The 54712-nt window shown below is 64.2% G+C and carries 62 protein-coding genes and 1 tRNA gene (2 of these 63 cut by a window edge); 20 read left to right on the top strand and 43 right to left on the bottom strand.

Annotated features, from left to right (window positions below):
* Both cysN and cysD read right to left on the bottom strand, forming a co-directional pair.
* A protein-coding gene (gene cysN, locus P7228_RS00900) for a sulfate adenylyltransferase subunit CysN (RefSeq protein ID WP_278016345.1) crosses the window boundary here: on the bottom strand, positions 1 to 237 show its 5' portion. 1689 nt of this gene lie to the left of the window's left edge; the window shows 237 of its 1926 coding nt (coding positions 1-237); its start codon is at positions 235 to 237; its stop codon lies off the left edge, out of view.
* Positions 237 to 1187, bottom strand: coding sequence for a sulfate adenylyltransferase subunit CysD (gene cysD, locus P7228_RS00895; protein WP_278016344.1), 951 nt, complete (start codon positions 1185 to 1187; stop codon positions 237 to 239). Before cysD ends, cysN begins: the two co-directional genes overlap by 1 nt.
* A gap of 53 nt (positions 1188 to 1240) precedes the next feature.
* Here cysD and P7228_RS00890 point away from each other — a divergent pair, with 53 nt between their 5' ends.
* The 5 genes from P7228_RS00890 (at position 1241) to P7228_RS00870 (ending at position 4654) form a co-directional block, all read left to right on the top strand.
* Complete coding sequence (locus tag P7228_RS00890) at positions 1241 to 2308, top strand: helix-turn-helix transcriptional regulator (RefSeq protein ID WP_278016343.1); 1068 nt, start codon at positions 1241 to 1243, stop codon at positions 2306 to 2308.
* A gap of 138 nt (positions 2309 to 2446) precedes the next feature.
* Positions 2447 to 3379, top strand: a complete 933-nt coding sequence (locus P7228_RS00885; protein WP_278016342.1) for an MBL fold metallo-hydrolase — start codon at positions 2447 to 2449, stop codon at positions 3377 to 3379.
* Positions 3379 to 3825 (top strand): YeeE/YedE family protein, encoded by a 447-nt coding sequence (locus tag P7228_RS00880; RefSeq protein WP_278016341.1) that lies wholly within the window; start codon positions 3379 to 3381, stop codon positions 3823 to 3825. The genes P7228_RS00885 and P7228_RS00880 overlap by 1 nt, the downstream gene beginning before the upstream one ends.
* Positions 3822 to 4235 (top strand): DUF6691 family protein, encoded by a 414-nt coding sequence (locus P7228_RS00875; protein WP_278016340.1) that lies wholly within the window; start codon positions 3822 to 3824, stop codon positions 4233 to 4235. The genes P7228_RS00880 and P7228_RS00875 overlap by 4 nt, the downstream gene beginning before the upstream one ends.
* Before the next feature lie 5 nt (positions 4236 to 4240).
* A complete protein-coding gene (locus P7228_RS00870; protein WP_278016339.1) occupies positions 4241 to 4654 on the top strand; it encodes a TIGR01244 family sulfur transferase in 414 nt (137 codons plus the stop codon).
* Between the two features lie 11 nt (positions 4655 to 4665).
* Here the strand turns inward: P7228_RS00870 and P7228_RS00865 are convergent.
* From P7228_RS00865 to infA, 5 genes are all read right to left on the bottom strand, one after another.
* Positions 4666 to 4741, bottom strand: a tRNA-Phe gene (locus tag P7228_RS00865).
* Between the two features lie 88 nt (positions 4742 to 4829).
* A complete protein-coding gene (yacG, locus tag P7228_RS00860; protein ID WP_278016338.1) occupies positions 4830 to 5015 on the bottom strand; it encodes a DNA gyrase inhibitor YacG in 186 nt (61 codons plus the stop codon).
* Positions 5012 to 5968, bottom strand: a complete 957-nt coding sequence (locus P7228_RS00855) for a ribonuclease E/G family protein (RefSeq protein WP_278016337.1) — start codon at positions 5966 to 5968, stop codon at positions 5012 to 5014. Before P7228_RS00855 ends, yacG begins: the two co-directional genes overlap by 4 nt.
* Positions 5961 to 6545 carry a Maf family protein gene (locus tag P7228_RS00850; protein WP_278016336.1) on the bottom strand — a complete coding sequence of 195 codons (585 nt, stop codon included), beginning with the start codon at positions 6543 to 6545 and terminating at the stop codon, positions 5961 to 5963. Before P7228_RS00850 ends, P7228_RS00855 begins: the two co-directional genes overlap by 8 nt.
* 15 nt (positions 6546 to 6560) lie before the next feature.
* Complete coding sequence (infA, locus tag P7228_RS00845) at positions 6561 to 6806, bottom strand: translation initiation factor IF-1 (protein WP_047806247.1); 246 nt, start codon at positions 6804 to 6806, stop codon at positions 6561 to 6563.
* A 194-nt stretch (positions 6807 to 7000) separates the two neighbouring features.
* On the opposite strand from infA, the gene P7228_RS00840 reads away from it, so the two are divergent.
* The gene (locus tag P7228_RS00840; protein ID WP_278016335.1) at positions 7001 to 9775 is read left to right on the top strand and encodes a TonB-dependent receptor; all 2775 of its coding nucleotides are present in this window, start codon (positions 7001 to 7003) and stop codon (positions 9773 to 9775) included.
* 20 nt (positions 9776 to 9795) lie between these two features.
* Here the strand turns inward: P7228_RS00840 and P7228_RS00835 are convergent, their stop codons facing one another.
* The 4 genes from P7228_RS00835 to P7228_RS00820 all read right to left on the bottom strand — a co-directional run bounded on the left by P7228_RS00835 (position 9796) and on the right by P7228_RS00820 (position 15027).
* A complete protein-coding gene (locus P7228_RS00835; RefSeq protein ID WP_278016334.1) occupies positions 9796 to 10605 on the bottom strand; it encodes an esterase/lipase family protein in 810 nt (269 codons plus the stop codon).
* A 10-nt stretch (positions 10606 to 10615) separates the two neighbouring features.
* A complete protein-coding gene (locus P7228_RS00830; protein ID WP_278016333.1) occupies positions 10616 to 12382 on the bottom strand; it encodes a WS/DGAT/MGAT family O-acyltransferase in 1767 nt (588 codons plus the stop codon).
* 188 nt (positions 12383 to 12570) lie between these two features.
* Positions 12571 to 13746: a BaiN/RdsA family NAD(P)/FAD-dependent oxidoreductase gene (locus tag P7228_RS00825; protein ID WP_278016332.1), complete on the bottom strand. Its 1176-nt coding sequence runs from the start codon at positions 13744 to 13746 to the stop codon at positions 12571 to 12573.
* A 3-nt stretch (positions 13747 to 13749) separates the two neighbouring features.
* On the bottom strand, positions 13750 to 15027 hold the full coding sequence (locus P7228_RS00820) for an APC family permease (RefSeq protein ID WP_278016331.1): 1278 nt from the start codon (positions 15025 to 15027) through the stop codon (positions 13750 to 13752).
* An 88-nt stretch (positions 15028 to 15115) separates the two neighbouring features.
* Here P7228_RS00820 and uvrC point away from each other — a divergent pair, with 88 nt between their 5' ends.
* Positions 15116 to 17083, top strand: a complete 1968-nt coding sequence (gene uvrC / locus P7228_RS00815; protein ID WP_278016330.1) for an excinuclease ABC subunit UvrC — start codon at positions 15116 to 15118, stop codon at positions 17081 to 17083.
* 110 nt (positions 17084 to 17193) lie between these two features.
* Here the strand turns inward: uvrC and P7228_RS00810 are convergent, their stop codons facing one another.
* The 3 genes from P7228_RS00810 to P7228_RS00800 all read right to left on the bottom strand — a co-directional run bounded on the left by P7228_RS00810 (position 17194) and on the right by P7228_RS00800 (position 18720).
* Complete coding sequence (locus tag P7228_RS00810) at positions 17194 to 17583, bottom strand: hypothetical protein (protein ID WP_278016329.1); 390 nt, start codon at positions 17581 to 17583, stop codon at positions 17194 to 17196.
* 92 nt (positions 17584 to 17675) lie between these two features.
* Positions 17676 to 18137: a hypothetical protein gene (locus P7228_RS00805; RefSeq protein WP_278016328.1), complete on the bottom strand. Its 462-nt coding sequence runs from the start codon at positions 18135 to 18137 to the stop codon at positions 17676 to 17678.
* A 157-nt stretch (positions 18138 to 18294) separates the two neighbouring features.
* Complete coding sequence (locus tag P7228_RS00800) at positions 18295 to 18720, bottom strand: DoxX family protein (protein ID WP_278016327.1); 426 nt, start codon at positions 18718 to 18720, stop codon at positions 18295 to 18297.
* Positions 18721 to 18904: 184 nt separating this feature from the next.
* Here P7228_RS00800 and P7228_RS00795 point away from each other — a divergent pair, with 184 nt between their 5' ends.
* Positions 18905 to 19327 carry a hypothetical protein gene (locus tag P7228_RS00795; RefSeq protein ID WP_278016326.1) on the top strand — a complete coding sequence of 141 codons (423 nt, stop codon included), beginning with the start codon at positions 18905 to 18907 and terminating at the stop codon, positions 19325 to 19327.
* A 70-nt stretch (positions 19328 to 19397) separates the two neighbouring features.
* On the opposite strand, the gene P7228_RS00790 is transcribed toward P7228_RS00795, so the two are convergent.
* A complete protein-coding gene (locus tag P7228_RS00790; RefSeq protein WP_278016325.1) occupies positions 19398 to 21203 on the bottom strand; it encodes a DEAD/DEAH box helicase in 1806 nt (601 codons plus the stop codon).
* Between the two features lie 312 nt (positions 21204 to 21515).
* Positions 21516 to 21977, bottom strand: coding sequence for a DUF4440 domain-containing protein (locus P7228_RS00785; protein WP_278016324.1), 462 nt, complete (start codon positions 21975 to 21977; stop codon positions 21516 to 21518).
* A gap of 367 nt (positions 21978 to 22344) precedes the next feature.
* Here P7228_RS00785 and P7228_RS00780 point away from each other — a divergent pair, with 367 nt between their 5' ends.
* Positions 22345 to 23160: a universal stress protein gene (locus P7228_RS00780; RefSeq protein ID WP_278016323.1), complete on the top strand. Its 816-nt coding sequence runs from the start codon at positions 22345 to 22347 to the stop codon at positions 23158 to 23160.
* Between the two features lie 28 nt (positions 23161 to 23188).
* Here the strand turns inward: P7228_RS00780 and P7228_RS00775 are convergent, their stop codons facing one another.
* The 8 genes from P7228_RS00775 to hisG form a co-directional block, all read right to left on the bottom strand.
* Positions 23189 to 24103 (bottom strand): acyl-CoA thioesterase, encoded by a 915-nt coding sequence (locus tag P7228_RS00775; RefSeq protein WP_278016322.1) that lies wholly within the window; start codon positions 24101 to 24103, stop codon positions 23189 to 23191.
* 58 nt (positions 24104 to 24161) lie between these two features.
* On the bottom strand, positions 24162 to 25043 hold the full coding sequence (locus P7228_RS00770; protein ID WP_278016321.1) for a cupin domain-containing protein: 882 nt from the start codon (positions 25041 to 25043) through the stop codon (positions 24162 to 24164).
* Positions 25040 to 26224: a GNAT family N-acetyltransferase gene (locus P7228_RS00765; protein WP_278016320.1), complete on the bottom strand. Its 1185-nt coding sequence runs from the start codon at positions 26222 to 26224 to the stop codon at positions 25040 to 25042. The genes P7228_RS00770 and P7228_RS00765 overlap by 4 nt, the downstream gene beginning before the upstream one ends.
* A gap of 173 nt (positions 26225 to 26397) precedes the next feature.
* The gene (locus P7228_RS00760; protein WP_430732509.1) at positions 26398 to 28521 is read right to left on the bottom strand and encodes a sodium-translocating pyrophosphatase; all 2124 of its coding nucleotides are present in this window, start codon (positions 28519 to 28521) and stop codon (positions 26398 to 26400) included.
* 165 nt (positions 28522 to 28686) lie between these two features.
* Positions 28687 to 29556 (bottom strand): thiamine-phosphate kinase, encoded by an 870-nt coding sequence (gene thiL / locus P7228_RS00755; RefSeq protein ID WP_278017681.1) that lies wholly within the window; start codon positions 29554 to 29556, stop codon positions 28687 to 28689.
* Positions 29553 to 30005, bottom strand: coding sequence for a transcription antitermination factor NusB (gene nusB / locus P7228_RS00750; RefSeq protein ID WP_278016318.1), 453 nt, complete (start codon positions 30003 to 30005; stop codon positions 29553 to 29555). Before nusB ends, thiL begins: the two co-directional genes overlap by 4 nt.
* Positions 30002 to 31291: a histidinol dehydrogenase gene (hisD, locus tag P7228_RS00745; protein WP_278016317.1), complete on the bottom strand. Its 1290-nt coding sequence runs from the start codon at positions 31289 to 31291 to the stop codon at positions 30002 to 30004. Before hisD ends, nusB begins: the two co-directional genes overlap by 4 nt.
* A complete protein-coding gene (gene hisG, locus P7228_RS00740) occupies positions 31291 to 31959 on the bottom strand; it encodes an ATP phosphoribosyltransferase (RefSeq protein ID WP_278016316.1) in 669 nt (222 codons plus the stop codon). The genes hisD and hisG overlap by 1 nt, the downstream gene beginning before the upstream one ends.
* A 44-nt stretch (positions 31960 to 32003) precedes the next feature.
* Here hisG and P7228_RS00735 point away from each other — a divergent pair, with 44 nt between their 5' ends.
* Positions 32004 to 33101 carry a DUF2332 domain-containing protein gene (locus tag P7228_RS00735; RefSeq protein WP_278016315.1) on the top strand — a complete coding sequence of 366 codons (1098 nt, stop codon included), beginning with the start codon at positions 32004 to 32006 and terminating at the stop codon, positions 33099 to 33101.
* Here the strand turns inward: P7228_RS00735 and P7228_RS00730 are convergent.
* Positions 33098 to 33997: an alpha/beta fold hydrolase gene (locus tag P7228_RS00730; RefSeq protein ID WP_278017680.1), complete on the bottom strand. Its 900-nt coding sequence runs from the start codon at positions 33995 to 33997 to the stop codon at positions 33098 to 33100. The genes P7228_RS00735 and P7228_RS00730 overlap by 4 nt on opposite strands.
* 2 nt (positions 33998 to 33999) lie before the next feature.
* A complete protein-coding gene (locus P7228_RS00725) occupies positions 34000 to 34806 on the bottom strand; it encodes an SDR family NAD(P)-dependent oxidoreductase (RefSeq protein WP_278016314.1) in 807 nt (268 codons plus the stop codon).
* A gap of 78 nt (positions 34807 to 34884) precedes the next feature.
* Here P7228_RS00725 and P7228_RS00720 point away from each other — a divergent pair, with 78 nt between their 5' ends.
* A complete protein-coding gene (locus P7228_RS00720) occupies positions 34885 to 35637 on the top strand; it encodes an aspartate/glutamate racemase family protein (protein ID WP_278016313.1) in 753 nt (250 codons plus the stop codon).
* On the opposite strand, the gene P7228_RS00715 is transcribed toward P7228_RS00720, so the two are convergent.
* Positions 35634 to 36518: a pirin family protein gene (locus P7228_RS00715; protein WP_278016312.1), complete on the bottom strand. Its 885-nt coding sequence runs from the start codon at positions 36516 to 36518 to the stop codon at positions 35634 to 35636. The genes P7228_RS00720 and P7228_RS00715 overlap by 4 nt on opposite strands.
* Before the next feature lies 1 nt (position 36519).
* Positions 36520 to 36792 (bottom strand): BolA family protein, encoded by a 273-nt coding sequence (locus tag P7228_RS00710; RefSeq protein WP_278016311.1) that lies wholly within the window; start codon positions 36790 to 36792, stop codon positions 36520 to 36522.
* 50 nt (positions 36793 to 36842) lie between these two features.
* Between P7228_RS00710 and P7228_RS00705 the strand changes: the two genes are divergently transcribed.
* Positions 36843 to 37436 carry a J domain-containing protein gene (locus P7228_RS00705; RefSeq protein ID WP_278016310.1) on the top strand — a complete coding sequence of 198 codons (594 nt, stop codon included), beginning with the start codon at positions 36843 to 36845 and terminating at the stop codon, positions 37434 to 37436.
* On the opposite strand, the gene P7228_RS00700 is transcribed toward P7228_RS00705, so the two are convergent.
* From P7228_RS00700 to P7228_RS00685, 4 genes are read right to left on the bottom strand one after another with little or no spacing between them, the layout of a single operon-like run.
* The gene (locus P7228_RS00700) at positions 37433 to 37918 is read right to left on the bottom strand and encodes a VOC family protein (protein WP_278016309.1); all 486 of its coding nucleotides are present in this window, start codon (positions 37916 to 37918) and stop codon (positions 37433 to 37435) included. The genes P7228_RS00705 and P7228_RS00700 overlap by 4 nt on opposite strands.
* Positions 37911 to 38540 (bottom strand): glutathione S-transferase family protein, encoded by a 630-nt coding sequence (locus P7228_RS00695; RefSeq protein WP_278016308.1) that lies wholly within the window; start codon positions 38538 to 38540, stop codon positions 37911 to 37913. The genes P7228_RS00700 and P7228_RS00695 overlap by 8 nt, the downstream gene beginning before the upstream one ends.
* Entirely contained in the window at positions 38541 to 39353 is an 813-nt protein-coding gene (locus P7228_RS00690) for a VOC family protein (RefSeq protein WP_278016307.1), read from the bottom strand.
* A gap of 2 nt (positions 39354 to 39355) precedes the next feature.
* Entirely contained in the window at positions 39356 to 39727 is a 372-nt protein-coding gene (locus P7228_RS00685; RefSeq protein WP_278016306.1) for a DUF1428 domain-containing protein, read from the bottom strand.
* 78 nt (positions 39728 to 39805) lie between these two features.
* On the opposite strand from P7228_RS00685, the gene P7228_RS00680 reads away from it, so the two are divergent.
* The gene (locus tag P7228_RS00680; RefSeq protein ID WP_278016305.1) at positions 39806 to 40489 is read left to right on the top strand and encodes a winged helix-turn-helix transcriptional regulator; all 684 of its coding nucleotides are present in this window, start codon (positions 39806 to 39808) and stop codon (positions 40487 to 40489) included.
* On the opposite strand, the gene P7228_RS00675 is transcribed toward P7228_RS00680, so the two are convergent.
* A complete protein-coding gene (locus P7228_RS00675; protein ID WP_278016304.1) occupies positions 40490 to 41326 on the bottom strand; it encodes an oxygenase MpaB family protein in 837 nt (278 codons plus the stop codon). It abuts the gene before it with no gap.
* Positions 41327 to 41370: 44 nt separating this feature from the next.
* Positions 41371 to 41937, bottom strand: a complete 567-nt coding sequence (locus P7228_RS00670; protein WP_278016303.1) for a TetR/AcrR family transcriptional regulator — start codon at positions 41935 to 41937, stop codon at positions 41371 to 41373.
* Between the two features lie 96 nt (positions 41938 to 42033).
* On the opposite strand from P7228_RS00670, the gene P7228_RS00665 reads away from it, so the two are divergent.
* The 3 genes from P7228_RS00665 (at position 42034) to P7228_RS00655 (ending at position 46158) form a co-directional block, all read left to right on the top strand.
* Complete coding sequence (locus tag P7228_RS00665) at positions 42034 to 42711, top strand: cupin domain-containing protein (RefSeq protein WP_278016302.1); 678 nt, start codon at positions 42034 to 42036, stop codon at positions 42709 to 42711.
* Positions 42712 to 42810: 99 nt separating this feature from the next.
* Entirely contained in the window at positions 42811 to 43794 is a 984-nt protein-coding gene (locus P7228_RS00660; protein ID WP_278016301.1) for an AAA family ATPase, read from the top strand.
* 72 nt (positions 43795 to 43866) lie between these two features.
* Positions 43867 to 46158, top strand: a complete 2292-nt coding sequence (locus tag P7228_RS00655; protein ID WP_278016300.1) for a transglycosylase domain-containing protein — start codon at positions 43867 to 43869, stop codon at positions 46156 to 46158.
* Here the strand turns inward: P7228_RS00655 and P7228_RS00650 are convergent.
* Together P7228_RS00650 and P7228_RS00645 are read right to left on the bottom strand one after the other, a co-directional pair.
* Positions 46155 to 46562 (bottom strand): PaaI family thioesterase, encoded by a 408-nt coding sequence (locus P7228_RS00650; RefSeq protein WP_278016299.1) that lies wholly within the window; start codon positions 46560 to 46562, stop codon positions 46155 to 46157. The genes P7228_RS00655 and P7228_RS00650 overlap by 4 nt on opposite strands.
* Positions 46555 to 47004 (bottom strand): PaaI family thioesterase, encoded by a 450-nt coding sequence (locus tag P7228_RS00645; RefSeq protein ID WP_278016298.1) that lies wholly within the window; start codon positions 47002 to 47004, stop codon positions 46555 to 46557. Before P7228_RS00645 ends, P7228_RS00650 begins: the two co-directional genes overlap by 8 nt.
* A gap of 123 nt (positions 47005 to 47127) precedes the next feature.
* Here P7228_RS00645 and P7228_RS00640 point away from each other — a divergent pair, with 123 nt between their 5' ends.
* From P7228_RS00640 to P7228_RS00630, 3 genes are read left to right on the top strand one after another with little or no spacing between them, the layout of a single operon-like run.
* Positions 47128 to 47280, top strand: coding sequence for a hypothetical protein (locus P7228_RS00640; protein ID WP_278016297.1), 153 nt, complete (start codon positions 47128 to 47130; stop codon positions 47278 to 47280).
* A gap of 12 nt (positions 47281 to 47292) precedes the next feature.
* Positions 47293 to 48264, top strand: coding sequence for a hypothetical protein (locus tag P7228_RS00635; protein ID WP_278016296.1), 972 nt, complete (start codon positions 47293 to 47295; stop codon positions 48262 to 48264).
* On the top strand, positions 48252 to 49151 hold the full coding sequence (locus P7228_RS00630; RefSeq protein ID WP_278016295.1) for a transposase: 900 nt from the start codon (positions 48252 to 48254) through the stop codon (positions 49149 to 49151). The genes P7228_RS00635 and P7228_RS00630 overlap by 13 nt, the downstream gene beginning before the upstream one ends.
* Here P7228_RS00630 and ruvX read toward each other — a convergent pair.
* Genes ruvX through pyrE form a run of 7 tightly spaced genes read right to left on the bottom strand, consistent with a single transcriptional unit; the run spans position 49148 to position 54466 of the window.
* On the bottom strand, positions 49148 to 49618 hold the full coding sequence (gene ruvX / locus P7228_RS00625; RefSeq protein ID WP_278016294.1) for a Holliday junction resolvase RuvX: 471 nt from the start codon (positions 49616 to 49618) through the stop codon (positions 49148 to 49150). The two genes, P7228_RS00630 and ruvX, sit on opposite strands and share 4 nt — an antisense overlap.
* Complete coding sequence (locus tag P7228_RS00620; RefSeq protein ID WP_278016293.1) at positions 49615 to 50784, bottom strand: DUF3089 domain-containing protein; 1170 nt, start codon at positions 50782 to 50784, stop codon at positions 49615 to 49617. Before P7228_RS00620 ends, ruvX begins: the two co-directional genes overlap by 4 nt.
* Positions 50774 to 51865 (bottom strand): AI-2E family transporter, encoded by a 1092-nt coding sequence (locus P7228_RS00615; protein WP_278016292.1) that lies wholly within the window; start codon positions 51863 to 51865, stop codon positions 50774 to 50776. The genes P7228_RS00620 and P7228_RS00615 overlap by 11 nt, the downstream gene beginning before the upstream one ends.
* Positions 51852 to 52748: a signal peptidase I gene (gene lepB / locus P7228_RS00610; protein WP_278016291.1), complete on the bottom strand. Its 897-nt coding sequence runs from the start codon at positions 52746 to 52748 to the stop codon at positions 51852 to 51854. The genes P7228_RS00615 and lepB overlap by 14 nt, the downstream gene beginning before the upstream one ends.
* Complete coding sequence (gene acpS, locus P7228_RS00605; protein WP_278016290.1) at positions 52745 to 53146, bottom strand: holo-ACP synthase; 402 nt, start codon at positions 53144 to 53146, stop codon at positions 52745 to 52747. The genes lepB and acpS overlap by 4 nt, the downstream gene beginning before the upstream one ends.
* Positions 53143 to 53886, bottom strand: a complete 744-nt coding sequence (locus tag P7228_RS00600; RefSeq protein WP_278016289.1) for a pyridoxine 5'-phosphate synthase — start codon at positions 53884 to 53886, stop codon at positions 53143 to 53145. Before P7228_RS00600 ends, acpS begins: the two co-directional genes overlap by 4 nt.
* 1 nt (position 53887) lies before the next feature.
* Positions 53888 to 54466 carry an orotate phosphoribosyltransferase gene (gene pyrE / locus P7228_RS00595; RefSeq protein ID WP_278016288.1) on the bottom strand — a complete coding sequence of 193 codons (579 nt, stop codon included), beginning with the start codon at positions 54464 to 54466 and terminating at the stop codon, positions 53888 to 53890.
* A gap of 213 nt (positions 54467 to 54679) precedes the next feature.
* Here pyrE and coxB point away from each other — a divergent pair, with 213 nt between their 5' ends.
* On the top strand, positions 54680 to 54712 hold the beginning of the coding sequence (coxB, locus tag P7228_RS00590) for a cytochrome c oxidase subunit II (RefSeq protein WP_278016287.1). It continues 999 nt past the right edge of the window; 33 of the gene's 1032 nt are visible here — the first part of the coding sequence; its start codon is at positions 54680 to 54682; the stop codon falls past the right edge of the window.

Genomic DNA, 54712 nt, shown 5'->3' with positions numbered 1-54712 from the left:
CCCCTGCGTGCCGACCCGCTTGCTGTCTCTCTCGAGCGCGGCAAGCTGGTCTTCGAAGATCATCTTGCTGTCATAGAGCAGGCGACCGATCAGCGTCGACTTGCCGTCATCGACGCTGCCGCAAGTGATGAACCGCAGCATCGTCTTGTGCTGGTGCTGGTCGAGATAAGCGTCGATGTCCTCGGCAATGAGGGCTTCGGTCCGGTAAATTGCGTCGGTGGTGCTTTCCTGAGCCATCAGAAATAGCCCTCCTGCTTCTTCTTCTCCATTCCCGCACCGCCGGCATCCTTGTCGATCACGCGCCCCTGCCGTTCGGAAGTGGTGGTGAGCAGCGTTTCCTGGATCACCTCGCTCAAGGTGGAGGCCTCGCTCTCGACCGCGCCCGTCAGCGGGAAGCAGCCGAGCGTGCGGAAGCGGATCGATCGCTCGGTGATCTCGGGGCGATGGCCCATGACCTTCTCCAGTCGCTCGATGTCGTCGGCCATGAACAGACCGCCCTCATATTCGAAGGTCGGGCGCTTTTCGGCGAAGTAGAGCGGGACGATCGGAATGTCCTCGAGCTGGATGTATTGCCACACGTCGAGCTCGGTCCAGTTGCTGATCGGGAAGACGCGGATGCTCTCGCCCCGATTCTTGCGCGCGTTGTAGAGGTTCCACAGCTCGGGGCGCTGGTTCTTCGGGTCCCAGCCATGGCTGGCGGTGCGGAACGAGAAGATCCGTTCCTTGGCGCGGCTCTTTTCCTCATCGCGCCGTGCACCGCCGAAGGCCGCGTCAAAGCCCCATTTGTCGAGCGCCTGCTTGAGCCCCTCCGTCTTCCACATGTCGGTGTGAAGCGGGCCGTGATCGAACGGGTTGATGCCGCGCTCCTCCGCTTCGGGGTTCTGATAGACCAGCAGTTCCATGCCGCTTTCCTGCGCCATGCGATCGCGGAGTTCGTACATCGCCTGGAACTTCCACGTCGTGTCGACATGCAGCAGCGGGAAGGGAGGGGGAGCAGGGTAGAATGCCTTGCGGGCAAGATGCAGCATCACCGCGCTATCCTTGCCCACCGAATAGAGCATCACCGGCTTGTCCGCCTCGGCCACCACTTCGCGGATGATGTGGATCGCCTCGGCTTCGAGCCGCTGAAGGTGGGTCAGGGGAGTGTGTACGGTCATGATGCCTCGCCTTGCAGAGCGGCGATGCATAGATGATGCGAGGTGGCTTGAACCTCCCATATGGGAGGTATATGTAGCATGCCATGCGTGTTCCCAACCTTGGTGAGACCGAGCTGCTCGTGCCGCTCCACGATGGTGTCTTCGAGCAGCCGATGTGGCGCACCTTTCTTGAGCGATTGCGGGCTGTTACCGAATGCGAGCTAGCCGGATTGATTGTGCGTGCCCCAGAGGGTCCGCCCACCACGATGCTGGCGGTGGCGCCTGGTGAGCGGCCGCCGCCGGTGCAGCATCTGTTCGGGCGAGACAGCCGGTTGGGCGAGATGCGCGAGGGCAGGGTCTATTCGCCCGATGAACTGGCCGGGCTGGATGCCCCGGATCTGCTGATGACAGAAAATCGGCACCTGCGCATGGTGAGAATGCACGAGGCCAGCGGTCTCGAAGCGTGGCTGCTGCTGGCGAACGGCGAACCCGTACCGACGTCTGTGGCAAACCTGATGAGCGCGCTTGTTCCGCATCTGCGTGTCGCCTTGCGAGTGTTGGCGCGGCTCGAACGTGAGCGGGCGCGCGCCTCGATGAGCGCCGGCGCGGTCAGCCACATCGATTTCGGCTGGATCTCGATCGACCGCCAGGCGCGGATTGTCGATCACGATGAGCAGGCCGACAGGTTTATGAGCCGCTCGGGCGTGTTGCGTCGGGGTGCCTACGATCGCCTGACGCCTTCCTCTCCCGCAATCGACCGGCAACTGATGGAACTGACGAAGGAGTTTGCCGCCGATCCCCAGGCGCGGCCGCGCGCCATCAATCTCAGCCAGGATCCGTGGATCGACGTGCTGGTCTCTCCCGTCCGGGTCGAAGCGCTCTCGGGCGACAGCAAGGCGGTGGCGGTGGTCTATTTCCGCGGCGAAGAAAGCTCCTCGGCCGACCGCTGCCAGCAACTGGTGGATGTCTTCAACCTCACGCAGAGCGAGGCGCGCTTCGCGTGGTCGATCGCGCAGGGCCTGTCTATCGCCGAAGCGGCGGAGAAACACGGCCTGACCATCGAAACCGCGCGCAATTACTCGAAGAAGATCTATTCCAAGACCGGCGCCAAGGGGCAGGTCGATTTCATGCGCCGTGTGCTGACCAGCGTCGTGGCACTGACCGTCCACTGATCCCGGCGGTCTCGTGGGGCGGCTCGCTTGGACCGGTTGGCGTGGAAGCCTTGATGCTGCTCAATGCGTAGTTCCGGCTTCCCCGGCTAGCAAATGCTGGCGACGGCCCTAAAATACAGATTGCAAAGGAGCATTTCCATGAGCGGTTCGGACAGCGCGATCGAGGCAGCAAGGGCGCAGGCCGCACGCGCGCTCGCCGACGAGAGCCTGCGACCAGAAGTGGAGGCGTTCTTCGATACGGCCACCAACACCGTCAGCTATGTCGTCCATGATCCCGCCACGAAGCAAGCCGCTGTCGTCGATCCGGTGCTCGATTTCGATGCCAGTTCAGGGCGGACCGCGTTCACTTCGGCAGATGCGGTGATCGAATATGTGACCGAGCACGGCCTCGAGGTGAAATACCTCCTCGAAACGCACGCCCATGCCGATCATCTTTCGGCCGCGCCCTATCTGCAGCAAAGGCTCGGCGGAAAGATCGCGATTGGTGAGCATATCACCACCGTGCAGGAGGTGTTCGGCAAGGTTTTCAACGCTGGGACCGAGTTTCAGCGCGACGGCTCGGATTTCGACCTGCTGTTTGCCGATGGCGATACCTTCGAGCTTGGCGCGCTGCCGGTCACGGTCCTCCATGTGCCGGGACATACCCCAGCCTGCATCGCTTACGTGATCGGAGACGCGGCCTTTGTCGGCGATACGATGTTCATGCCCGATTATGGCACGGCGCGAGCGGATTTTCCCGGCGGGGACGCCCGGCAGTTGTTCCGCTCGCTCCGGCGCATCTTGACGCTGCCGGACGAGACGCGGCTGTTCATGTGCCACGACTACCTGCCGCAGGGGCGCAACCACTACGTGTGGGAGACCACCGTCGCGGCAGAGCGAGAGGGCAATATCCATGCCCACGATGGGATCAGCGAGGACGAGTTCGTGACGATGCGCGAGGCGCGTGACGCCACGCTGGACATGCCCAAGCTGATCCTGCCATCGGTCCAGGTCAATATGCGTGCGGGCCATTTGCCCGAACCGGAGGAGAATGGTGTGCGTTATCTCAAATTGCCGGTGGATGCGATCTGATGCTGCCCGGCTATCCTGATGCCGAACCGCTCGCTGGCCTTGCCGGCGGCGTCCTGATCGGCTTGGCGGCGGCGCTTATGCTGCTGGGTGCGGGGAGGATTGCCGGGGTCTCCGGCATCGCGGCGCGCGCCTTCGGCATCAGCGACAGCGGCATCTCGCGCGACGGCGCCTGGGCCTTCATCATCGGCTTGCCGTTGGGGGCACTGATCGTCGCCTGGCTCTCGGGCGGACTTGAGGCCAGCTTCGCGACTCCCGTTCCGCTGGCCATTGCCGGATTGCTGGTCGGCATCGGCACGCGCATGGGGAGCGGCTGCACCAGCGGACATGGCGTGTGCGGAGTGAGCCGCCTGTCACGCCGCTCGCTCGTCGCCACCGCCACCTTCATGGCCGCCGGCATTGCGACGGTCGCCGCAATGAACGCGCTGGGCTTCGAGGTGCTGCAATGATCCGCCGCATCGCACCGCCGCTGCTGTCGGGCACCGTGTTCGGAGCGGGGCTCGCGCTTGGCGGAATGACCAATCCCGCGCGGGTGCGGGGCTTCCTCGACCTGTTCGGTGATTGGGATCCCACGCTGGCATTCGTGATGGGCGGGGCAGTGATCGTCATGGCGATCGTCTGGCGCTTCCAGAAAGGCATGGCGCACCCCTTCTTTGCCGAGAAATTCTCGCTCCCCGAACGGGTGGACCTCGAACCCCGGCTGATCGGCGGCGCCGCGCTGTTCGGAATGGGCTGGGGCGTCGCGGGCCTGTGTCCGGGCCCGGGTATCGCGGCACTGGTGATCGAACCCAGCGCGGCCGCGATATTTATCTTCTCCATGCTCGCCGGGATGGGCCTGGTGCGTCTCATAGAAAGTTGAAATTCATGGATATTCGCCAAGTCGACAGCAATTTCGCAGTCGCCCCGCAGATCCGGCCTGAGGACATGCAGTCACTTGCCGATGCGGGCTATGTCGCGATCATGTGCAACCGCCCCGATGGCGAGGAGCCGGGACAGCCCGATACCGCCACCATGCGGGCAGCGGCGGAAGCGGCCGGGCTTGCCTTCCATCATGTGCCGGTTTCCGGCGGACAGTTTCCCCAGGCCGCGCTCGAACAGTTCAGCGCCGTTCGCCGCGAGACCGACGGGCCGCTGCTCGCCTATTGCCGGACCGGCACGCGGTGCATCACGATGGAAACATTGTCGAACCCGCAGGGTCTGTCGGTGGACGAGCGGCTGGGTCGCGCGAGCGCGGCAGGTTACGACCTCTCGGCCCTGGCAGGGCATCTGCGGGACTAGATTGAAGAGGGTGGTGCCTCGGGGCGGATTCGAACCACCGACACTGCGATTTTCAGTCGCATGCTCTACCAACTGAGCTACCGAGGCGAACACTCTGCGTGCGATCCCGTGGGGATCGGCGAGCCGCTGGAGGGCGCCCTATGGCGAAGCAGCGGACGCTTGGCAAGGGGGTAAATCAGTCGCGCTCCTCGCGCACGACCTTGCCTGCAATTTCTTCTGGAGACGCTGGCCGACCCGGTACCGCATAGCCATCGCCGAACCAGCGCGCGAGATCGCGATCCTTGCAGCGGGTCGAGCAAAACGGCGCGTGTTCCGCGCTGCGCGGTTTCTTGCAAATGGGGCAGGGCTTGGTCGTCGTCATAACGGCACCGCCTGCGCGAAACCGGCTTCGAGTGCAAGGCCGGGATCGGCCTCTATCCGCACCTCGCGCCCGGTTCGGCGGGCGAGCTCTTCGATCCACTCCGGCTTGAGCTTGGCCTTGACGGCCGGATGCACGGTCAGCAGCAGGGCACCGGGTTCGGCGACCGTCTCCGCGCGCCGTAATGCCATCCGCGCGCAGGTGCCGACGCGGCTGGTGGCAAAGCGGTGGAGCAGCGATGGCCCCTCGAGCCGCGCGACGATCTGCACGAAACCGAAGCCGTTCATCGCGGTGCGCTCGTGCGGCCAATCGGCGAGCGCGCTATCGAGCGCGGCATCGATCGCCTTGCGCTCCGCCTTGGCTTCGATGGTGGGGAAATCGATCCCGATGGAGCCGCCGAGATCGAATTGCCGCAGCGACGCGGCGAGCGCGGGAATCGCAGCCAACGCCAACTCGCGCGGCGCAATGTCGCCGTCGATATCGATCAGCGTCATTGCGGGTGTTACGCTCAGCAGCAGCGATCCGCCCGCAAAAGCAACTTCACCTGAAGATGCAGCATCCCACACCTCTTCCCACAGTCCTGCCGGGAATCGGCGAACCTCGCGTGCTTCGGCAAAGACGTCGCGTTCGCCCGTTTCGGCATCCCCAGCCGCAATGCGCCCCTGCGCGCGCTTCAATCGACCGCGCTCGGCTATCGGAGCGCGTGTCAGCATGACGTCGACCTGCGATCCCTCGCTTGCCGAAACCGGCACCCGGTCGAGCAGGATTTCGAGCCCGCTCTCCGTCAGCCCGATGGCCCGGTTCGAGCCTTTGGAACGATGGGTGAGCCGAGCCTTGACCCTCTGACCGGCAGAGGGCTCACCAGGCCAGCGCATCCGGGTCGCGAGCACCTTGTCGCCTTCCACCAGTATCGCGCGATCTTCGCCGATCCCGCGCTCGACCAGCGACTCAGCCAAGGTCGAACCCTGCCGCTTTCAGCAGCGCCCGCGTTTCAAAGAGTGGCAGGCCCACGACGCCCGAATGGCTGCCCTCGATCCAGGCGATCAGTCCCTCCGCAGCGCCCTGGATAGCGTAGCCGCCAGCCTTGCCATGCCATTCGCCGCTGGCGATGTAGGCGTCGATCTCCTCGACAGAAAGGCGTTTGAAGCGGACCGTGGTCTCGCTCAGTTTCTCGCGCAGCTTGCCGTCGGGCGCACGCAGGGCGATGGCCGACAAGACGCGGTGACGGCGTCCGGAAAGAAGTTCGAGGCACTTGCGCGCCGTCGCCTCGTCCTCGGCCTTGGGCAGGATCCGGCGGCCGGCGGCGACGACCGTATCACCTGCCAGCACATGATCTTCGCTCTCGGCTGCCTCGGCCTTCTCTCGCGCCATCCGGATGGCATAGTCGCGCGGCAATTCCCCCTTGAGCGGGGTCTCGTCAATATGGGCGGGGGTGACGGCGGCGGGCTCGACACCAAGCCGCGCGAGAAGCTCGCGCCGACGAGGGCTGGCCGATGCCAGCACCAGGCGTTTGGCGGATGGGGGCGCGCTCATGGTAGAGCGGCGCGCTTATTGCGGGCCGGGACCGCCCCGGCCGGGCATGAAGCGATAGGTAATACGCGCCTTGGTGAGGTCGTAGGGCGTCAATTCGCACAGTACCTCGTCACCGACCAGCACGCGGATGCGGTTCTTGCGCATCTTGCCGGCGGTGTGGCCAAGCACCTCGTGGCCGTTTTCGAGCTCCACCCGGAACATCGCGTTGGGCAGCAATTCCACCACCTTGCCGCGCATTTCGAGGAGTTCTTCTTTGGCCATGTACGTCCTTAACCTGTGTTGCAGTGCATTTCTGGCCGCGCCCTTTAGCTGCGCGGAGGAGAAAAGGGAAGCCTTGAGCGTTCAGCACCCATCAACGGCCAATCGGGCGAATAGCTGACAATCATGAAACTGGTGCAAACCGATACATTCCAAGAGCTTGTCGTGCGCGGCGAATTCGTGAAGGGGCGGCGGATATGACCATTCGCCAATCGCTCATGCTCGGATGCGCGTTCGTAGCCACTTTCTCGCTCCCGTTGCGCGCGCAGCAGGTGCCGGCCGAACGCGGGGATGAGGGCGCCATCCAGGGCTCAATCGTGGTCACGGGTGAGCGCCTGCGCGGGCAGCTCGATGTCGAACAGGCGCCGGTCCTCGAACTGAATGCGGCCGATATCGAGGCGGTCGGTGCCACCTCGGTCACCGAACTGCTCGAGGCGATTGCGCCGCAAACCGGGTCGTCGCGCGGGCGTGGAGGCGGCCAGCCGGTCTTTCTCGTCAACGGGATCAGGATCGGCAGCTTCCGCGAACTGCGCAGCTATCCGCCCGAGGCGATCGCCAAGGTCGAAGTGCTGCCGGAGGAGGTGGCGCAGCGGTTCGGCTTCCCGCCCGATCGCCGCGTGGTCAACATGATCCTCAAGGAGAACTATTCCAGCCGCGAGATCGAGCTTGAATTCGAAGGGCCGTCGCGCGGCGGCTATTTCGTGACCGAGCAGGAAGCGACGCTGCTGACGATCAACGATGGCGCGCGGCTCAACATCAATGCCGAGATCCAGGATACCTCGCTGCTGACCGAGGCCGAGCGCGGGGTGATCCAGACCCCCGGATCGCTGCCCGATGTCGCGGGCGATCCCGATCCGGCGGATTATCGCAGCCTCGTCGCCGATGGTCTCACCGCGGAACTGACCGCCAACTGGGCCAAGGCGCTGATCGAAAGCGGTACTTCGCTCAGCCTCAATGCCTCCTACGAGCGCGAGCAGGCGCGCAGTCTCTCGGGCCTCAATTCGGTGATGCTGGTCGATGCTGGCGGGGCGGAGGCGTTTCGGACCTTCGGCGTGGACGATCCGCTCGAACGCCGTACTTCTTCCGACAAGATTTCGGCATCGGGGTCGATGAATCGCCGGTTGGGCGACTTCGATCTGACTACAACCTTCGATGCGATTTATACCGAGAGCGAGACCGAAATAGACCGGCGGTTCGACACGACCGCGTTGCGCGATGCCGCGCTGGCCGGGACGCTGGCGCTCGATGGCGCGCTGCCGCGGGGCGCGGATGCGGGCTTCGATGTCGCTCGCGGCAGGACAATCACGGGCGAAAGCAAGGCGACGCTGGTCGGGCGCCCCATCATCCTGCCGGCCGGAGAAGTCAGCACCTCCTTCGATGTCGGCCTCGACTGGAAGAACATTACGAGCAGCGACACCCGCACCGCGCTCGACACCGACCTGACCCGGCGGCGGCTGGATGCGGGGACCAACATCACCGTGCCGATCGCCGAGCGCGGCGGCGCTTGGGGGGCGCTCGGCGATCTGAGCCTCAACCTGGGCGCGGGCTTCGAAGACCTATCCGATTTCGGCACGCTCTACGACTGGAGCGCGGGGCTGACCTGGGGCGTGACCAGCGATCTGACGCTCACCGCGACCTACATCATGGCCGACGAGGCACCTTCGCTGACCAATCTGGGCGCGCCGCAGGTGCAGAGCTTCAACGTGCCGATTTTCGATTTCACGCGCGGCGAGACGGTGCTGGCGACGGTGCTATCTGGCGGCAATCCCGACCTGCTGGCGGAGCAGCAGCGCGACTGGAAGTTCAGCGCCAACTGGGAACTGCCGTTCTGGAAGGATACGCGGTTCTCCGCCGAATATATTCGCAACCGCTCCTCCAACGTCACCCGCAACTTCCCGGCGCTGACCGACGAGATCGAGGCGGCATTTCCCGATCGTGTCGTGCGGGACGGGGCGGGGCAGCTGGTCTCGCTCGACCGACGGCCGGTGACCTTCGCCCGGACCCGGTCGGAACGGCTGGTGTTCGGCCTGTCGACCCGCGGCAATTTCGGTGCCGGACGGCCGGAGGCGGGTGACCGCCCGTCGGACACCCCGCCGCGCGAGGGCCGCCGCCGGTTCGGTGGCGGCGATGGCCCGCCCAATCCCGAGCGGCGCGCCGCCTTCATGCGGTTCCGCGAGCGCGTCTGCGCCGAGGATGGCCTCGAGGTGCTGGTGCAATTCGCCGAAGCGGCGGCGCGCGGCGAGGATCTCTCGGCCAGCTTCCCCGACTTCGATCCCGAGCGTGCCGCGCGGATGCTCGAACGGATGCGCAGCGAAGACGGCACGATCGACCGCGACCGGATCGCGCAATTCCGCGAGCGCATCTGCAGCTTCGACCCCTCTAGAATGGGGCAGGGACGGCGCGGAGACGCCGAAGGGCAGGCGGGCGGGCCAGAATCCCCGCGCGGCCGGCGTGGGCCCGGAGGAGGCCCCGGTGGTCCCGGCGGCTTCGGACGCGACGGTCGCGGACGATATTTCGTCAACCTGACCCACACGATCGAACTCGACAGCACCATCCTCATCGCCGACGGACTGCCGGTGCTGGATGTTCTCGCCGGTGAAGGCGGGGGCGGAATACCGCGGCACAAGACCTCGCTCGAGGCCGGCATCTTCCGCAATGGCAAGGGGATGCGACTATCCGCGCGCTATACAGGCAAGGAGACCATCGATGGCGGCGATGCTCCTGGCGCGAGCGACCTGACTTTCGGTGACCTGGCCACCGTCGACCTGCGCGTCTTCTTCGACCTCGGCCGCCTGCTGAAGCAGGACGAGGGATTCCTCAAGAACTTCCGCGTTTCGTTCCGTGCCGACAATGTGTTCGATGCGCGGCGCCGCGTGACCGACGAGAACGGCGAGGTGCCGCTCAGCTACCAACCGGCGCTGATCGACCCGACGGGCCGTTATATCGGCATCGACCTGCGCAAGATGTTCTGACGCACGCCGCCCGGCTACGCTCAGGCGTAGCCGGTGGTCGGGAACATCCACTTCTGCGCGATCGACGGTTCGAACGGCATCCATACGTTCTCGGCCTGCGCCAGCCGGTCGGCGATGGCGATCATCACCGAGGGGTTCACGCCGAGCCCGCAATGGCTGGCATAGACCTCGATGTTCTCGGTCGGCGACTTGCTCGGCTTCTGGACCGATCCGCGCCAGTGAACCACTCCATCGGTCTTGGTCAGGATCGAGGTGGTCGGCACCGGCGGGGCGACGTCGAGACCCTGGAAGCGCCCGCCGCGCATCGGTTCGGGCTCCTTGCCGTTGAAGAATTCGAACAGGCGCGCCGCATTGGTATGCTTGCGATCATCCGAGATCGGGCTGCCGAGCGAGATCACCAGCCGCACGCGGTCGGGGTGCAGCTTGGCCAGTTCGCGCGCCAGCACGCCGCCGAGGCTCCAGCCGATCAGCGACACCTTCCGCCCGCTGTCGTCATTCAGCCGCATCAGCTGGGTTTCGAGGCGATGGAGCAGGGCATTGTCGACCCGCACATTGCGCCCGCTGTCCCAGCCATGCGCGTCATAGCCGAGGTCGCGCAGCAGGTTGCGCATCGGGACGGTCGAATTGTTTGTCGCCATGAAGCCCGGAAGGACCTTGACCGTGTGGCCGTCACCCTTGGGCAGTTGCGACAGCAGGGGTCGCGCCAGGTAGAATGACCCGAGTTCGAACAGCGCTCGCCCCTCGCACAGGGTCCAGAAGCGGCTCGGAGGCCGGGGGCTGAGGTCGTGTTCGAGTTCGAGTTCGCTTTTCGGCATGGCAATGCTGGCCACAAGTGCTCCCCTAGGTTGTTTTCTTGGCTATTTTCTTCGGTTTGGCGGCAGGTTTCTTCGCGGCCTTCGGTTTCGCCGCGGATTTCGGCTTTGCTACCGCCTTGGGCTTGGGCGTCGGCTTGCCCCTGGGCTTCGGTGCCGGTTTTGCCGGTGCCTTGGCCTTCGCGGTAGTCTTGGGCTTCGCTGCGGTCTTAGGTTTGGTGGCGGTCTTGGCTTTGGTCGCCGCCGCCTTCTTGGCTGGCGCCTTCGCCTTCGCGGTCGCAGCCTTCTTGGCTGGAGCCTTGGCCTTGGGCTTGGAGGCCGCCTTCTTCTTGGCTGCCGGTTTGGCCTTCGGCTTGGCCGGAGCCTTGCCGTCGAGCGCCTTCGCCGCAGCCAGCAGTTCCGCGAAGCTTTCCTCGATGCACTCGATGTAGAAATCCGGATCTGGCAGCAGTTCGCGGCAGGCGGTGAAGCTGATCGTCGCCTCGTCGCAATAACTCTGCACGACATGGCCGAGGCCGAGCCCGTCGGTCAGGCACAGCAGCCCCATCATGCTCTCTAGCCGGGCGCCGGTCGAATAGATCGGGATCGGCGGGCCGGGGACGTTGGTGACCACGGTCGAGAACACCGGTCCGACGCCGCGATTGGCAAGTCCGAGGCGAGTGTAGAGCTGCGCACCCAGCGCCATGAACAGCGCGGGGCTGACCTTGCTGATCTCGGTCATGTTGCGCGCGCCCAGCGCGTCGGTCATCGCCTTGGAATTGGTTGTGCGCGAATGGACATATGCAAGCCGTTCGGCCGGATCGTCGATATGCGTGCCGAGCGGCGCGATCATGGCCGCGACCTGGTTGCCCATGTCGCCCTTCTCCTCGCCCGAACGGACCGAGATCGGCGCCATCGCGGTGAGGGTCTTCTTGGGCAGGTCCTTCTTCGCCAGCAGGTATTTGCGCATCGAGCCACCGACGATGGCGAGGAAGACATCGTTGACCTTGCAGCCAGGAACCAGCGCCCGGATCGCCTTGATGTCGTCAAGCTTGAAGCTGCGGCCCTCGACCACGCGATGCGGGGAAACCACCTTGTTGAAGCGCGTCTTGGGGGCGACCATTTCGCCGGAGAGGTTGAACTCCTTCGAGATCAGCCCCTTGATCGTCTTGGCGAGCCCGGGCGCCGCCTTGGCCGCGACTTCGAGCTGCTTGAGTGGGTTGGTGACCGCGTTGAAATAGCTCTTGCCCAGCAATTCGACCGGATTGGGGATCCTTTCCGGCTTCCACTTGTCGGGGCCGGGCGGGGGCGGATCGTCGGGCTTGAGCGTATGCGTCGCCTCCATCAGGTCGATCCCGCTCATCCCGTCGATTGCCGCGTGGTGCACCTTGGTGACCATGGCAAAGCTGCCCTTGGCCACACCGGGAATATTGTCGAGCCCTTCGACGACGGTGAATTCCCACGGCGGGCGGTTGAGATCGAGCGGACGGGCAAAGATGCGCGCGGCCTGGATGCAGAGCTGCCGCCAGTCGCCGGGCTTGGGCAGCGAGATATGCCGGATGTGATATTCCAGGTCGAAATCGGGGTCTTCGATCCAGTAGGGATAATCGAGATCGAAGGGGACGCGCACCAGCCGCTGTCGGATCGTCTTGGAGAGCTGCATGCGGCTCTCGAAGAAATTGAGGATGTCCTTGAAGCGGACGAAACTGCCGGGCGCGGTCTCGGGATTGTAGATCAGGATCGAGCCGATGTGCATCGGCGAGTTGCGCGTTTCCATCGCAACGAAGCTGGCGTCCATGCCCTGCAGTTGGCGCATGTGTTCCTTTCCGCACGGCCGTCCCGCTAAGCGAGCGAGGCAGTACTCTCCTGCAAACATCCTCCGATCGCCCCGTTTTCGGGTGCGATTGCGAAGGGCTAGCAGAATTTCGTTGCACTGCACAACTTACCGCGAGCGGCAAGGAGTGACCCTAGGGCAGGGTGCGTGGCGGGCTGGGCCGATGGCGGCTAGAGCGCGTCGCCTGCAGCCACACCGCTCGCCCATGCCCACTGGAAGTTATAGCCGCCCAGCCAGCCGGTTACGTCGACCGCCTCACCGATCGCGTAGAGGCCGGGAATTCGCTTCGATTCCATGGTCTTGGAACTGAGTTCGGCGGTCGAGATGCCGCCCATCGTCACCTCGGCCTTGGCGAAGCCCTCGCTGCCATTGGGGTGGAAGCTCCAGCGCGACAGGCGCTGTTCGGCGGCACGCAGGGCCTTGTCGGGCGCGTTGCCCAGTTCGGTTTCGAGGCCGATCTTTTCGACAAGAATGTCCGCCAAGCGGTCCGGCAGAGCCTCGCGCAGCAGCGATTTGAGCGTCGCGCGCGGATTTTCGCGCTTCTTTTCGAGCAGCCAGCCCTCACCGCCATCGGGCAGGAAATCGATCTCGACCGGGTCGCCGGGGCGCCAGTAGCTGCTGACCTGCAGGATCGCCGGGCCGGACAGCCCGCGATGGGTGAACAGCGCCGCCTCGGCGAAACTGGTCTTGTTCGCGGTCGCGATGACGGGTGCGGAAACGCCCGAGATCTCGCGGAACAGCACTTCCTCGCCGCCCAGCGTCAGCGGGACGAGAGCGGGGCGCGGCTCGACCACCTTAAGGCCGAACTGGCGCGCCAGCTCATAGGCGTATCCGGTCGCGCCCATCTTCGGGATGGAAGGCCCGCCGGTGGCGATCACGAGACTGGTGGCGATAATGGGCTGGCCGCTTGCCATGACTGCAAAGCGGCCCGCATCATGTTCGACGGCGGTCACATCGGCATTGCAGCGCACTTCCACAGCGCCTTGGGCGCATTCGGCCAGCAGCATGTCCGTGATTTGCTGGGCGGAGCCATCGCAGAACAATTGGCCGAGCGTCTTTTCGTGCCAGGCGATGCCGTAGCCTTCGACCAGTTCGAGGAAATCGCGCGGGGTGTAGCGTGCCAGCGCGCTCTTGGCGAAATGCGGATTGGCCGAGATGTAGTTTGCCGGACCGGCGTGGATATTGGTGAAGTTGCAGCGCCCGCCGCCCGAAATCAGGATTTTCTTGCCGGGCTTCTCGCTTTTCTCGAGCACCAGCACACGTTTGCCGCGCTGCCCGGCGCGCGCCGCGCCCATCAGGCCGGCGGCGCCTGCGCCTAGGATTATCGCGTCGTAAGGTTCAGTCACAGGTTAGGGCATTTCCGGCGTTCTCTCGATCCCGCGCCGCGCGGCGAAATACAGCGCAGTTCCCACCAGCAGCAACCCCCCAAATGTGGTCCACGCCTCGCTATCCGCATGCGTGCCGATCCAGATCGATGAAGCCAGCGCCAGCAGCACCATGACCAGATGCAGCGGATTGATCCGGCCTTCGCGGTGTTCAAGCATCGGCAGCGCAGCGGCACTGATCACATAGGTGAGCAGGCGCGTCAGCGTGCTTGCTGCCGCCAAAGCCGCAAAGCCGCCTGTCAGGCTCAGCACGGCTGCAAACAGGCCATAGAACAGTATCGAGTTCGCGGGCGTAAGAAAGCGCGGATTGATCCGTGCGAACCATTCAGGGAGCATTTGCTGCTCTGCCATGCCAAACGCCATCCGGGGGACGACAATCACGCTCGCGAAATTGTTGGCCATGATCGAGAAACCGGCCGCCAGCACGATCATCACCGCGCCAAACTGGCCCAAGGCGATCTCGGCGGCCCCCGCAAGTGCGTTGGTGTTCCCCGTCGGTTCGGTGGCGATCGTCATATAGGCCCAGATGACCGCGACGTAGATCACGGTCACGCCAGCCAGCGTTGCGATCAGAACCCGCGGCAAATCGCGTTTGGGGTTTTTCATCTCGCCTGCCGGAACGGTTACGCCCTCAAACCCGATGAAGGCGTAAAACATCAGCAGGATCACCGTTTCCGTCTCGCTGAATTGCGGCAGTACGATCGCCGGAGCATCGTAGCTGCCGAATATCGCGGCAAGCACGAGAATGCCCAATGGCGCGAGCTTGAGGACTGTCATCAGTCCCAGCGCATTGACCGATTTTCGCATGCCGAGCGCGTTGATGACCGTCAGCCCCACGATCGTCGCAAAGACCGTGATGGCCCCGATCGTCCCTTCTTCGAGCACCGGGAAGAGCGCCGCAAAATAGCTGACCATGACATGGGTGTTGGCGGCAAGCGCGACCAGACCCGATGCATAGCGTCCCCATCCGGCCTGGAAGCCCGCAAAACTGCCGAACGCTGACTTGCCATAGAGCACCGGTCCGCCCGAACTGTCGAACCGCGTCGCCAGCCATGCGAAAACGAACCCAAGCGGCAATATCAGCGCGAAGCCGAACACCATCATCATCGGCGCGAAACTGCCGACGGCGGCGACAAGAACCGCGGGCAGGGCGAAAATCCCCGACCCGATCATACCGTTGATCTGGAGCAATGAAGTTCCAACCACACCGACTGTGCGTGGCGGTGCCAGCTTTTCGTTCATGGATTCCCCCGTTCAGTGACTAGCTGCCCGCAATGGCCACGGGGTGCAAGCAATTGAGTCTTTTGATCTCGCAGCCTATCTGCCGTGAATGGCGCGAACCCCGGCAGGATCCCCCCACGACCCGAGAGGTGCCGAACGTTTCCACGAGGAGCGGGCGACTTACACGGTTGCCTCGGCGCAGCCCGATCTCGAGGCGGGGGTGAAGGCGATCCGCGAGACGGTAAAGACGCTCAAGCCGGTTCCCGGCGTCTACCGCATGCTCGATGCACGCGGCGACGTGCTCTATGTCGGCAAGGCGCGCAGCCTCAAGGCGCGGGTGGCGAACTACACCCAGGTCAAGCAGCTCTCTGGGCGCCTCCAGCGCATGGTCAGCCAGTGCCGCGCGATGGAGATCGTCACCACCAACTCGGAGGCCGAGGCGCTGCTGCTCGAGGCGCAGCTGGTCAAGCGCTTCCGCCCGCCGTTCAACGTCCACCTGCGCGACGACAAGAGCTTCCCCTTCATCCTGCTGCGCGAGGGGCACGACTTCCCGCGCATCATGAAGCATCGCGGCGCGCGCCGCGCGAAGGGGAACTATTACGGCCCCTTCGCCAGCGCGGGCAGCGTCAACACCACGATTAACGCGCTGCAGAAACTGTTCCTGCTAAGATCCTGTACCGACAGCTTTTTCAGCCGCCGTGACCGGCCCTGCCTGCTCTACCAGATCAAGCGCTGCTCGGCCCCCTGTGTCGACCGGATCAGCCGGGAGGACTATGCCGAACTGACCCGCCAGGCGAAGGACTTCCTCTCGGGCAAGTCCTCCGCGGTGCAGCAGGATCTCGAGCGGCAAATGGCGCAAGCTGCCGAGAGCCTCGACTTCGAAACCGCCGCAATCCTGCGCGACCGGCTGCGCGCGGCGACCTTCATCCAGGGCAGCCAGGCGATCAATGCGCAAGGCGTGGGCGATGCCGATGTCTTCGCGCTCGCGGCCAAGGGTGGGCAGGTCGGCATCCAGGCCTTCTTCATCCGCGGCGGGCAGAACTGGGGCCACCGCGCCTTCTTCCCCACCCACACCAAGGGGGTGGAGGAGGACGAGGTGCTGTCCGACGTGCTGCTGCAATTCTACGAGGAAGTGCCGCCGCCGCCGACCGTACTGGTCGACCGCGCGCTGCCCGAAGCCGAACTGATCGAGCAGGCCTTGACGGAGCTGGCCGGTCGCAAGGTCACGCTCTCGGTCCCGCAGCGCGGCGAGCGGCGCAAGCTGATGGAGCAGGCCAGCCGCAACGCGACCGAGGCGCTCGAGCGGCGCATGGCCGAAAGCGGCACCAAGGCGAAGATCCAGCGCGAACTGGCCGAATTCCTCGAGCTCGACGCGCCGCCCGAGCGGATCGAGGTCTATGACAACAGCCATATCCAGGGCGCGAAGGCGGTGGGTGCGATCGTGGTCGCCGGGCCGGAGGGCTTCCTCAAGAACCAGTACCGCAAGTTCGACATCCGCGAAGCGCAGACCAATGATGACTTCGGCATGATGCGCGAGGTGATGCGGCGGCGCTTCCGCAAGCTGGCCGAGACCGAACGCGACGATGACGCTGCGCCTTCCGACAAGGGCACGCATCACGACAACTGGCCCGATCTCGTGCTGATCGACGGCGGCAAGGGGCAAATGTCGTCGGTGCGCGATACGCTGGAGGAAATGGGGATCGAGGACGTCCCGCTGATCGCGATTGCCAAGGGGCCGCATCACGGGCGCGAGGGGCGCGAGGTGTTCCACTTCCCCGACGGGCGCGAGAAGACGCTGCCGACCAACTCGCCGCTGCTGTTTTACCTCCAGAACCTGCGCGACGAGGTGCACCGCTATGCCATCGGCGCGCATCGGGCCAAGCGCAGCCGCGCGATCCAGGCGTCACCGCTCGACGAGATCCCCGGCATCGGCCCGGCGCGAAAGCGCGCGCTGCTGCTGCATTTCGGCACGGCGAGCAAGGTGCGCGCCGCCTCGCTGGAGGATTTGCAACGCGCGCCCGGGGTCAGCGAAACGGTCGCGCGGACGATCTACGATTTCTACCACGCGGGTGGGTGAGGGCTGATAAGTCCGCTATCGACTCAATCGCGTGCCGACGAAGTGCCGTTGGAGATTGGGCTGGTCAAATAGGCCAATAAACCAACTAGGTTTGTCCGTGTTTCAGTTTGCTAGCATAGTGTCTTGGCGCTGGTCGCGTCACCGCTGCCGTAATTATCCAGTTGACCACTGTTTAGGTCGTACACCTGCAGCACTCTCCTGTTTTTGCTCTGGCCTCGCAGGATCATGCTGCTGCCGTCGCAGTACAAGTCAGGATTCGTGCCATTTGTGACCACGGGATTGTTCGCGGCAGCGTCGGCAAAACTCGGACCAACAAGTATTGTGTCTGGTGTCGAAATGGCGGCAATCGCGAGGCTGGAACCGGAATAATGCGTCGCTATCGCCCTGAGTTCCCGAGGTTGCGCGTTCACGAGGGTTGTAACCGACTGGGCAGCGATATCGACCTTGTCGATTCTGTACCATCCATCATTCACGGCGACAGCGTGGATCACGCCGTTCAAGGGGTCATCGGACTGATAGTCACAACTTGTGAGACTCTCCGTATTGTCAAAACTCCAAATCGGTGTCGACGCACCAGAGGCAATATCGATCTCTATGATTGTCCCCACATTATGCGGCGCATAATTGCTCGACTTCCGTCGGACGAGAGCGCTTCACAGCCCCAATCAGGGCGATCAACAAGGAATGTCGACTCTGAATTTGTCACGACACCATCTGAGTTGAACCAGAAGTCGACAGCAACAAGCGGAAGTGGATTGGCAGCTCGATCCGTGATTAATGCCCTGCCGTGGCCATCTGAGATCAATACCGCGTCGTGCAAATACGCCGCATGATTGGCAAAATCGTAAATCTTTTGAGTTGCAGAACCATCAGCGCCAGCGACTACCAGCGAAGGCGGGCCCTTGCGAGAGGAAGCAATAAAGACTGTGGTTGGGGCCTCGACGACAGGTTCTTCGCCCCCTCCAGGTTTACCCTTACCCTCGGGGGGCGCTGCTGAAACCGCGAGTGCTGACGTGAAGAGGGCCGCGGCCGCCGCAGCTTTGGCAATACGCATATGGAGGGCCTCCAAGATCGAAATCCAACCAACTAGGTTCTCTTGGCGACCATCGAGTGGGCAATAGCATCACCACGGAAAATTTGCCAGACTCCTCTCCGATAACATCCGTTTCAACCCGCTGCTTGTGCGGGAATGAAGAAATCTCGAACCTTTGTCAGCCTACCCCCGCCACCGCCCCGTCGCTCCGCCACCAGCCGCTAGGCGACAGCGCTCGCGCGAAGGACGCTCCGGCCAGTACGAGCAGACCCGCCAGAATACCGAGGTTCTTGAAGAAGTTCTGCGTCTCGCGCTCGACCCTGGCTTCTTCCATGGTCCAGAAGTCGTGCAGCGTGAAGTTGACGATCAGGACGTAGAGCACAAAGCCATAGGCGACGAGGCGCACATGGCGCCCCGTGATCAGCAGCAGTCCGCCGACGATGTTCACAATGGCGGCGAACCACATCAATGGCATCGCGAATGCAATGCCATTGGCTTCCATATAGGCGACGGTCTGCGCTGGAGCGGCCACCTTCATCAGCCCGGGCAGCAGGAAATAGAGCCCCAGCAGAATGCGACCGATGGTAATGCCAAGCTGTGCCATGTTTCCCCCCGTAGTGTGGGGCGAAGCCTAGAGCGCGGTCGGCTGGCCGACAAGGCACCCCCCCCTCGCGCCTTTCCTACAAGCCCCCATCCGTGCCTTATCCTGCCGGATGAAGCATCATCTCCCGCGCACCACACAACCCCGCACCCCCGCCAAACATGTTCCGGCCTTTCATGCCGTCCCCGTGCGTATTCGCGCCGATGGCTGGACGCCGCTCAGGCAGGCCGAATTCATCGGGCATCTGGCCGAAACGCGCTCGGTCGGGGCCGCGGCGCGGGCGGTCGGCATGGCGCGGGAAAGCGCCTATCGCCTGCGCGAGCGGCCGGGGGCGGAGGGGTTCTGCGCCGCGTGGGACGTCGCGATGGCGCGGCTCGGGACCAAGGCGGGCGAGCAGCGCTGGCTCGCGGCACAGTGGGCGGCGCGGGTAGCGCTGAGGCCGCATCGGAAAGTCACACTTGCTGAGCTCCACTGGCGCGTCGACACCGGTATCTGGCAGGTTATCCTGCGCGGTGGGCGCTATGCCGGAGTGCGCCGAAAACCTGACAATTCCGCGGTTCTTGCCCTGCTCGGGCGGGTGCGCGAGCCGGCAAAGGAATACGCCGCGTGACGGAAGGTCACATTTTTCGAAAGCGCGTTCCGTGTTCCATCCACACGCGCCTCATGAGGGGGCGGGGGCGCTACCCTCGCTTCGGCTTGCCCTTGAACTTCCCCTTCACCTGGGGCTTGCCGGCGAACTTCTTGCCGGGCTTGGGGCCATCCTTGTTGTCGCGCTTGAACGGCGCGCGCGGCTTGCCGCCGCCCGGTCCCTTGCGGAACGGCTTGGCGTGGACCTTCTCGCCGCCGTGCTTGCGGTTTTCGCGCGCTTCCATGCGCGGACCTTCGGCCGATTCCTCGATTCTGATCGCGTCCTGCTCGTCGTCGCTCGAAGCAGTCCGCTGGAGCGCGTCGGCGAACTTGGGCGCGATGGCGCGCGGGATCTGGACCCAGCTTTCGTGCTGGCCGATGCGGATCGCGCCGATCTCGTTGCGGGTGATGTGCCCGCGGCGGCAGAGCAGCGGGAGCAGCCAGCGCGGTTCCGCGTTCTGGCGGCGGCCGACGCCGATCTTGAACCACACCACGTCCTCGAAACCGGGGCGGTGGCGGTCGGCCTTGGCGCGCTCGCGCGCTTCGGGGGTGTTGGCGAGCAGTTCCTCCGGGCTCGGCAGCTTGGCGCGATGAGCCTGGACCAGCGCGGCAGCGATGTCTTCGGGGGCGAGCCGCTCCATCAGTTCGGCGGCGATCGCGCGATCATCGTCCTCATACTCCGCCGGAGCGGTCAGCTTGTCCATCAGCCGCGCATGGTCCTTCTTGCGGATCGCCTCGGGCGAGGGGGCATCCATCCATTGCGCATCGATACCGGCGCCGCGCAGCATGCTTTCGACGCGCTTGCGGCGGTTGTACGGCACCACGATCGCGGCGGTGCCTTTCTTGCCCGCGCGCCCGGTGCGGCCTGAGCGGTGCTGGAGCGTTTCGGCATCGCGCGGAATCTCGACATGGATCACGAGGCTGAGCGTGGGCAGATCGATCCCGCGCGCGGCGACATCGGTGGCGACGCAAACGCGGGCGCGGCGGTCGCGCATCGCCTGCAGCGCCTGGTTGCGCTCCGACTGTGAGTGCTCGCCCGACAGCGCGACCACGCCGAAACCGCGGTTTTGCAGCGTCGCATGAAGCCGCCGGACGCTCTCGCGCGTGGCGCAGAAGCAGATTGCGGTTTCGGCCTCGTGGAAGCGGAGCAGGTTGACCACTGCATTCTCGATTTCCGAGGGCGCAACGGTGATCGCCTGGTAGGAGATGTCGCCGTGTCCGCGGTCTTCGCCGACAAGGCTGAGACGCAGCGCGTTGCTCTGGTAGCGCTCGGCCAGCCGCACGATCGCGCGCGGCATGGTGGCGGAAAACAGCAGCGTGCGGCGCTGCTCCGGCGCGGCGTCGAGGATTTCCTCGAGATCGTCGCGGAAGCCCATGTCGAGCATCTCGTCGGCCTCGTCGAGCACCACGCCGACCAGGCCCGACAGGTCGAGCGCGCCGCGCTCGAGATGGTCGCGCAGGCGCCCGGGGGTCCCGACCACGATGGCCGGGCCGGCGCGCAGGGCGCGGCGTTCTTTGCTCGGGTCCATCCCGCCAACGCAGGTGGCGATCCCGATGCCCGCCTTGGCATAGAGCCAGCCGAGCTCGCGGCTGACCTGTAGCGCCAGTTCACGGGTCGGGGCGATCACGAGGACCAGCGGCTTTTCGGTCAGCGGCGTACCGCGAATCTCGCCGAGCAGCTCGTCGGCCAGCGCCAGGCCGAAGGCGACGGTCTTGCCGCTGCCGGTCTGTGCCGAGACGACGAGGTCGCGGCCCTTGGCGTCGGGCGCGATGACGGCGGCCTGGACCGGGGTGGGGGCTTCATAGCCGCGTTCGGCCAGGGCATCGCCGAGGATCGGCGGGAGGGTTTCGAAGGACATGCAAACTCGCGTTGGATAGCGGCGCCGGGAGCGGCGCGGAAGGAGAGGAATTAGAGGTATGCGCCCTTGCGGCGCGGATCGGGGGCGGGCGATCTGTAGCATCGCGAGCGCCTTTGCGGGCGCCCATAGCGGGAATTGTCGCGCTTGGCTTGCTTTATTTTGCAGGTGCGAAGGAAGCGGGCGCAGGCGCGATGCGCGATGGAGCGGATGGGCGTCGGAAATCGCGGAGCCCGGTGCGCCGTGCGTGCGTACCGGAAATGAAGAAGGGGGCGCCGGACCTGCCGACGCCCCCCTTGCTTCGCTATTACGCGCTCAGTCGTCGCCGTTTTCGAGCGTGACGCAGTGCCAGCCGAGAAAGCGCCAGGCGCCTCCGCGTTTCACCAGCACATCGGCGCAGCGGTCGGTGTTGTTCTCGCGCTCGCCCTTGAAGTTCTCTTCGGTGATGCCGGCATAGTAATAGGCGATTGCCGTGTCGCCGCTGACAGTGATCGCGAGCGGATCGAGCCGGTGGTGGAGCACCTTGCCTTCCGCCCCGAATTTCGCCGCACCGCGCGACATCTCGGCCTGCGAAGTCGGAACCGGATAGTTTCCGTTCATGCCGTAGCCGTCCTTGTCGAGCACGTCCGCCCAGGTTCCGGGATCGGCATGGGTCGCCCATGCGTCGGTGATCCAGGCCCAGACTTCGGCCTGTTCCTTGGACCAGCTTTGCGCACTGGCAGGTGTCGCGATGAGCGCAGCAGCGGCCACCACGGCGAGTTTGGATACGAGTTTCATAAGAGTCCCCTTGTTCGACAAGGGAGAGCAGCCCCGGGCGCCGAATCCGCTCCCCCGGTGATCTGGCTCAAGTCGTCGCGCGCGCTGTTGTCCCATGATGCGCTGCGATCCCGGTCGCGAGTCGTTGCCCGGCGCCGCAGGACGCTTAGCAAAACCGATCGATTAAGTCGCTCCGCAGCAAAAGAAAATTGCTCCGGATCATTCTCCCCACTGCGACAAGGGGCGAGGGCTCGTCGCGAAAGAAGGTCGCGGTTGCTCTCTCGTCCGGCGCGGAAGCTTCAAAATTGATGGAGATCAATGACTCCATGAAGGGTCGAGCTAGCCTCTGGAAGCCTGATCGAGGCGATTCGACACTAGGGAGAGCGCCATGAAATCCATCCTTCTGCACATCGGTGATGACAACGGGCTGGAGGCTCGCGTCCAGGCGGCGCTGGACCTCGCACGCGCCTTCGACGGCCATGTCTTGTGCCAGCAGTCGGTCAGCTACGAGACCTTCGCACCCGGCGATATGTATGGGACGGCTCTCACGGCCGTTATTCCGGTCATGAAGGAGGCTGCCGAGGAACTCCGCGCCAAGCTCGAGGCCGATCTCGCCAATGAGGATGTCTCATGGGAATGGGATGTGCGCTATGGCAATGCCGCGCACCTGCTGCTCGAAGCCTCGGCCATCAGCGACGTAATCGTGGTTGGCGCGCATGGAGCGAACGAGAGCCAGGAGCGCGCCTCGCGCCTGGTCGGCGAACTGACGACGCATGCGCGTACTCCGGTGCTGGTGGTTCCGCAGAAAGCCAGGCGGCTCGACGTGGCCGGGCCGGCGATGGTCGCGTGGAACGGCTCGACCGAAGCCTGCATCGCGTTACGCGCCGCGGTGCCGCTGCTCAAGCGGGCCAACTCGGTCTATCTGGTCACCGTCAGCGAGGAGCGCGAGCGGGAGAGATACGATGTCCCCCCGGTCAGCGGAGCTGAGTACCTCAGCCGGCATGGCATTGAGGCCGAGATGATCGATATCCCGCGTGGCGCCGAAACCATTGCCGAGACGCTGTTCGAGGCAGCCGAGACGCGCAAATGCGCCTACATGGTGATGGGTGCCTACGGGCATTCGCGCTTGGCTGAGATGCTGCTGGGAGGCGTGACACGGCGGGTCCTGACCGACCCCAAGCTCCCCATCCTCCTGGCGCACTAACGGCAGCCACAGGTGGGGTGGTGAGCGGCTAGCGCGGTTTGACCCGTTTGCGCATCATCCCTTCCTGCGCGACGCTGGCGACCAGTTCGCCGCTGCGATTGAAGATGTGGCCGCGATTGTAGCCGCGTCCGCCGCCCGACCACGGTGACTCGGTAGCGTAGAGCAGCCATTCATCGGCGCGAGCCTCGCGGTGAAACCAGATCGCGTGGTCGAGGCTTGCGCCGACCAGTTCGCCGCGCATCCAGCTTAGCCCGTGCGGCAGGGCACTGGTGCCGAGCAGCGTGTAGTCGCTGGCGTAGGAGATGACGGCACGGTGGAGCGCCGGATCGTCGGGCAGCGGAGCCACGGTCTTGAACCAGCTATGCGCGCGGGGTTCGCGCGGTTCTGCATTCATCCAGTGCAGCTTGTCGCTGGTGCGCATGTCGATCGGGCGCGGTCGTAGCATCAGGTCGCGGGCCGTGCCGCTGATCCCGGCTTTCGCGACATATTCGCGGCGCAGTTCCATGTCCGGGGGAAGATCCTCGGGCGGCGGAACGTCGGGCATGTCTGCCTCGCCATGCTCAAGTCCGCTTTCGGGGAGCTGAAAGCTCGCGGTGAGGTTGAGGATTGGTCTGCTCGTGCCGTCCTCATCCTCCTGGCTGGCAACCACGCGCCGGTTGGCGAAGCTGCGCCCGTCGAAATCCGCCTCGACCCGGTAATGGATCGGTGGGCCTTCCTTGCCCCCACGCAGGAAATAGGCATGGAGCGAGTGAGCCTGCTTGCCATCCTCGACCGTGGCCTGCGCCGCTTGTAGCGCCTGGGCGATCACCTGGCCGCCGAAAACCCGGCCCACTCCGCCCCTTTGCGGCATGCCGGAAAAGGAGTGTTCGTCCTGCTTACGCACTGTCAGCAGCCTGACGAGGGCATCGACGAGACTTTGCGGATCGGTTGGCATGTCGCTCATGCCCAGCGCTTTGCTGACAGTTTACGCGAACGTCAATCAAGACGTGCGATGCTGCCGTTCAGCCTACGAGGCCGAGCTTGCGCAGCGCGCGATAACCATAGGCCTTGGCGCGGTTCGTATGCGGCCAGCGACCCGGCGCGGTGGGTGAGAATCCCGCGCGGCGGAGCAAGCGGTTGAAACCGCGCGCGTCGGCTTCGGCGAAGCTCCAGTCGCTCCGCCACGTGATCGACAGCGAGATCGAACTCTCCGGACCAACCCGGACGAAGTGCGGCGCCATCACCGGCACGAACAGGGCATCGCCGGGTGCGAGCGGGAATTCCATTCCGCCCGCGGCAAGTCCGTCGTTCCAGGTGAGTTCGCGCGCGCCGCCTGAGTGATAGGTCTCGTGAACCTCGTCGGGCGCATAGGCGGGATCGCCCGCCGGGAATTGCGTCATCACCTTGGAGCCCTTGAGCTGTAGCAGGATATTGTGCTCAGGGTCGAAGTGATAGGGTGTGACCGCGTTGGGGCTGGATATGAAGATGAAGCCCTGCGGCCGCAGCATGGCCCCGGTTCTCGCTTCGATCTCAGGCTTGATCTCGGCCAGCAGGCCGAGCAGCAGAGTACGGTATTCGGCAACCTGCTCAATATTCTTGAGCACCGCCCAACTGTTGGCGCGCGCGATCTCGCGAATGGTCTCACCGATCGAAAGACCCGTCGCCCCCGGCTTGCCGTCCACCCCGATGGGCAGGTCACCGCGGTTATATTCGATGGCGCTGGCGGGAAGCTGCTCTGCCAGTTCGGCAAGCGCGTCGAGCGTGAGCAGCGCGTGCTTGCCCAGGTTGTGGCGCAGGATGTGCGGCGTCTCGGGGTAGTTGGCGGCGAACACCGCGCGCGATGACTGGTCGAACACGGGCGTATAGGGGGTGCCGGTCTGATCGATTCTCGTGGGGGCGTTCATCGGATGGCCTTGTCTCTGGTCTCGATGCGGAGAAGTTGGCGGAAGATTGAGCGGCGCACGCTGCCGCCAATCGCAACATTGAGGCTGATCATGCGCCGCTTGTCGCGCCAGATGCGCTCGATCATCGGATGGCCCTCGGCGGCGCAGCTGTCGCACCAATCGATGTCGGTCCGATCGAGCAGTGCGAGGTTTTCCTTTTGCAACAGCACCCCTGGGGAATAACGCGAGTAACGCTCGTCGAAGGCGGTCTTGAAACTGAAGGCCCCGGGGGCTGCAATGAAGTTGGCGAGCATAGCGATCGGCTTGCCGTCGAGACGGAGGGTCAGCCGCTCGAGCCTTCCGGCATCGGCAGCGCCTGCAATGGCATCGCGGAACAGCGCGCATGTCGCATCACCATCGGCCAGGGCGGACCCTTCGCCCCCCTTCCATCCGGCCTGTTCGAGCACGAGGAATTCCGCAGTCCATTCGGTGATGTCCCGCGCATCGATCTGCCGCGCGAATTCGAGTTCGCCTTCCTCGCCAAGTCGCTTGGCCTGGCGCCGCAGTTCCTTGCGCTTTTTGTTGGGCATGGCCGCGGCGAAGTAGTTCTCCGCCGATAGATCTGACGAGAGCAGCGCACGTTCTTCGACACGGACTGTTCCGCCGGCGCGTCCTTCCTCCGTCAATATCGCGCGCAGCGCCTCGACCACCACGCTTTCCGACGGGAGCTGCGGCAAGTGCAGGAACATGGCGCCGCAGGGATCGCGATCGAAAGCCGCCAGCAGGGCCTGCCAGAACTGCCGCTCCCATCCCTTGGCGATCAGCGGAGCGCCGCAGAAACTGTTGGCGTGGAGCCAGGCTGCAGCATGCGGGAGCGGATAGCGGTAGTAGTCGGCGGCCAGGGCAAGCGGTAGCAGCCCGACCAGTCGCCCCCTTGCGTAGAAGGCTGCGACCGAAACCTCTTCATGCGGGTCGAGCGCCGCAAGCGAGGGCAAGAGGTACCATGGCTCGAAGAAGGGGTTCGGCTCGCTCGCATCTTCCACGAGCGAATCCCATTGGGCGACAAAACCGGCGCGCGACAGTTCCGCACGCGGCAGGAAGTGCATCCCCGCGGCACGGATCACGATTTCCTGCGCCGGACTCGTCTCATAGAGCTCCTGCGCGGGCGTTGTTTCGTAGATGTCGAGCGGCGCTGTCGCCATGCTTGTCGTTAACCCTCGTCACAATGTGCAGGATCGCACAATGCTGCGGGTTAGCAGCGGCAGGCTAAGGAATGTTCAACACGGCCGAAGCCCGGCGTTAACCATGAATGAGAAAACCCCGCCCGGATCGCTCCGGACGGGGTTCTCCAATCCCGTTGCCGAGTATTCTGCGATCACATCGCGGCGTGGCCGCCCGCAAGCGCGGCAAGCAGCAGCAGCGCAACGATGTTGGTGATCTTGATCATCGGGTTCACGGCCGGGCCCGCGGTGTCCTTGTAGGGATCGCCCACGGTGTCGCCGGTCACGGCAGCCTTGTGGGCTTCCGAGCCCTTGCCGCCGTGGTTGCCGTCCTCGATGTACTTCTTCGCGTTATCCCATGCGCCGCCACCTGCGGTCATCGAGATAGCAACGAAGAGACCACCGACGATCACGCCGAGGAGCAAGGCGCCCAAAGCCGCGAAGCCATTGTCCTGACCCGCGATCGCGCTGATCACGAAGTAGACCACGATCGGTGCCAGCACCGGCAGCAGCGAGGGAACGATCATTTCCTTGATCGCTGCCTTGGTCACCAGGTCGACCGTCTTGGCGTAGTTGGGACGGCTGGTCCCGGCCATGATGCCCGGATCAGCAGCGAACTGCTCGCGCACGTCCTTCACCACGTCACCCGCGGCACGGCCCACGGCGGTCATGCCCATCGCACCGAACAGGTACGGGAGCAGGGCGCCGAGCAGCAGGCCAACGATGACATAGGGGTTCTCGAGACTGAACGAGACTTCGCCATTGGCAAGATCGCCGTCGGTCAGCCCCGGGAAGAACACCCGCAGGTCGGTTGTGAAGGCGGCGAACAGTACCAGCGCGCCGAGGCCCGCCGAACCGATGGCATAGCCCTTGGTCACGGCCTTGGTGGTGTTGCCGACTGCATCGAGCAGGTCGGTCTTCTCACGCACGCTGTCGTCGAGACCGGCCATTTCGGCGATGCCGCCGGCATTGTCGGTCACCGGACCATAGGCGTCGAGAGCGACGACCATGCCCGCCAGAGCCAGCATGGCAGTGGCGCCATAGGCGATGCCCATCAGGCCAGCGAGCTGGTAGGCGATGATGATACCGCCGACGATCACGATGGTGGGCAGCGCGGTCGATTCAAGCGACACGGCCAGGCCCTGGATCACGTTGGTGCCGTGGCCCGTTTCCGAAGCCTTGGCGATCGAGCGGACCGGACGGTATCCCGTGCCGGTGTAGTACTCTGTAATCCAGATGATCAGGCCGGTGATGGCAAGACCCAGCATCGCGCACCAGAACAGGTCCATGCCGGTGAACTCGACCATGCCGGTTCCGGCGTTGAGGACGGTATTCATGTCCGTGCCGACCGAACCGAGCGCGTAGCTGGCAACGTACCAGATCAGCGGGATCGCGAGGACAGCCGAGACCAGGAAACCCTTGTACATCGCGCCCATGACATTGGTGCCACCTCCCAGCCGGACGAAGTAGGTGCCGATGATGGAGGTCACGATACACGCACCACCGATCAGCAGCGGCAGCGCCATCAGCGGAAGGAGAAGGTCTCCGGCCGAGGTCAGCAGCAGCGCGGTCAGCACCATGGTGGCGCCGACGGTGACGACATAGGTCTCGAACAGGTCGGCAGCCATGCCGGCGCAGTCGCCGACGTTGTCGCCCACATTGTCCGCGATCACGGCCGGGTTGCGCGGATCGTCTTCGGGGATGCCAGCCTCAACCTTGCCGACGAGGTCGGCACCGACGTCGGCGGCCTTGGTGAAGATCCCGCCGCCCAGACGCGCGAAGATCGAGATCAGCGAGGCACCGAAAGCGAGCGCGACGAGCGCGTCGATAACCGTGCGGCTGTTCGGCTCGAGCGTCATCGGTCCGATCAGGACATAGAAGAAGACGGCGATCGCCAGCAGGGCAAGACCGGCGACGAGCAGGCCGGTGATGGCGCCGGCGCGGAACGCCAGCGTCAGGCCCTGCTGCAGGCCTTCCTGCGCGGCGGCAGCAGTACGGACGTTCGAGCGGACCGAGATATTCATCCCGATATAGCCAGCGACGCCCGACAGGATCGCACCGATGAGGAAGCCCGTGGCCGAGATTGGCCCGAGGAAATACCCGACCAGCACGGCGACGACGACGCCGACCATGCCGATGGTGGTATATTGACGGTTGAGATAGGCCTTCGCACCCTCCTGGATGGCTCCGGCAATCTCCTGCATCTTCTCGTTCCCGGCGCTGGCGCCGAGAACCTGGCGGCTGGTGACGAAGCCGTAGACGATGGCCAACAGTCCCAACCCAATTGAAATGAGTATAAGGTCCACGAAAAATCCCCTCTCAAATGCGTGGAAACACGCTCCGCGATCGCGGAGTTGTGTGCGGGTGGCTATAAGCGATGGAGAGGGGCTGACAAGGGGCGAAACAGCCAGATTTGGGCCCATCCACCGGATTTGCCGTTCAGTTTAGTGCTCGTAGCCCAGCTTGCCGCCCTGATCGGGGGGGCTCCCATCGAGCAGCAGGGGGGCGTCGCCCCGGCCTCGCGCGGTCCCGATCCGCACCGCCGGGACGGGTAGATCCGCGCCGGGAGGTGCCGTGAAGAGGAGCTGGTAATCATCGCCCCAGCGGATGCACTCATCGCGCCGCGTTGCGTCGGCAACCGGAATCCGATCACGTAGCAGGTCGAGGGTCAGAGAGCTGGCGGCAGCAAGCCGGGAAGCATCGAGCAACAAGCCGTCCGAGACGTCCATCATCGCGGTGGCGACAGGTGCCAGGGCGATCCCTTCGTCGAGCAAAGGGCGCGGGCGGCGATAGGCGGTGCTGTCCTCACCGGTGCCATCTCGCAGGGCCTCGAAACCCATCATCGCAGATCCAAGTACGCCCGTAACAAACACGGCATCGCCTGCTTGCGCGCCAGCCCGCGAGGGCACGGGCGTGTGTGTGGCTCGGCCGATCGCGGTCAGGCCGATGGTGCGCGAACCCTGTGATCGGATCGTGTCGCCACCGAGGAGGGCGACACCATATGTTTCGAGCACATCGCGCAGTCCGGCGAGGAAGCGATCGTCCTCGTCGCCGAGGCTATGTCCAAGCAACACGCCGACGGGCTCCGCGCCCTTGGCTGCGAGGTCCGACAGGTTCACCGCGACCAGCTTCCACGCCACGTCCGCCATGTCCTGTCCGGGCCGCCAATGCGTGCCCTCGGCTATCATGTCATGCGTGATGACCAGCGTTTCGCTGCCGAATTCGAGGATCGCGCAGTCGTCTTCGAGGTTGCGCGCCCCGGAATGGAGCGGCAGGTCGCGCAATCGCGCGATAAAATCGAGCTCGCCGCTCAGTTGCGCGCATCCTTGGCCACGGCATCGAGGATGCCGTTGACGAATTTCGCCTCGCGGTCGTCGAAGAAGGCCTTGGCGACATCGACATACTCATTGATTGCCGCCGCCGACGGGACATCGGCCCGGGCGAGCAGTTCGTAGGTCCCGCAGCGCAGGATCTGGAGCATGGTCTTGTCAAGCCGGACCAGCGTCCAACCTTCCGCCAGCTTGCCGCCCAGCAGGGCGTCGATCTCGTCGCGGCGAGCATCGACCCCGGCCACGACATCGTCGAAGAAATCGACTTCTGCCTCGGCGTACTGCTCGTCATCGATCTCCATGCCGAGGCGATGCTGGTGGAATTCGTTGAGCAAGCGGGCGAGGGCGGTGCCCTCCATCTGCTGCTGGTAGAGTGCCTGTACGGCGGCGAGGCGCGCAGCGGAACGGGCCTGGGAACGGGGGGCGGATGTCATTTCAATCTCAATTCTACGGATTTGGCATGCGCGGGCAGCCCTTCGGCATGCGCCAGTGCCACAGCGGCTGGCCCTATAGCGCCTAGCGCCGCCTCGTCCAGCGAGATGAAACTGGTGCGCTTCATGAAATCGAGCACCGAGAGCCCGCTGGCGAAGCGCGCACGGCGCCCTGTCGGCAGGACATGGTTGGGCCCCGCGACATAGTCGCCCACCGCCTCTGGCGTCATCCGGCCGAGGAAGACACTGCCCGCATGGCGGATCGCCTTCAGCAGTGGCTCGGGATCTGCCACCGCCAGTTCCACATGTTCGGCGGCCAGCTCGTTGGCGAGAGCGGGAGCTTCATCGAGACTGCCGACGACGATGATGGCGCCGTGTTCATCCCAGCTCGCCTTGGCGGTCTTTGAGGTGGCAAGTGTCGCCAACTGCAGGTCGATGCAATCCTCCACCAGCGCGCCAAACGTCGCATCGTCGGTGATCAGGATCGATTGCGAAGTCGGGTCGTGCTCTGCCTGGCTGAGCAGGTCGGCGGCGATCCACTCGGGATTGTTGTCCTTATCGGCAATAACCAGGATCTCGCTCGGCCCGGCAACCATGTCGATGCCGACGACGCCGTAAAGCTGGCGCTTGGCCTCGGCGACCCAGGCATTGCCGGGGCCGGTGATGACGTCGACCTTTTCGATCCGGTCGGTGCCATAGGCGAGGGCGGCCACCGCTTGGGCGCCCCCGACCCGCCAGATCTCGTCGATCCCAGCGATGTGCGCCGCGGCGAGCACGAGCGGATTGCTTTCGCCCTTGGGCGTCGGAGTGGTGACCACCAGACGTTCGACACCGGCGACCTTGGCGGGGATCGCATTCATCAGCAGCGAGGAAGGATACGCGGCCCGACCGCCCGGAACATAGAGGCCCGCCGCGTCGACAGGACGCCAGATCGCGCCCTGGCGAACGCCGGCAGCATCGGTGAAATCCCGATCGGGCGGCAATTGGGCCTCGTGGTAGGCGCGAATACGATCGGCGGCGAGTTCGAGTGCGCCGCGCAGTTCGCTATCGAGACCGTCGTAGGCATCCTTGCATCGTTCGGGCGTGATCACCCAATCATCATCGATCGTCAGCGCATGCCCATCGTAGCGCATCGAATATTCTTCGAGCGCCGCGTCGCCTCGGGCGCGAACTTCGCGCAAAATATCAGTGACTTGCAGCGCTACGTCCGCATCGCTTTCGCGCCGCGCATTGACGAGCTTGCGGAACTGGGCCGTGAAATTCTGATCGCTGGTCGAAAGCTGCTGCATCAGGCCGCCTCGCGTGACTCGGCTACGGCGCGAAAGGCCGAAACCAGTTCGCCGACGCGCGGATCGGTCTTGAGCGCGGCACGGTTGACGATCAGGCGCGCGGAAATCTCGAGGATGGTTTCGGTCTCTACGAGTCCATTCTCCTTCAGTGTGCGCCCGCTCTCGACAAGATCGACGATCCGCCGCGCCAGCCCCAGCGAAGGTGCCAGTTCCATCGCGCCATTGAGCTTGACGCATTCGGCCTGGATGCCCTGCCGCTCGAAGTGGCGGCGGGTGAGATTGGGGTATTTGGTCGCGACGCGCAGGTGGCTCGCATTGCCTTCTGTCCCTGCATCGCCTTTCATCATGGCGACCGAGAGGCGGCACCGCCCAAACTCGAGATCGATCGGCGCGTAAAGATCGGCATAATCGAATTCCTCGATCACGTCAGACCCGACGATGCCGATCTGCGCTGCGCCATGCGCGACGAAAGTGGCCACATCGAAGGCGCGGACGCGGATCAGCCGCATGTCTTCGCGGGTAGTGTCAAAGCTGAGCGAACGGTTGCTCTTGTCGTGGAACGCCGCTTCGGGCACGACGCCGGCACACGCCATCACCGGCAGCGCTTCATCGAGGATGCGCCCCTTGGGAATGGCGAATGTCAGCGGGCTGGCGACGTTGTTTTCCATTGCGCCGCGGCACTTAGGCAACGGGCGGCGAAAGGGCAATGCATATGGACGATACGGGCGGCAAGTCAGACTATCATCTGATCGACATGGCAACCAAGGGCGAGGGCGCGATCCACACCGCTTTCACCAACCAGGTGGCCTATTGCGATGCCAATGGCGCCCCGATCACGGCTCGTATCTGCTCGGCCATCCTCGCTGTGGTCGAAGGCGAGCGCAGCAATGCGCTGATCGAACGGATTCGAAGCTGGCAGGGCGCGCCGCTCGCCGACGCGCTGCCGCTGCGCGTGGCTGGTGGTATTCACGCGCTTCATCTCTCGGGGGATGCCCCGGAACTATCGCCGATCTATCGCGGCGTGCCGGTCGACGACGCGCGGATCGTCGAAGAGGTCATTTTCGGACACGAGGCGCAATTGCTATCGTGGCTCGATGGCCCGCCGCAGACCAATGAGGCCGGACGGTCGAGCAACTTCGCCGCGGCCATGCTGTGGCTGGCGGACCAGGGCCTGCCGCCGCGCTTCGAATGCCTCGAGATCGGGTCGAGTGCGGGGATCAACCTGATGATGGACCGCTATCACTACGATCTCGGCGGGGTCATGGTCGGGCCCGAGCCGGGGGCAATGCATTTCGCTCCGGACTGGCGGGGCGCTCCGCCGCCCAGACGTGACATCAAGATCCAGTCGACGCGCGGCTGCGATGTGGCTCCCGTTGACCTGACCGACCCTGCACAGGCGCTGCGGCTCAAGGCATATATCTGGCCCGAGCACACGATCCGTTTCGAGCGGATGGAGGCGGCCATTGTCGCTGCCAGCGAGCGCAAGCCTGACCTCGTGCGCGCCAACGCGGCGGATTTCGTCGAGGCGGAACTCGCCAAACCGCAGGAGAGCGGGACGACGCGGGTGCTGATGCACTCTATCGTCTGGCAATATGTGCCGGAGGACCAGCAGGAGCGCGTGACGGCAGCGATGGAAGCTGCTGGCGCACGCGCGACTGCCGAGCGGCCGCTTGCCTGGGTCGCGCTGGAGGCAAATCGCACCGTTCATCGCCACGAATTGCGGGTCAGGTACTGGCCGGGTGGCGAGGAGGGCACGTTGCTGGCACGCTCGCACGCGCATGGTGCCGATATCGATTGGCTGGCGGGCTAGGCCGTCTTGTCGAGGAAATCTTCGAGCGCTGAATTGAATGCCCCGGGCGCTTCCCACTGAACGAAATGCCCGCATTCGGGCACTGTGAACAGGTCAAGCTGTTCGATAACATCCTCCAGACCGTCGAGGTTCTCGGGCGGCAGGGCTTCGTCTGCCATTGCCCAGATCACCAGCGTCGGGATGGCGAGCCTAGGCAAAGGCACCTGTGTGTAGTCCGCCGGAATTTCGTAGGGCGCGTCGAGCGGAAGCACCTCCATCGGGCTGGCGCGATAGTAGTTGAGCATGCCGAAGGCGGCATCAGGATCGGACCAATCCTGCAACATCGCCGCAGCTTCGTCCTCGTCGATCTTCGTCATCACCTTACCCTCGAAGACCTTCATCAGCAGCGGGGCGAGGCCGTGCTCGCCGATCATCGGATCGTTGGCGGGATCGCGGAAGTCGCGGAAATACTGGCTCGCTTCGCGCTGCTGGCGGTTGGTGAAGAGCAATTTCGGAAACAGCACCGGGTGCGGCGCGTTGGCGATGACCGCACGCGGTACGCGCCCGTTCATCATGCCCATATAGGCCACGCCCCAGGCGATCGCGCCGCCCCAATCGTGGCCGACGATGGTGAATTTCTCGACGCCCAGTGCATCGGCGAGCAGAAAGACGTCGCCGATCAGCTTGTCGGGCGTGTAGGCTTCGACCTCCTGCGGTTTCGACGACCCGCGATACCCGCGCTGGTCGGGTGCAATGCAGCGGAACCGGTCGGAGAAATGCGCGATCTGGTTGCGCCAGGTGCGATGGCTTTCGGGAAAACCGTGAAGGAAAATGAGGACCGGTGCGTCGGGTGGCCCCTCATCGACGACATCGAGTTCAATGCCGTTCGCAAGCTTGACCCGTTGCTGCGTAAGCACGCTCACCCCTCGGCCTCCATCTTCTCGATATAGCCTGCCGCGACCATGGCGGCGACCTGGTCGAACAACTGGTCGGGCGTGCGCCGCATCTCGCCCATCGCCTGTTCCATCCCCTCGGCGACGATGATTTCGCGCTCGCCCGCAGCGATGGCATCGACCATCGTCTTGGCCGCGGCTTCGGGCGGGATGCCTTCATCGATTACCTTGTCGCTGCGCCCGCGCTTGTTGCCATCGGCTGTCAGCGCGTTTCGGCTGATATTGGTGGCGATCGAGCCGGGATAGATCACGTGGACCGACACACCCTTGTTGGAAAGCTCCGCACGCAAGGCATCGGCGTATCCGGCGAGCCCGAACTTGGCGGCGCAATAGGCCGTGCGCATCGGTACGCCGACCTTGCCCGCGATCGAGGAGATGAAGGCGAACGATCCTGAACCCCGTTCGACCATCGACCCGATCAGCCCCTGTGCAAAGGCGATCTGCGCGGTCAGGTCGATATCGATGATATCGCGATAGACCTGCATGTCGGTCTTGAGCGCCTGGCTGCGCTGCGACACGCCAGCATTGGCGACCGCCACGTCTACGCCCCCCTTCCATTGCAGCGCCTGGGAAGTCGCCTCTGCCAAGGCTGCATCGTCGCGCACATCGAACGGCAGGACCAGCGCCTCGGCGCAATCGGCGGCTACTTCGGAGAGGCGCGCTTCGTCGCGTCCCGACAGGATGACCGCCGCCCCGCGGCTCGCCCATTCGCGTGCCAGTGCAGCCCCGATGCCCGAAGAGGCGCCCGTAATCCAAACCGTCTTGCCTTGCACCAAACCATCTCCCTTGCCGGCGACACTTGCGGCTCAGACGCTACACACCACATGGGTGGGTGACGAGAGAGGAAATCCATGACCCGCAGTTTCAGTCCGGAAAACCCCGCCCATATCGGCATTCTCAAGCACAGCGGGGAGGGCGCATTGTTGTGCTATCGCACCGCGCTGCTCGCTGGGATCGAGCGGCTGGGAGCGCACAGCTATCCGACGCTGACCATGTCTGGGCGGGCGCTCGCCCACTCGACCGAGATGTGGGATGCGATGGACCTCGCTGGCTTGCGCGCGCTGTTTCACGAGGATTGCGAAGTGCTCGCCCGCGCTGGCGCCGACTTCGCCATCCTGCCGGACAACACCGCCCATATCGCGCTCGAATTCGCGGCCGACCCGCTGCCGCTACCGTTCCTGCATATCGGCGAAGTGGTAGCCGAGCACGCGAGCCAGCTCGGCTTCAAGAAGGTCGGTATCCTCGGCACCAATTGGACGATGGAAGGGCCGGTCTATCCGGGCGCGCTCGGTCGGCGCGGGATCGACTATGCCATTCCGGAACTGGAGATGCGCCAGCGTCTGCACAATCACATCATGGACGAGTTCTGTCAGGGTATCTTCACCGATGAGGCAGTGCGGGCGTACGAGCAGGCCGCGTCCGATCTCGCTGCAGCGGGCTGCGACGCGGTCGCTGCGGTTTGCACCGAAATTCCTATCATCCTGACCGACGAGAACTCGCCGGTGCCGGTGATCGACTCAACCCGGTTGCTGGCGCGGGAGGCGGTGGCCGTCGCGGTTGGCGATCGGGCGATGCCGCAATGGCGCGGCGGCCCGGTCGTTTAGGGGTAACTGACCGTCTTGGGCTGACCTTCGGGCAGCGGAATGCGCTCATCCTCATCGCCCGGCACCTTGGGAAAGCGACCGGCTTCCCAATCCTCGCGGGCCTGGCGAATCCGGTCGCGATCCGAGCTAACGAAGTTCCACCAGACGTGCCGTTTGGTGGCGAATGCCTCTCCGCCCAGCAGCATGACGCGGCCGCCCCGTTCTGAGGACAGCGTCATGTTGCGGCCCGGCGCCAGCACGGTCAGTTCGTACAGCCCCAGCGGCTGGCCATCGACGCTTGCCTCGCCGCCGACCAGCATCAGCGCGCGCTCGTCGGCGCTGATCTCGATCGGCAAGGCGCCCGATGCAGCGAGCAGGATCTCGGCATAGATCGTGTCGGCATGGGTCGTCGTGGCCGCGCGCTTGCCCCATAGTTCGCCCATCACGACGATCGCCTTGGCGCACTGGTCCTCGACCACGGGCAGGTCCTGCACGGCCTCGAACGCGGGATCGATTTCCTCGCGCCCGTCGGGCAGTGCCAGCCAGGTCTGCATGCCGTAGAGCCGCGGTCCTGCGTCGCGCTCCGCTTGCGGGCTACGCTCCGAATGGACGATGCCGCTGCCGGCCGTCATCAGGTTCACCTGCCCTGGCCGGATGGTCGAGAAGCTGCCCAAGCTATCGCGATGATCGATCGCGCCCTCGAATAGCCAGGTCACTGTCGCAAGATTGATGTGGGGATGGGGGCGAACGTCCATCGCCCTGCCGATGTCGAGCTGGGCCGGGCCGAACTGATCGACGAAGATGAACGGTCCCACCATCGTTCGCTCGCGCTTCGGCAGCGCCCGCCTCACCTCGAACTGGCCAAGATCGTGCGTGGTCGGGGTGATGGTCTGCTCGATCATGTCACTCTCCCGGCGCGCGCGCCCTGATGGCGAGTGCATGCACGCGCTGGCCCGGAATATCGCCGAGCGCGCGGATCACCATGCGTTGACGTTCCAGCCTGCTCTTGCCGGCGAAAAGATCGCTTTCGATAACCACCGTGAAGTGCGATTCGCCGCTGCCATCGTCGCCTGCGTGGCCGCGATGGTGCGAACTGTCATTGATCACCTCGAGATGGTCGGGAGAGAAATTCTCCGCCAGAATTGTCTCGATTTCCTCTGTGATGGCGCTTTTCATGCGAAACATCCTATTGGCTTTTTTCCGCCATGTCCCCACCTTTAAGCTCTATGCGCACGGCACGGTTCCATGGACGGTTCGAGGATTCGGAGAAGGTTTGCGAACACCCGACCTGCCACGAGCCGGGCGAATTCCGGGCACCGGGGTCGATGGGACACGGGTTTGACGGCCCGGGCGATTTTCGCTGGTTCTGCCTCGAACATGTGCGCGAGTTCAACGCTGGCTACGACTGGTTCGAAGGCATGAGCGCGGATGAGATCCTGGCCGCCCAATCGCCCGCTGCAGGATGGCGTACCGAGAGCCCGAGTTTCCGGCCGACCGCTGGTGTCGACGGCATGCCGCGCTGGGCTGATTTCGACGATCCGCTCGACGCGATTTCCGCCCGCGCCAACGGGATCAAGAGCCGCGCCCAGCGCGAAGCGACGATGGCGATGGACGGGCGCTTCAGCCGCGAGGAGGCGCGCGCGCTGGAGACGATGGGGCTGGGGCTCGAGACCGACCGGCGGCGGTTGCGGCGGCGCTATTCCGAGCTCGTCCGCCGCTACCACCCCGACCGCAACGGGGGCGATCGCAAATACGAAAAGCGCCTGACCAAGGTGGTCGAGGCCTATCAGTTGCTCAGAAAGTCGCGCGCGATCGGTTAGCTTCCTGCGACTGCCGCCTCGATTGCCGCAACGTCGATCTTGCCGATCTCCATCATGGCTTCGAATGCGCGGCGGGCTTCATCGCCGCTCGCCTGCTGCGACTCCAGCAGTGCGCGCGGAGTGATCTGCCAGTTGAAACCCCATTTGTCCTTGCACCACCCGCAGGCGCTTTCCTGCCCGCCATTGCCGACAATGGCGTTCCAGTAACGGTCGGTTTCCTCCTGATCTTCGGTCACGACCATAGAACTGACGCTTTCGTTCGGCTTGAACTTATCGCCGCCGTTGAGTCCGCCGAAGCTGCGGCCGAGCACGGTGAAATCGACCGTCAGTACATCGCCTTTCTTGCCGCTGGGGTAATCGGCAGGAGCGCGAAAGATGTCTCCCACCGAGCTATCGGGGAAAGTAGCGGCATAGAAGTGTGCGGCTTCTTCCGCGTCACCATCATACCACAGGACGGTTCGGAGCTTCGCCAGCTCAGGCATTTTGTGCCTCCGCGATGAGCGCCATGTCGATCGCCTTGGCTTCCTTGTAGCCATCGCGGCTCCGAAGCCTTTCGGCATAGGCGGTGAAAGTGCCGCGCTCCGGGATGCTGCCGAACTGCAGGCCCCAATCGACCTGGCTGCCGACATAGACGTCGGCCATGGTGAAGCGGTCGCCGCAGACGAAATTGCGGCCGGTCAGCATCTTATCGAGCGTGTCCATTGCCATGTCGTAGGTGCCGAACCCGGATGTCATGGCGCGTTCGGCTGGTACTTCCCAACCCATCGCCTTGCTCAGCACGGCCTGCTCGACCGGCCCCGCAGCAAAGAAGAGATAACGGAAATAGTCAGCCTTCTCATGCGCACCGGGCAGCAACCCGGCGTCTGGATTGGTTTCGGCGATGTAGTGGCAGATCGCCGCCGCCTCGGTCACAACATGGTCGTGATCGCCATGATGGTGGACGAGCGTCGGGACCTTGCCCAGGGGATTGGCCTTGAACAGACTTTCGGGCTTGTTCGCCCAATCGACGAGCACGGTATCGTAATCCGCTCCGGCCTCGTGCAACGCCCAGCGCGCGATCTGGCCACGGCTCATCGGATTGGTGAAGAATGTGAAGTCAGCCATCTATTCGCTCCCTTTGCGCGGCCCGACCAGGCCGAAACCAGCACCTTGCGGATCGATACCGGTGAACGAGAATTCCCCGCCCGGAATTTCGGTCGGCTCCTGCAGGGGCGTCCCGCCATTGGCCTTGGTATACTCGACCGCCGCATCGATATCGGGCACGCGGAAGTAAAATGTCCAGGCGCTCATCGGCATGCCGGGCATCAGGGGCATGACCGCGCCGATCATGTGGCCGCGGTCATCGCCGACCTTCCAGAATTCGTACTTGCCGAGGTCGCCCATATCCATGTCGCCATCCTGCACCCAGCCGAACTGCTTGCCGTAGAAGGCCTTCGCGGAGGCGGGGTCGGATGAAGCGAGTTCGTTCCACGCGCAGTGCCCCTCCATCGGCTCCATCGCGGCGAAGCTCCTGCTTTCCGCATCGGGCTGGCCTTCGGGTGGGATCGGGGTCATCACATAGAACATCGCGCCTTGCGGATCGGCGACAAATGCTATGCGTCCCACTCCCGGGATGTCCCAAGGCTCCATATGGAGGCTGCCCCCGGCCGCCTGGATCGCAGCCACGCTGGCATCGACATCTTGGACACCGACATAGCCGACCCACGCTGGCCTCGCGCCGCCATCGGTCATCTCGCTGGTAAGCGGCAACACGCCGCCGACGTCGGAGATGGCTGACGAAAAGTGCCGGTAGTCCGTGTCCGTCGCGTCGCTATTCGTGAATGTCCACCCGATCAGCCTGCTATAGAACTCTTGCGCCGCATCAGGCGCACTGGTCATCAGTTCATACCAGATGAAATCGCCATGCCGGTTGGCCATCGTCACTCTCCCTTGAGTTCAGTTACCGGTGCGAAGCCGCCGTAAATCAGGCGCTTCCCGTCAAACGGCATCGGGTTCTTCTCCTGATCCATCCGCGGATCGGAGAAATCGGGATCCATCATCTTCTTCATTCCCGCATCGCGGGTTGCCTTGTCGGGCCATTCGATCCAGCTGAACACAACCGTCTCATCGTTCTTGGCCTGCACCGCCTTGCGGAAATCGGTTTGCGTACCTTCGGGTACGTCGTCACCCCAGCATTCGAGCACGCGGGTCGCGCCGAAATCGATGAAGACGCTGTCAGCCGTCTTCGCATGGTCGATGAACTTCTGCCGGTTGGCGGTGGGAACTGCGATCACGAAACCATCTATATACATGGCTATTCTCCCAGTGAGTTGAGGGGCGCGCGACTCGGAACTTGCGAAAGATGCGCTTCTTGATTACTTAATGCAACAATGAAGTTACAAAAAGAAACCAAGCTTCACGGTCGCTGGTACAACGATGCCTGTGGCACCGCTTTCGGGCTCGAATTGCTGGGCGAGCGCTGGAGCATGCTGGTCGTGCGCGAGCTTATGCTCGGACCGAGGCGATTTTCCGACCTCCGCGCCAGCCTGCCCGGAATAAGCGCCAAGACGCTGACCGAGCGGCTGACCATGTTCGAAGAGGCAGGCATGCTGGTGCGGCGTCGGTTCGTTTCGCCCGTGCCGGTCCAGGCCTATGAGCTTACCGAATGGGGCTATCGCGCCGAGCCAGTCCTGCAGGAACTGGGCCGCTGGGCTGCCATGTCGCCGGGCCACGATCCTCTGCTGCCGCTGTCGCCGGTGTCCTTCATGCTGTCGCTGCGGACCATGTTCGATCCGGAGAAGGCCAAGGGGATAGAGGCGCGCATCGGATTTGACATTGGCGGAGAGACGTTCCTCGCCCGAATGAAGGATGGCGCGCTCCCGATCCGGCGGGATGATCTCGATGAAGCGCAGGCCGTGTTCGAAGTTCCGACCGCACCCGTGCTAGCAGGTTTGTTCTATGCAAATGTGCCGGTCGAAGAGCTGGAGCGCGAGGCAAGGCTGACCATCCGCGGCGATCGCAAGCTGGCCTTGCGCTTCGCGGACATCTTCGAACTGCCGGAAAAGCTCGGCTGACTATTGGCGGAATGCCCAGCGCAATGTCTTGCCCATGCCCCAGGTAGCGGCGCGGGCTGGCAGGGCAGCAAGGCCGGGACGCGACAGGCCGAGCATCGAGCGGGCAAATGATGGAAGGATTGCAACCGCCTCCGCCCCGAGCATGGCCTGGACTGCGGGCGGCGCGCCCTCCGGCCGCTGGGTCAGCACCAATTGTGCGACCTCGCGCGCTTCGGGCGAGGTGCGCAACTCAGTGCGCAATTCGCGAAACAGTGCTTCGGCTTCGTTGCGGCTCTCGGGCACCGGATCGGCCCCAAGTACGCGGGCAACCAGCGCGAACTGGCGATAATACTCGTCCTGCTCGTACCCGGGCATGTCGGGCCGGACGTGGCGCAAATAGGCGGCGAGGAAGCTGGTCGCCTCGGCGACATGGACGAAAGCCAACGTGCGCGGATCGGTGGCGGAATAGGAGGTGCCATCGGGCAAGGTGCCGCCGACCTTGGCGTGGATGCGGTTGACGCGCTCGATCGCAGCGCGCGCATCGTCGCGGTGCCCGAAAGTCGTCACGGCGATGAATCGCGCAGTGCGACGCAGCCGCCCGTGCATGTCACTGCGGAAGTTCGAATGATCGAGCACGCCTTGCAGCGCATGGGGGTGGAGCATCTGCAGCAGCAATCCGCGAATGCCGCCGACCATCATCGCGACGATATCGGCATGGACCATGCGGACTGGCGTGTTTCGTTCGAACAGCGCTTCGTCGGAAGGGGGGACCGGCTTTTGGCCGCTTTCGACATCGTTGAACACGCCGCGCACCTGCTCGACCAATTTGAGGCGCAGCGTTTCGATGGGATCAGCCATGCGCGCAATCTAGGGGCGCAAGGCTCCGCTTGCCAGTGGGCTGTTCAGTGGCGATGGAGCCGTGCCGCCAGCGTCGAGACGGCCTTGTCGAAAACGATCGGGTCGCCCGCCGCCTTGGCGACGAGTTGCGCACCCTGGAGTTGGGCGAGGATAGAGACGGCTTCTTCGGCAGGGTCGCCAGCGACCGCAATCGAACGATCGCGCCGCCCGGAGACCAAGACTTGCTCGATCCAGTCGCAGGTCATGCGGTTCGAGCGGTGCAGCATGGCGCGCATCTCTTCGGTCAGCACGCTGCCGTCAGCCGCCAATGCCGCGCACAGGCACATGCGTTCGCCGCCGTCGAGCGCGTCGCGGTACAGCTTGATGGCCGCGGTCAATGCCTGCGCACCGTTGCGGCTAGTCGCCAGGATATCCCCCAAGGTGATTGCCAGCCGGTCCGAATAGCGGTCGAGCACGGCGAGACCGAAGTCGGCCTTGGCCGGAAAGTGGTGATGGACGCTGGCCTTTCTGATTCCGGCAGCGGTCGCAAGATCGGCGTAGCTGAAACCGCCAAAGCCACGCTCGCGGATCAGCGCCTCACCAAGATTCAAGAGCTTATCTTGTGTGCCCATTGCTCTACCTTCTAGTAGGTTGACATGGTTTGCGCAAGCGCTATCTGTCACCTACCTAGTGGTAGGTATTAGCCATGAACCGCTTTCGAGGACCTGATGCGAGTTAATGCAGATTTCGACGCTCCCGTGGCCGAACGCACCGCTGCGATGGACTGGATCGCGTCACCGATGCCGGGGGTGGAGCGCAAGATGCTCGATCGGATCGGCGATGAAGTTGCCCGCGCCACTAGCATCGTTCGCTATGCGCCCGGCAGCCATTTCGCCGAACACACGCACAGCGGCGGCGAGGAATTCATCGTGCTCGAAGGCACCTTCCAGGACGAGCATGGCGACTATCCGGCAGGAACCTATGTTCGAAACCCCATCGGCACGCGTCACATTCCCCGGTCTGACGAGGGTTGCACGATCTTCGTGAAGCTGTGGCAGTTCGATGAGCGCGACCAGGAGCAGTTCGCCATCGATCTGAACCGGCAAGGATTGAAAGCCGTGACAGGGGTCGACGGTGTCAGCGCCGCGACCCTGTTCGACGGACCAAATGAAACCGTACGCCTCGAACTCTGGGCTGCGGGGGCGCAGAGAGGGCTGGTCGATCCCGGCGGTGTCGAACTCCTGATCCTCGAAGGGGTGGTCGAGTGGGAGGGACAGGCCTTCACTCGCCATGACTGGATTCGCATTCCGCGTGATCAGGCGGCGCCGTTTCTGGCCGGCCCCGATGGCGCCCGGGTTTGGATGAAATCCGGCCATCTGAGCCATGTCAGGGTTCCGGGTCCGTAAAGCTCGGTGAAAAATGTGCCAGCTTGCAACTAAGCAAGCGCTCCTTGCTTGCAGCACCCGCCGCAGGCGTATAGGCGTTCTGGCGATATGCAGAACCTGATGCAAAGTGACTACGATGGAACGGCGAATACGCTGTTCCCGGAACCCGATACGACGATCGACGTCCGCGATACGTTTGGCATCGATGTCGATTGGCAGGTACCCGCCTTCAGCTTGAAGGACGAGCGCGTGCCCGACCTGGACGAGGGTTACGTCTTCGATCCCGATACCACGCTGGCGATCCTCGCCGGGTTCGCGCACAACCGCCGGGTGATGGTGCAGGGCTATCACGGGACGGGCAAGTCGACCCATATCGAGCAGGTCGCTGCGCGCCTCAAATGGCCCAGCGTGCGCGTCAACCTCGATGCGCATATCAGCCGTATCGACCTGGTCGGGCGCGATGCCATCGTGCTGCGCGACGGTTTGCAGGTGACCGAGTTCAAGGAAGGCATCCTGCCGTGGGCGCTGCAGCATCCGGTCGCGCTGACCTTCGACGAATACGATGCCGGCCGTCCGGACGTTATGTTCGTTATCCAGCGCGTGCTCGAAGCGCAGGGCGCGCTGACGCTGCTCGACCAGAACAAGGTGATCACGCCGAACAAGTTTTTCCGCCTGTTCGCGACCTCCAACACGGTCGGTCTGGGTGACACTAGCGGGCTCTATCACGGCACGCAGGCGATCAACCAGGCACAGATGGACCGCTGGAGCATCGTGGTCGCGCTCAACTACCTCGAGGCCGAGGTCGAACAGGAAATCGTCAAGTCGAAGAGCCCCGAGACCGACAATGCGACCATTGCCAAGATGGTGCAGGTCGCCGACCTGACGCGACAGGGTTTCATGAACGGTGATATCTCGACCGTGATGAGCCCACGTACCGTGATGACCTGGGCGCAGAATGCCGAGATCTTCAAGTCGATCGGTTTCGCTTTCCGCCTCAGCTTCCTCAACAAATGCGACGAGGCCGAGCGCGTCCTGGTCAGCGAATATTACCAGCGGGTTTTCGGCGAAGACCTGCCTTCCGGATCGGCCAAGAAGCTTTCCTAGGTCCGCGGCGCGCGCCGTTCAGGCCTGAGAAATTTCTCGCCATTACTGTGTTAATAGGATAACACAGCAACGATGTTCGCCTGGCTCAAACCTTCACGCCGTCGCAACCGGACGGACCGCTTCGACGCGGGCGGCGGCGAGGGCGGGTTCTACTCGTTGCAGGAACCCTATGGGAATGCGTGGGACGATGATCGCGACGACGATTTCCCTGCGTCCAGCGCGCGTTCCCGCTTTGCCGAATGGGATGCGCGGCTCGGCAATATCGACCAGCAATTCGAGGCTGAGGAACGCCGCCGGTTGCCGTTCTGGCGCCCCGCCTATTGGCGCGGTCAGCGCAAGCGCTGGTGGGCGGTCCGTATCGTTGCCGGATTGATCGCACTTTTCATTCTCATTGTCGCGTGGCTGGCGCTCACCGCCCCGCTGTCGAAATCGCTGCAACCGATCGCCTCGCCGCAGGTCACGCTGCTCGCCAGCGACGGCACGCCCATCGCGCGCAGCGGCGCCATCGTCGAGGAACCGGTCGAGGTCGAAAGGCTGCCCGATCACGTCGTCGAGGCGTTTCTCGCGATCGAGGATCGCCGCTTCTACGATCACTGGGGCGTCGATCCGCGCGGCATGGCACGGGCGCTGTTCGCCAATGTATTCGGTGGCTCACGGCAGGGCGGCAGCACCATCACGCAGCAGCTCGCCAAATTCACCTTCCTGACCAGCGAACAGACGCTGACGCGCAAGGGGCGCGAAATGCTGATCGCTTTCTGGCTCGAGGCTTGGCTGACCAAGGACGAGATCTTGGAGCGCTATCTCTCGAACGCCTATTTCGGTGACAATCAGTATGGCCTCCGCGCAGCCAGCCTGCATTACTTCTATCGCCAGCCCGAAAAGCTCAAGCCCGAGCAGGCGGCGATGCTGGCGGGTTTGCTAAAGGCGCCTTCGCGGCTCGCCCCGACCAAGAACTTCGATCTTGCCGAGCAGCGGATGAAGCTGGTCGTCGGCGCAATGGTCGATGCCGGTTATTTGACCGAGGCCGAGGCTGCGCGCCTGCCGACGCCGCGGCTCGATGTCCGTGCCCGCAATACTGTGCCGACCGGGACCTATTTCGCCGACTGGGCCTTGCCGATCGTGCGACAGCAGATGGAGCGCGGCTATTCTAAGCAGACCGTGACCACGACGCTCGACGCGCGCCTGCAGAGAATCGCTAGCCGGGTGATCGCGCGCGCGCCGCTGGGCGAAGCGCAGGTCGCCCTGGTCGCCATGCGGCCGAATGGCGAGGTCGTGGCCATGGTGGGCGGCAAGGATTACGGCCAGTCGCCGTTCAACCGCGCGACCCAGGCGAAACGTCAGCCGGGCTCTACCTTCAAGCTGTTCACCTATCTCGCGGCGATCCGCGCCGGGATGGAGCCGGACGATCTGATTGAGAATACCGAGATCACCGAGGGAGGCTATCGCCCCAAGAATGCGAGGGGGCAGTATTCGCAGTCGATCACGCTTGAGGATGCGTTTGCCCGGTCGAGCAATGTCGCCGCGCTCCGGCTCTATTACCAGATCGGTGGCGACGCGGTGATCGATACCGCGCGCGACCTGGGCGTGACTTCGCCGCTTCCCGCAGGCGACCCGAGCCTGGCGCTTGGGACCTCGACCATGACCTTGCTGGAGCTTACAGCCGCCTACGCAGGCGTCGCCGGCAATGCTTTCCCGGTTGAACCGCATGCCTTCCCCAAGGATGAGCAGGATTGGTTCGAATGGCTGACCAGCGGCGAGAAATCGCTGTCGTCGCGCAAGCACAAGAACATGGAGGAGTTGCTGCGCGCTGCGATCAATCGCGGCACGGGTCGGGCGGCAACCCTCTCCGTACCCAACTTCGGCAAGACCGGGACGACGCAGGACAATCGCGACGCGCTGTTCGTCGGCTATGCGGGCGATCTGGTGGTCGGCGTGTGGATCGGCAATGACGACAATTCGCCGCTAAAGGGCATCAGCGGTGGCGGCTTGCCGGCCCGTATCTGGCGCGATTTCATGCGCGCGGCGCTGACGGGCGCGGACGGTCCGCTACCGGATGCGCGGCCCGATCCGGAAGGCCCGATCCAGCCGCTCGATGTGCCGGAACTGGAAGACATCCCATTCGGCCTCGACATTCGCAACGGACAGGTGGTCATTTCGGGCGAGGACGGGGGAATCCCGCTCGATATCGTGCTCGACGATAATGGCATTCGCATCGATCCCGAGCGGCTTGAGCGGATTATTGAGCGGCGCGCGGCCGAACGCGAGCGAACCGCCGACCAGCAGGAGGCCGAGCGCCAGCGCGCGCGCGATCTGGAAGAGGCCGCCCGCGAGCTCGAGCAGCAGCTGGAGGAGGCTAACCGCTAGCCTTCGCGGTCGGCCATCAGGATATTCATGATGGCGGTTGCAATCGGCCGGTCGCGGTCGTCCTGCCATGCCTCGACCGAGACATTGGCATTGCGGCGCCCCAGGCGCGTGATGCGGCCCTTGGCATAGGTCGTCTTCTGCTTTCCCGTACTCAGGAACTGGACCGTGATGTTGATTGGCTTGAGCTGCGGGTTGCGACCTTCGCGGTCAAGCGTCTTGCGCAACACGGCATAGCCTGCCGTCTCCAGCAGCCCGCTGGTCGCGCCGCCGTGGAAAGCGCCCGGCCGCCCTTCGATCTGCGCGCTGAAATCGACCGTCAGCACGGGGGTGCCATCCTCATCCCCGTGAATGGCGATGCCGAGGGATTGGGCGTAGGGCGTGAGAGCGGAGTTATTGTCAGACATTCCGCGGATCCCTCGTGATGGTCATGAATACCGCCGCCATGGTGGCGACCGGATCGGCGGGATCGCCATCGTGCGCGATACCCCTCACGAAGGCGGCGGAGCGGGTGGTGCGGTAGCATTCGGCCTTGCCGAAAACGCTGCTGCGTTCGCGCGCGGCGCGCTGGTAGTCGACGCGCAGATCGAGCGTCGCGACCGGAACGAATTTCTTCGTCGCGGTCCAGATACTCATCCCCGAAGCCATGTCGAGCAGGCTGATGATCGGGCCCGAGGCGAGCACATGCCGTTCTTCTTCCCCCAGCAGGTCCTCGCGCCAGGGAAGTTCGAGCTCGACCCAGTCATTGCCATGGGCGTGATAGCGCATGCCGAGCCAGCCGGGGTGGCCGTGCTGGAAGAAGAAACTCGACGATACGGCGGGATCGAAAGGAGGGAGCTCTTGAGCCATGGGGACCCTCTGCAAAGGGCCGCACTTTATTACAATGATTTAATTTTTGCTGGAGGCCTCCGGAGGCCATCCGTTGCCGCGGCGTCGCAACCGGGCGGCGCATGATCACACGGAGACGAATAGATGGACCTACCCATGATCGAGCTTGCCTCGCTTCCCGCGCTCGAGACCACCACTGCTCTTTTCGGCAGCCTCAAGGCCGCCAGCGCCGGGGTCGATGACACGGTCGTCGCGATCATGGTCTATGTCTATGAAGTGACCCGTCCGGCTCCTTGAGAATTGCCGAGAATGAAGGTCGATGAGAAGATAGTGGCGCTGCGGGGTGATCGAACCTTGCAGCACCGCGGCGCACAGCGGATGGAATCCGCCCGCGCTCAATGGCTAGCTGGGGAACTCTCGCCACTGATCGAGGCAGAGATCGGGCGCCTGGCCTCGGGCGAAGCGATGGAACAGCTCCCGCATCTGCGCCGCTTGCTGGGAGAATACGAGACTGCGTCGGGTTTTGTAGAAGGCTTTCTGGCGAGCTTCGTGGACGGGTTGCGCGATGAACCGCTCGGCCTGGTGCCCTGTTCGCATAGTTGTCACGACGGCCTTACCATCGTGCGGCTTTTCAGCCACGGCGGCGTCGACCTGTCGCTGATAGCCTACGCCAATCGGCGCGAAGGCGACCCTCCGACCAGCACAATCTTCGCCGATCGCTGGGTGCGAGAGATCGTGATCGCCGGGAAGGGCACGGCGTTGCTCCATCGCCTTGGGCAGAGTTCCAGCGGTGATTGCTCCATTTCGAGCCGCACGATCCGGCTGGGGCCGGGTAGCAAGTTGGACTTGCCGGACCATCGTTCGAGCCGACAGATTGTCGGGGCGGAAGGAGGGCTGGTGGTGCTGCAATTGTCATGTACGCCGGATTGGCCGCGCCCCACACGCGAACACTGCCTGGCCGATGGGCGCATGCTGCGGCAGGCTTGCGGATCGAAAGCGGTCAGCCAGCAGGAAATTGCGCTGGCCGTACTCGGGGCGCTCAAGCGCAAGGATGCGGTGCCCGCCATGGCTGCCCTGGCGGTCGAAGGGCCGCCTCATCTGCGCTGGGAGGCGATCCGCCACACGATCGCGCTCGAGCCCCTGGCGGGCGTTCGCGCGCTGACCGTGACTGCGGCACGGGAAGGCGACGAACTCGCATTGCCCGCCGCGCAATTGCGGGCGCAGTTGTTCGCCGCCTATCCCCAATTGGCCGAAGTGGATACCAATGCATGCCGCGCGTGATCGAGATCCCGGGCAGCGAAACCTGCAGCCTTGAAGATGCGGTGGAAGGAATCGCTGCGCTCGAATTCAACCCGTCGTGCGAGGAGCGGCTCGCGAAGACCGCCGCATGGCTGCGCAAGCTCAACAACAACCGCCACTTCCTCGGCGACCTCATGATCGAGCGGATCAAACCCCAGTCGCGCGAGACAGACATCGAGAGCGGCTACGGCCCGCAGGCGATCCTCCTCAGCCCCAACCGCGGCGATGTGTTCCTGCGCGCCAATGTCTGGCCATCGCCGCAGGACCATTGCTTCCAGGCGAGCGGCGCCGAGAGCTTTGTCTACGGCGTCCCGCACGATCACAACTTCTCCTTCCTGACCTCTGGATATCTCGGCCCGGGCTACCGCAGCGATTACTACGAGTACGATTATCGGGCGGTCGCGGGATATCCGGGTGAGCGGGCCGGGCTGCGCTTCATCGAGCGCTCGGCATTGGCCGAGGCCAAGATCCAGCTCTACCGCGCGCATGTCGACATTCACAGCCAGATCCCGCCCGAAAGCCTGTCGGTCTCGCTCAACGTGATGCATGCTGATCCGGCGCAATTGTGGTTCGACCAATATGGCTTCGACCTCGAGCAAGGGACGATCACCCGTGTGCTGAGCCCCAATTCGACCGAGGCGTTCCTGCGCGTGGCAGTGGCCACCCGCCATGCGGGCGCGCTCGACCTGGCCGAGCAGTTCGGTTGCTACCACCCGAGCGAACGGCTCCGCCTGGCGAGCTTCGAGGCGCGCGCGGAGCTGAGCGAGGATGCGGATCAGCGCGACTTGCTGTGGCGCGAAGCCGAATTGTCAGGCAGCCGCATGTTGGCCACCATCGCGCGGCGCAAGCGCGCCGAACTCGCAGGCTAGAAAGCGCTGCCCGCGAGCGCGTCGATCGCGCCTTGCAGGATCACCGCTGCGGCATGGCTGTCGATCTTCTCGGCGCGCTTGGCGCGGCTCATGTCCTGCCCGATCATCGCCGCTTCCGCGCTGTGGGTCGACCAACGCTCATCCCACAGCAGCACGGGCAGGGCGAATGCCTCGACCACATTGCGGGCGAAAGCACGGCTTGCCTGCGCGCGCGGCCCCTCGGTGCCGTCCATATTGCGGGGCAGGCCGATCACCACGCCTTTGACAGCGCGACTCTCGACGATCTCGCGCAGAGCCTCGCGATCGCGGCCCCATTTGCCGCGGCCCAGCGTCTTGCCGGCGGTGGCGAAGCGCCAGCCCGCATCGCAGGTCGCAACGCCGATGGTCTTGGTCCCCGGATCGAGGCCGAGCAGGACGCCGCCATCGGGCAGCGCCTCTTCGAACTCGCGCGCGCTGGTGGTGATCATGGCGCCGGCGAAGGCTTCGCCTGATTCGGACGCGCCTGCTGCCACGCACTCACCCGGGTCGCGACATCCTGCTGCACATTGGCCCAGAACAGCGGGATATCGTAGACGTGGTAGTTGTTGCCCGGCAAGACATAGCTGCCCATCTCGGGCGGGTCGCCGATCAGCAGCAGCCCGCGATCGTCGCAGCGAGCAGGGACCGATCCGCGGACGAGGTCACCATTGGCCAGATCGCCATCGGGTACCAATGTGCCGAGGTTCACCGCTGCTTCCGCTTCGCCGCCGACCCGGCCGGTGAGCGGGTTGGTGCAGAGAATCTGGCTGTTCCCGCGCAATTCGCCGTCGAAACCCTTGGACGAGGAATAGGTATCGAGCACGTCCGTGGGATCGGCAGGTTCGGCAAAGGTCGACCAGCTCAACAGGCAACCGGTCTGATTGGCTGCCGCACAGGCCGGAAGGCCCAGTGCCGGGAGATCGTGCTCGACCGAGACCGGCCAGCCGACCACATAGGCGGCCACGATACGCGGCGCGGTTGCGCTGCCGTTCACCTCTTCGAGCAACAGCCGCAGGAGGTGAAGCGATCCCTGGCTATGTCCGGCCAGCACGATCGGCGTGTCCTCGTCCACCGCGGTCAGGAAGAAAGCGAAGGCCTGCTTGACGTCGGCATAGGCCGCATCGAGCGCCTTTTGCCCCTCCGGCTTGTCGGTCAGGAATGCGCCCATCGTCGCCTGGCGATATTTGGGCGCCCAGATTTCGCTCGCCTGGTTGAACGGGCTGGCGAGGCCGCGCAGGTAAAGCCGCGCGCGGTCCTCTGCTTCGGTGCTGCCGATGGGGGCGTTCCAGTTGGACCGATCGAGGAAACTCGTCGGGTGAATGAAGAACACGGCAAAGTTGCCGGGCTTAGGGTCGGCGGGCTGCGGCAGGCTGCGGCCTTCATCGCGATACGCCGGTTGCCAGCGGGCCGGGTCGTCGAGCCCGATGCCGGGGCGCGAGTACCACAGCTCAGGGTCCTGGTAGGCATTGGCCTCGAGCGGCGTTTGCTCGGCGAAGTCGGTGGTCGGGACAAAGGCTATCGCGGTCAGTTCCTTCGACCAGATCCGCAGCACGATCAGCCCGGCGATGACCAGGACGATCATGATCGCCACAAAGTAGAGGAATTTACGCGCCATGCTTGGCCTTCTCCATCGAACTGTCACTTTCGTCGAAACGCGCCGCGCGGCGCTCGAGTCCGACCTTGATCATCGCCAGCAGCGGGTCGGCCAGCGCGAGGCCGAGGATGCCGAACAGCACCCCGAAGATGAGCTGCGCTGAAAGGACGAGGGCAGGGGCAAGATCGACCGTCTTCTTCGCGATCAACGGGATCAGCACATAACCGTCGAAGTTCTGCACCAGGAAGTAGACGAAGATCGTATAGAGACCCATCTCGGTCCCGCCCGAGAAGCCGACCAAGACCATCAGGACACCGGAGATCAGGGCGCCAATATTGGGGATGAAAGCGAGCAGGCCGGTAAGCAAGCCCAGCAGCGCGGCCATCGGCACACCGTAGATAGCGAGCAGCGCCCAGGTGAAGATCGCTTCGGCCACCATGCCCAGCAGGCGGCCCGCCAGCAGGCGGCGCATCGTGTAGGCCTGGTGGCTGATCGTGTCGCTGAAGGCGTCGCGATATTCCTCCGGCACCATCCATGCGACGCCGCGTTCGTAGAGACGGGGGTCGATCGCGAAATAGATGCCGATGATGACGATCAGCAGAAGCGTCGTCAGCCCGCCGAAGATGCCTCCGATCGCCTTGGTGACGGTTCCTACGCCGCTGGTCAGCGATCCGGCCAGGCTGCGGAGGTCGACGGTGTCGATCGCAATGCCCTGCGTCCGCAGCCATCCGAAGAACTGCGCCAGCTGCTGCTGGATGAGTTCGGGGAACTGCGCCGCTTCCTTGGAGATCGTCGAGCCGGCGAACATCACCAGCCAGGCGAGGAAACCGGTGGCAAGGATGAGCACGATGGCGACGCGCCAGTTTCTTCCGATCGGCAAGGCGCGCCCGAGCAGCCTCGCGCCCCCGTCGATCATGGCGGCGAAAACCATCGCCCCGAATATCACCAGGAGCGACTGCGCGAGGTAGATGGCAAGAACCGCCAGGCCGATAACGATCGCCCAGATCGCCGCACGACCGGCCTCGCGCCGCAGGTGCGCATCACCGATGCGCGTCGGGCTGGCGCCCATCCTTGTATCGTCGGACTTGTTACTCTCGCTCATTGGAGGCGCCCCCTTCGGCAATTGCCGGGCGCAGAGTGGTCCAGGCGCGATCTCCGCGCAAGCTTGTAAACCAACTCACGGGGTTCCATGTGGTTGATCCGTCGAGGGAAAAGGTGATGAACTCGGCGCGGCCGCCGATGTTTTCGAGCGGAACCGGGCCGCCAAGCCCCTTCTCGAGAATCGACGCGCGGCTATCGGCCGAATGGTCGCGATTGTCGCCCATCACGAAGACGCTGCCTTCGGGAACGGTGATCTCGTCCATCTCGTCGAGATATTGCTCCATGTGATCGATGACGAGGTAAGTCGCGCCATTGGGGAGCGTCTCGCGGAAGGTCGGCGGTTCGTAGAACTGATCCCCGTTGGCTTCGCGCACCCGGTAGTCCTCGAATGCATTGAGGCACTGGAGGAAATTGCACTGCAGATAGGGCTCGTAGGGGATCCGCACCGGCGGCACGACTTCCTGCCTCACCGGCGTGCCATTGAGGATGATCTGGCCGCCCCTGATGGCGATCCGGTCACCCGGCAGTGCGACCACGCGCTTGATATAGTCCTCGTCACGAACCGGATGGACCGGGATCACAATGTCGCCGTATTCGGGCGTATCGGGCGCGATCCGCCAGTCGGATCGGCTCAGCATGTGAAAGCTGACCGAGGCCCAGGACCAGCCGTAGGGGTATTTGCTCACCACCAGCCGGTCGCCGACATAGAGCGTCGGCATCATCGAGGTCGACGGAATGTAGAACGGCTTGGCCACCAGGCTGTGGAAGGCGAGGACGGCGAACAGCATGAGGCCAAGGCCGCGCAGCTCGGCCAGCCAGTTGACCTTCTCTTTGTCTTTTTTCGAAGTCTGCTTCACGCGTTGGTAGCCGCTCATGCTGGTCATAGGGGGCGAGCCTCAATGATAATGTAGGCCTGTGCCCATGGGTGGTCGTCGGTGAGGGTGAGATGAATGAGCGCCTCATGGCCGTGCGGCGTCAATTCCGCAAGCCGCATTGCCGCGCCGCCTGCGAGATCGAGCGTCGGTGCGCCCGACGGAGCGTTCACCACCCCGATATCTTTCATGAAGACGCCGCGCCGGAAACCGGTGCCGACGGCCTTGCTGAAAGCCTCCTTCGCCGCGAACCGCTTGGCATAGGTCCCGGCGATGGTGAACGGGCGCCTGCGCGCCTTGGCAATCTCGATCTCGGTGAAGACGCGCTGCTCGAAGCGCTCGCCGAAACGGTCGAGCGAATTCTGGATCCGCTCGATATTGCACAGGTCGGAGCCGAGTCCGATGATCATGCCCGGGCCTCATCCATCAGGTCGCGCATCCGTCGCACCGCGTTTTCAAGCCCCACGAAGACTGCCTCGCCGATCAGGTAGTGCCCGATGTTGAGTTCCGCCAATTCAGGGATGGCGGCAATCGGCGCCACGTTTTCATAGGTGAGCCCGTGACCGGCATGGGGCTCGATCCCCAGTTCGACCGCCATCCGGGCCATGCTCGCGATCCTCTCGCGCTCGCGCTCCATCCGCTCGCCATCGCCGTCGAGACCGGCGTGGGCGTATTCGCCCGTGTGGAACTCGACCACGGGGGCGGAAAGGCGCTGTGCCGCTTCGAGCTGACGTTCGGTTGCCTCTATGAACAGGCTGACGCGGATCCCCTCGTCCCCGAGGCGGGTGACGATGGGCGCCAGCTGGTTGTGCAGCCCGGCGGCATCGAGGCCGCCCTCGGTGGTGCGCTCCTCGCGCTTCTCGGGCACGATGCAGGCGGCATGTGGCTTGTGGCGCAGCGCGATCGCCAGCATCTCCTCGGTCGCTGCCATCTCGAGATTGAGCGGCAGATCGGTCGCCTGCTGGATTCGTGCGAGGTCCTCGTCGCGGATATGCCGACGGTCTTCGCGCAGGTGCGCGGTAATGCCGTCGCCGCCGACCGAGGCCACGATTTCGGCAGCGCGCACCGGATCGGGATGGTCGCCCCCGCGCGCGTTGCGGATGGTGGCAACGTGGTCGATATTGACCCCGAGACGCAGCCTTGAAGCCATCCTAGCCGCGGCTCCCCGGCTTGGTCACGGGAACGGCCGAGAGCTCGGCCGGGACCTCGTCCTCGGCATAGCTCGGGAAGTTGATGTCGATCAGGGCAAAGAATGGCACACCCAGGTCTACCTCTCCTGCCGAGCGATCTACCACGGCAACCTCCGCGACTACATCACCACCCTCACGCTTTACCGCCTCTATAGCCTCGCGACTCGACAGGCCGGTGGTCACCACGTCCTCGACCATCAGCACCTTGGCGCCCGGCTCGATGGCGAAGCCCCGACGCAGGTGAAACACGCCGTCGGGCCGCTCGAGGAACATCGCGTCCTTGCCCAATGCGCGGCCCATTTCGTGGCCGATGATGAGGCCGCCCATCGCGGGAGAGATGACGACATCGATCTGGTTGCGGAGCTCTCGCGGCAGCTTCTGGGCGAGGGCGCGGGCGAGGTTTCCGGCCCGCTCGGCGTTCATGAGGACCCGTGCGCATTGCAGGTAGTGGGCGCTGTGTCGCCCCGACGACAGCTTGAAGTGCCCTTCAAGCAGCGCTCCGCTCGCACGGAATTCGGACAACACTTCTTCTTCGGTCATGATGTGGAAAACTCGCTTCTTGCCGGTGATTGCTCGCAGGACTGGGGGCCTTGCATAATTTTCTCCCTAGAAGCGCTTGAGGCAGTCGGCAAGCGGGCCTATAGGGCGCCCCAAACCTGGCTGCGACTGCCGGGTGGGACTTCATGCCTTGCGCTATTCCCCGCAGGGAGGCACAGGGCAACGAATAGCAACGAAGCGGAAAGCGTCAGACTGATGATTCTGGGTCAAACCCTCAAGCGGGCACAT

It is taken from the genome of Altererythrobacter sp. CAU 1644 (assembly GCF_029623755.1).
GTDB lineage: Bacteria > Pseudomonadota > Alphaproteobacteria > Sphingomonadales > Sphingomonadaceae > Erythrobacter > Erythrobacter arenosus.
The sequence above is the reverse complement of the archived record's forward strand: the minus strand, read 5'-3'. Positions and strand labels throughout refer to the sequence as shown.

Coding starts and splice junctions, on each gene's coding strand:
- P7228_RS00820 (WP_278016331.1), bottom strand. CDS start 15,027: ATGAACGAAAAGCTGGCACCGCCACGCACAGTCGGTGTGGTTGGAACT.
- P7228_RS00695 (WP_278016308.1), bottom strand. CDS start 38,540: ATGGCTGACTTCACATTCTTCACCAATCCGATGAGCCGTGGCCAGATC.
- P7228_RS00710 (WP_278016311.1), bottom strand. CDS start 36,792: ATGAAAAGCGCCATCACAGAGGAAATCGAGACAATTCTGGCGGAGAAT.
- P7228_RS00690 (WP_278016307.1), bottom strand. CDS start 39,353: ATGGCCAACCGGCATGGCGATTTCATCTGGTATGAACTGATGACCAGT.
- P7228_RS00680 (WP_278016305.1), top strand. CDS start 39,806: ATGAAGTTACAAAAAGAAACCAAGCTTCACGGTCGCTGGTACAACGAT.
- nusB (WP_278016318.1), bottom strand. CDS start 30,005: ATGACATCCGCCCCCCGTTCCCAGGCCCGTTCCGCTGCGCGCCTCGCC.
- P7228_RS00720 (WP_278016313.1), top strand. CDS start 34,885: ATGACCCGCAGTTTCAGTCCGGAAAACCCCGCCCATATCGGCATTCTC.
- infA (WP_047806247.1), bottom strand. CDS start 6,806: ATGGCCAAAGAAGAACTCCTCGAAATGCGCGGCAAGGTGGTGGAATTG.
- P7228_RS00765 (WP_278016320.1), bottom strand. CDS start 26,224: ATGGCGACAGCGCCGCTCGACATCTACGAAACAACGCCCGCGCAGGAG.
- P7228_RS00635 (WP_278016296.1), top strand. CDS start 47,293: ATGAAGGTCGATGAGAAGATAGTGGCGCTGCGGGGTGATCGAACCTTG.
- hisD (WP_278016317.1), bottom strand. CDS start 31,291: ATGCAGCAGCTTTCGACCAGCGATCAGAATTTCACGGCCCAGTTCCGC.
- P7228_RS00870 (WP_278016339.1), top strand. CDS start 4,241: ATGGATATTCGCCAAGTCGACAGCAATTTCGCAGTCGCCCCGCAGATC.
- P7228_RS00645 (WP_278016298.1), bottom strand. CDS start 47,004: ATGGCTCAAGAGCTCCCTCCTTTCGATCCCGCCGTATCGTCGAGTTTC.
- P7228_RS00800 (WP_278016327.1), bottom strand. CDS start 18,720: ATGGCACAGCTTGGCATTACCATCGGTCGCATTCTGCTGGGGCTCTAT.
- P7228_RS00790 (WP_278016325.1), bottom strand. CDS start 21,203: ATGTCCTTCGAAACCCTCCCGCCGATCCTCGGCGATGCCCTGGCCGAA.
- uvrC (WP_278016330.1), top strand. CDS start 15,116: ATGGCGCGAACCCCGGCAGGATCCCCCCACGACCCGAGAGGTGCCGAA.
- P7228_RS00715 (WP_278016312.1), bottom strand. CDS start 36,518: ATGATCGAGCAGACCATCACCCCGACCACGCACGATCTTGGCCAGTTC.
- P7228_RS00670 (WP_278016303.1), bottom strand. CDS start 41,937: ATGGGCACACAAGATAAGCTCTTGAATCTTGGTGAGGCGCTGATCCGC.
- pyrE (WP_278016288.1), bottom strand. CDS start 54,466: ATGACCGAAGAAGAAGTGTTGTCCGAATTCCGTGCGAGCGGAGCGCTG.
- P7228_RS00880 (WP_278016341.1), top strand. CDS start 3,379: ATGCTGCCCGGCTATCCTGATGCCGAACCGCTCGCTGGCCTTGCCGGC.
- acpS (WP_278016290.1), bottom strand. CDS start 53,146: ATGATCATCGGACTCGGCTCCGACCTGTGCAATATCGAGCGGATCCAG.
- P7228_RS00850 (WP_278016336.1), bottom strand. CDS start 6,545: ATGAGCGCGCCCCCATCCGCCAAACGCCTGGTGCTGGCATCGGCCAGC.
- P7228_RS00630 (WP_278016295.1), top strand. CDS start 48,252: ATGCCGCGCGTGATCGAGATCCCGGGCAGCGAAACCTGCAGCCTTGAA.
- P7228_RS00620 (WP_278016293.1), bottom strand. CDS start 50,784: ATGGCGCGTAAATTCCTCTACTTTGTGGCGATCATGATCGTCCTGGTC.
- cysD (WP_278016344.1), bottom strand. CDS start 1,187: ATGCATCGCCGCTCTGCAAGGCGAGGCATCATGACCGTACACACTCCC.
- P7228_RS00805 (WP_278016328.1), bottom strand. CDS start 18,137: ATGCGTATTGCCAAAGCTGCGGCGGCCGCGGCCCTCTTCACGTCAGCA.
- P7228_RS00675 (WP_278016304.1), bottom strand. CDS start 41,326: ATGGCTGATCCCATCGAAACGCTGCGCCTCAAATTGGTCGAGCAGGTG.
- P7228_RS00705 (WP_278016310.1), top strand. CDS start 36,843: ATGCGCACGGCACGGTTCCATGGACGGTTCGAGGATTCGGAGAAGGTT.
- ruvX (WP_278016294.1), bottom strand. CDS start 49,618: ATGATCACCACCAGCGCGCGCGAGTTCGAAGAGGCGCTGCCCGATGGC.
- P7228_RS00830 (WP_278016333.1), bottom strand. CDS start 12,382: ATGCGCCAACTGCAGGGCATGGACGCCAGCTTCGTTGCGATGGAAACG.
- P7228_RS00785 (WP_278016324.1), bottom strand. CDS start 21,977: ATGAAACTCGTATCCAAACTCGCCGTGGTGGCCGCTGCTGCGCTCATC.
- P7228_RS00890 (WP_278016343.1), top strand. CDS start 1,241: ATGCGTGTTCCCAACCTTGGTGAGACCGAGCTGCTCGTGCCGCTCCAC.
- P7228_RS00700 (WP_278016309.1), bottom strand. CDS start 37,918: ATGCCTGAGCTGGCGAAGCTCCGAACCGTCCTGTGGTATGATGGTGAC.
- P7228_RS00640 (WP_278016297.1), top strand. CDS start 47,128: ATGGACCTACCCATGATCGAGCTTGCCTCGCTTCCCGCGCTCGAGACC.
- P7228_RS00655 (WP_278016300.1), top strand. CDS start 43,867: ATGTTCGCCTGGCTCAAACCTTCACGCCGTCGCAACCGGACGGACCGC.
- P7228_RS00600 (WP_278016289.1), bottom strand. CDS start 53,886: ATGGCTTCAAGGCTGCGTCTCGGGGTCAATATCGACCACGTTGCCACC.
- P7228_RS00665 (WP_278016302.1), top strand. CDS start 42,034: ATGCGAGTTAATGCAGATTTCGACGCTCCCGTGGCCGAACGCACCGCT.
- P7228_RS00875 (WP_278016340.1), top strand. CDS start 3,822: ATGATCCGCCGCATCGCACCGCCGCTGCTGTCGGGCACCGTGTTCGGA.
- P7228_RS00840 (WP_278016335.1), top strand. CDS start 7,001: ATGACCATTCGCCAATCGCTCATGCTCGGATGCGCGTTCGTAGCCACT.
- P7228_RS00660 (WP_278016301.1), top strand. CDS start 42,811: ATGCAAAGTGACTACGATGGAACGGCGAATACGCTGTTCCCGGAACCC.
- P7228_RS00780 (WP_278016323.1), top strand. CDS start 22,345: ATGAAATCCATCCTTCTGCACATCGGTGATGACAACGGGCTGGAGGCT.
- P7228_RS00770 (WP_278016321.1), bottom strand. CDS start 25,043: ATGAACGCCCCCACGAGAATCGATCAGACCGGCACCCCCTATACGCCC.
- yacG (WP_278016338.1), bottom strand. CDS start 5,015: ATGACGACGACCAAGCCCTGCCCCATTTGCAAGAAACCGCGCAGCGCG.
- P7228_RS00615 (WP_278016292.1), bottom strand. CDS start 51,865: ATGAGCGAGAGTAACAAGTCCGACGATACAAGGATGGGCGCCAGCCCG.
- P7228_RS00735 (WP_278016315.1), top strand. CDS start 32,004: ATGGACGATACGGGCGGCAAGTCAGACTATCATCTGATCGACATGGCA.
- lepB (WP_278016291.1), bottom strand. CDS start 52,748: ATGACCAGCATGAGCGGCTACCAACGCGTGAAGCAGACTTCGAAAAAA.
- P7228_RS00650 (WP_278016299.1), bottom strand. CDS start 46,562: ATGTCTGACAATAACTCCGCTCTCACGCCCTACGCCCAATCCCTCGGC.
- hisG (WP_278016316.1), bottom strand. CDS start 31,959: ATGGAAAACAACGTCGCCAGCCCGCTGACATTCGCCATTCCCAAGGGG.
- P7228_RS00885 (WP_278016342.1), top strand. CDS start 2,447: ATGAGCGGTTCGGACAGCGCGATCGAGGCAGCAAGGGCGCAGGCCGCA.
- P7228_RS00775 (WP_278016322.1), bottom strand. CDS start 24,103: ATGAGCGACATGCCAACCGATCCGCAAAGTCTCGTCGATGCCCTCGTC.
- P7228_RS00685 (WP_278016306.1), bottom strand. CDS start 39,727: ATGTATATAGATGGTTTCGTGATCGCAGTTCCCACCGCCAACCGGCAG.